The sequence below is a fragment of the Mesorhizobium sp. M0518 genome, from assembly GCF_040321125.1.
Taxonomy (GTDB): domain Bacteria; phylum Pseudomonadota; class Alphaproteobacteria; order Rhizobiales; family Rhizobiaceae; genus Mesorhizobium.
Genome location: NZ_JAMYQY010000033.1, coordinates 1 through 46,092, shown reverse-complemented (window position 1 = coordinate 46,092; position 46,092 = coordinate 1). Strand labels below are relative to the sequence as shown.

Annotated in this window: 46 protein-coding genes; 16 read left to right on the top strand and 30 right to left on the bottom strand. The window is 62.7% G+C overall.

Annotated elements, in window-relative coordinates; all coding sequences use genetic code 11:
- The 6 genes from NKI66_RS30460 to NKI66_RS30435 form a co-directional block, all read right to left on the bottom strand.
- Nucleotides 1-781, bottom strand: a 781-nt coding sequence (locus NKI66_RS30460) for an ABC transporter ATP-binding protein (RefSeq protein WP_352753815.1), incomplete at its 3' end; no start/stop codon positions are given.
- Nucleotides 771-1,655 (bottom strand): ABC transporter permease, encoded by an 885-nt coding sequence (locus NKI66_RS30455; protein ID WP_128306093.1) that lies wholly within the window; start codon nucleotides 1,653-1,655, stop codon nucleotides 771-773. The genes NKI66_RS30455 and NKI66_RS30460, both read right to left, overlap by 11 nt.
- Nucleotides 1,652-2,698 (bottom strand): ABC transporter permease, encoded by a 1,047-nt coding sequence (locus NKI66_RS30450; protein ID WP_128306095.1) that lies wholly within the window; start codon nucleotides 2,696-2,698, stop codon nucleotides 1,652-1,654. The genes NKI66_RS30455 and NKI66_RS30450 overlap by 4 nt, the downstream gene beginning before the upstream one ends.
- An 88-nt stretch (nucleotides 2,699-2,786) precedes the next feature.
- Nucleotides 2,787-4,394 (bottom strand): ABC transporter substrate-binding protein, encoded by a 1,608-nt coding sequence (locus NKI66_RS30445; RefSeq protein ID WP_023809363.1) that lies wholly within the window; start codon nucleotides 4,392-4,394, stop codon nucleotides 2,787-2,789.
- Nucleotides 4,395-4,515: 121 nt separating this feature from the next.
- On the bottom strand, nucleotides 4,516-4,869 hold the full coding sequence (locus NKI66_RS30440) for a Rieske (2Fe-2S) protein (RefSeq protein WP_023809364.1): 354 nt from the start codon (nucleotides 4,867-4,869) through the stop codon (nucleotides 4,516-4,518).
- 11 nt (nucleotides 4,870-4,880) lie between these two features.
- The gene (locus tag NKI66_RS30435; RefSeq protein WP_352753817.1) at nucleotides 4,881-5,963 is read right to left on the bottom strand and encodes an amidohydrolase family protein; all 1,083 of its coding nucleotides are present in this window, start codon (nucleotides 5,961-5,963) and stop codon (nucleotides 4,881-4,883) included.
- Between the two features lie 133 nt (nucleotides 5,964-6,096).
- On the opposite strand from NKI66_RS30435, the gene NKI66_RS30430 reads away from it, so the two are divergent.
- Together NKI66_RS30430 and NKI66_RS30425 are read left to right on the top strand one after the other, a co-directional pair.
- Entirely contained in the window at nucleotides 6,097-6,954 is an 858-nt protein-coding gene (locus NKI66_RS30430) for a LysR family transcriptional regulator (protein WP_023809366.1), read from the top strand.
- A 211-nt stretch (nucleotides 6,955-7,165) separates the two neighbouring features.
- Nucleotides 7,166-8,122, top strand: coding sequence for an FAD-binding oxidoreductase (locus tag NKI66_RS30425; protein ID WP_196815301.1), 957 nt, complete (start codon nucleotides 7,166-7,168; stop codon nucleotides 8,120-8,122).
- A gap of 107 nt (nucleotides 8,123-8,229) precedes the next feature.
- Here the strand turns inward: NKI66_RS30425 and NKI66_RS30420 are convergent, their stop codons facing one another.
- Entirely contained in the window at nucleotides 8,230-8,427 is a 198-nt protein-coding gene (locus NKI66_RS30420) for a hypothetical protein (protein WP_023809368.1), read from the bottom strand.
- A gap of 120 nt (nucleotides 8,428-8,547) precedes the next feature.
- On the bottom strand, nucleotides 8,548-8,781 hold the full coding sequence (locus NKI66_RS30415; RefSeq protein WP_023809369.1) for a hypothetical protein: 234 nt from the start codon (nucleotides 8,779-8,781) through the stop codon (nucleotides 8,548-8,550).
- A 407-nt stretch (nucleotides 8,782-9,188) separates the two neighbouring features.
- Between NKI66_RS30415 and NKI66_RS30410 the strand changes: the two genes are divergently transcribed.
- From NKI66_RS30410 to NKI66_RS30395, 4 genes are read left to right on the top strand one after another with little or no spacing between them, the layout of a single operon-like run.
- The gene (locus NKI66_RS30410; protein WP_127294835.1) at nucleotides 9,189-10,193 is read left to right on the top strand and encodes a sugar ABC transporter substrate-binding protein; all 1,005 of its coding nucleotides are present in this window, start codon (nucleotides 9,189-9,191) and stop codon (nucleotides 10,191-10,193) included.
- Nucleotides 10,190-11,191 carry an ABC transporter permease gene (locus tag NKI66_RS30405; RefSeq protein ID WP_023809371.1) on the top strand — a complete coding sequence of 334 codons (1,002 nt, stop codon included), beginning with the start codon at nucleotides 10,190-10,192 and terminating at the stop codon, nucleotides 11,189-11,191. Before NKI66_RS30410 ends, NKI66_RS30405 begins: the two co-directional genes overlap by 4 nt.
- Nucleotides 11,188-11,952: an ATP-binding cassette domain-containing protein gene (locus NKI66_RS30400; protein ID WP_023809372.1), complete on the top strand. Its 765-nt coding sequence runs from the start codon at nucleotides 11,188-11,190 to the stop codon at nucleotides 11,950-11,952. Before NKI66_RS30405 ends, NKI66_RS30400 begins: the two co-directional genes overlap by 4 nt.
- 39 nt (nucleotides 11,953-11,991) lie before the next feature.
- The gene (locus NKI66_RS30395; protein WP_352441781.1) at nucleotides 11,992-13,077 is read left to right on the top strand and encodes a Gfo/Idh/MocA family protein; all 1,086 of its coding nucleotides are present in this window, start codon (nucleotides 11,992-11,994) and stop codon (nucleotides 13,075-13,077) included.
- A gap of 15 nt (nucleotides 13,078-13,092) precedes the next feature.
- Here NKI66_RS30395 and NKI66_RS30390 read toward each other — a convergent pair whose 3' ends face one another.
- A complete protein-coding gene (locus NKI66_RS30390; protein ID WP_023809374.1) occupies nucleotides 13,093-13,368 on the bottom strand; it encodes a hypothetical protein in 276 nt (91 codons plus the stop codon).
- A 146-nt stretch (nucleotides 13,369-13,514) separates the two neighbouring features.
- On the opposite strand from NKI66_RS30390, the gene NKI66_RS30385 reads away from it, so the two are divergent.
- Nucleotides 13,515-15,536, top strand: coding sequence for an amidase (locus NKI66_RS30385; protein WP_352753814.1), 2,022 nt, complete (start codon nucleotides 13,515-13,517; stop codon nucleotides 15,534-15,536).
- Nucleotides 15,537-15,877: 341 nt separating this feature from the next.
- On the opposite strand, the gene frp is transcribed toward NKI66_RS30385, so the two are convergent.
- From frp to NKI66_RS30345, 8 genes are all read right to left on the bottom strand, one after another.
- On the bottom strand, nucleotides 15,878-16,222 hold the full coding sequence (gene frp / locus NKI66_RS30380) for a fluorescence recovery protein (protein WP_023809376.1): 345 nt from the start codon (nucleotides 16,220-16,222) through the stop codon (nucleotides 15,878-15,880).
- A gap of 61 nt (nucleotides 16,223-16,283) precedes the next feature.
- On the bottom strand, nucleotides 16,284-16,931 hold the full coding sequence (locus NKI66_RS30375) for a ThuA domain-containing protein (protein WP_023809377.1): 648 nt from the start codon (nucleotides 16,929-16,931) through the stop codon (nucleotides 16,284-16,286).
- A gap of 42 nt (nucleotides 16,932-16,973) precedes the next feature.
- Nucleotides 16,974-17,996 carry an LLM class flavin-dependent oxidoreductase gene (locus NKI66_RS30370; RefSeq protein ID WP_023809378.1) on the bottom strand — a complete coding sequence of 341 codons (1,023 nt, stop codon included), beginning with the start codon at nucleotides 17,994-17,996 and terminating at the stop codon, nucleotides 16,974-16,976.
- Nucleotides 17,997-18,066: 70 nt separating this feature from the next.
- Entirely contained in the window at nucleotides 18,067-18,954 is an 888-nt protein-coding gene (locus NKI66_RS30365; RefSeq protein ID WP_023809379.1) for an ABC transporter permease, read from the bottom strand.
- Nucleotides 18,951-19,910 carry an ABC transporter permease gene (locus NKI66_RS30360; RefSeq protein WP_023809380.1) on the bottom strand — a complete coding sequence of 320 codons (960 nt, stop codon included), beginning with the start codon at nucleotides 19,908-19,910 and terminating at the stop codon, nucleotides 18,951-18,953. Before NKI66_RS30360 ends, NKI66_RS30365 begins: the two co-directional genes overlap by 4 nt.
- A gap of 7 nt (nucleotides 19,911-19,917) precedes the next feature.
- Nucleotides 19,918-21,555, bottom strand: coding sequence for an ABC transporter substrate-binding protein (locus NKI66_RS30355; RefSeq protein WP_023809381.1), 1,638 nt, complete (start codon nucleotides 21,553-21,555; stop codon nucleotides 19,918-19,920).
- A gap of 34 nt (nucleotides 21,556-21,589) precedes the next feature.
- Nucleotides 21,590-22,366 (bottom strand): DUF427 domain-containing protein, encoded by a 777-nt coding sequence (locus tag NKI66_RS30350; protein WP_023809382.1) that lies wholly within the window; start codon nucleotides 22,364-22,366, stop codon nucleotides 21,590-21,592.
- A gap of 21 nt (nucleotides 22,367-22,387) precedes the next feature.
- Nucleotides 22,388-23,746: an LLM class flavin-dependent oxidoreductase gene (locus NKI66_RS30345; RefSeq protein WP_023809383.1), complete on the bottom strand. Its 1,359-nt coding sequence runs from the start codon at nucleotides 23,744-23,746 to the stop codon at nucleotides 22,388-22,390.
- Between the two features lie 190 nt (nucleotides 23,747-23,936).
- On the opposite strand from NKI66_RS30345, the gene NKI66_RS30340 reads away from it, so the two are divergent.
- The 5 genes from NKI66_RS30340 to NKI66_RS30320 all read left to right on the top strand — a co-directional run bounded on the left by NKI66_RS30340 (nucleotide 23,937) and on the right by NKI66_RS30320 (nucleotide 28,930).
- Complete coding sequence (locus NKI66_RS30340; protein ID WP_352753813.1) at nucleotides 23,937-25,745, top strand: dipeptide ABC transporter ATP-binding protein; 1,809 nt, start codon at nucleotides 23,937-23,939, stop codon at nucleotides 25,743-25,745.
- Nucleotides 25,746-25,908: 163 nt separating this feature from the next.
- Complete coding sequence (locus NKI66_RS30335; protein WP_245273081.1) at nucleotides 25,909-26,271, top strand: hypothetical protein; 363 nt, start codon at nucleotides 25,909-25,911, stop codon at nucleotides 26,269-26,271.
- A gap of 222 nt (nucleotides 26,272-26,493) precedes the next feature.
- Nucleotides 26,494-27,840 carry a multicopper oxidase family protein gene (locus tag NKI66_RS30330; protein WP_245273082.1) on the top strand — a complete coding sequence of 449 codons (1,347 nt, stop codon included), beginning with the start codon at nucleotides 26,494-26,496 and terminating at the stop codon, nucleotides 27,838-27,840.
- Between the two features lie 41 nt (nucleotides 27,841-27,881).
- Nucleotides 27,882-28,322, top strand: a complete 441-nt coding sequence (locus NKI66_RS30325; protein ID WP_023809387.1) for a DUF411 domain-containing protein — start codon at nucleotides 27,882-27,884, stop codon at nucleotides 28,320-28,322.
- A gap of 185 nt (nucleotides 28,323-28,507) precedes the next feature.
- Entirely contained in the window at nucleotides 28,508-28,930 is a 423-nt protein-coding gene (locus NKI66_RS30320; RefSeq protein WP_023809388.1) for a hypothetical protein, read from the top strand.
- Between the two features lie 105 nt (nucleotides 28,931-29,035).
- Here the strand turns inward: NKI66_RS30320 and NKI66_RS30315 are convergent, their stop codons facing one another.
- From NKI66_RS30315 to NKI66_RS30280, 8 genes are all read right to left on the bottom strand, one after another.
- On the bottom strand, nucleotides 29,036-29,818 hold the full coding sequence (locus NKI66_RS30315) for an ABC transporter ATP-binding protein (RefSeq protein ID WP_352753812.1): 783 nt from the start codon (nucleotides 29,816-29,818) through the stop codon (nucleotides 29,036-29,038).
- Between the two features lie 10 nt (nucleotides 29,819-29,828).
- Nucleotides 29,829-30,596 (bottom strand): ABC transporter permease, encoded by a 768-nt coding sequence (locus NKI66_RS30310; protein WP_031212557.1) that lies wholly within the window; start codon nucleotides 30,594-30,596, stop codon nucleotides 29,829-29,831.
- Between the two features lie 100 nt (nucleotides 30,597-30,696).
- Nucleotides 30,697-31,704, bottom strand: a complete 1,008-nt coding sequence (locus NKI66_RS30305) for an ABC transporter substrate-binding protein (protein ID WP_031212560.1) — start codon at nucleotides 31,702-31,704, stop codon at nucleotides 30,697-30,699.
- A 200-nt stretch (nucleotides 31,705-31,904) separates the two neighbouring features.
- Nucleotides 31,905-33,203, bottom strand: a complete 1,299-nt coding sequence (locus NKI66_RS30300; RefSeq protein ID WP_352753811.1) for a hypothetical protein — start codon at nucleotides 33,201-33,203, stop codon at nucleotides 31,905-31,907.
- Nucleotides 33,204-33,312: 109 nt separating this feature from the next.
- Entirely contained in the window at nucleotides 33,313-34,044 is a 732-nt protein-coding gene (hutC, locus tag NKI66_RS30295; RefSeq protein WP_023809393.1) for a histidine utilization transcriptional repressor HutC, read from the bottom strand.
- A 32-nt stretch (nucleotides 34,045-34,076) separates the two neighbouring features.
- Nucleotides 34,077-35,102 (bottom strand): zinc-dependent alcohol dehydrogenase, encoded by a 1,026-nt coding sequence (locus NKI66_RS30290; RefSeq protein WP_023809394.1) that lies wholly within the window; start codon nucleotides 35,100-35,102, stop codon nucleotides 34,077-34,079.
- 15 nt (nucleotides 35,103-35,117) lie between these two features.
- Nucleotides 35,118-36,440 (bottom strand): histidinol dehydrogenase, encoded by a 1,323-nt coding sequence (hisD, locus tag NKI66_RS30285; RefSeq protein WP_023809395.1) that lies wholly within the window; start codon nucleotides 36,438-36,440, stop codon nucleotides 35,118-35,120.
- Between the two features lie 207 nt (nucleotides 36,441-36,647).
- Complete coding sequence (locus tag NKI66_RS30280) at nucleotides 36,648-37,421, bottom strand: SDR family NAD(P)-dependent oxidoreductase (RefSeq protein ID WP_023809396.1); 774 nt, start codon at nucleotides 37,419-37,421, stop codon at nucleotides 36,648-36,650.
- Nucleotides 37,422-37,551: 130 nt separating this feature from the next.
- Between NKI66_RS30280 and NKI66_RS30275 the strand changes: the two genes are divergently transcribed.
- A complete protein-coding gene (locus NKI66_RS30275) occupies nucleotides 37,552-38,655 on the top strand; it encodes a histidinol-phosphate transaminase (RefSeq protein WP_023809397.1) in 1,104 nt (367 codons plus the stop codon).
- A gap of 108 nt (nucleotides 38,656-38,763) precedes the next feature.
- A complete protein-coding gene (locus NKI66_RS30270; protein WP_245273087.1) occupies nucleotides 38,764-39,135 on the top strand; it encodes a hypothetical protein in 372 nt (123 codons plus the stop codon).
- Between the two features lie 147 nt (nucleotides 39,136-39,282).
- Here the strand turns inward: NKI66_RS30270 and NKI66_RS30265 are convergent, their stop codons facing one another.
- The 5 genes from NKI66_RS30265 to NKI66_RS30245 form a co-directional block, all read right to left on the bottom strand.
- Complete coding sequence (locus NKI66_RS30265) at nucleotides 39,283-39,966, bottom strand: SGNH/GDSL hydrolase family protein (RefSeq protein WP_023809399.1); 684 nt, start codon at nucleotides 39,964-39,966, stop codon at nucleotides 39,283-39,285.
- Nucleotides 39,967-40,030: 64 nt separating this feature from the next.
- Nucleotides 40,031-40,984, bottom strand: coding sequence for an ABC transporter permease (locus NKI66_RS30260; RefSeq protein ID WP_023809400.1), 954 nt, complete (start codon nucleotides 40,982-40,984; stop codon nucleotides 40,031-40,033).
- 3 nt (nucleotides 40,985-40,987) lie between these two features.
- Nucleotides 40,988-41,950, bottom strand: coding sequence for an ABC transporter permease (locus NKI66_RS30255; RefSeq protein WP_023809401.1), 963 nt, complete (start codon nucleotides 41,948-41,950; stop codon nucleotides 40,988-40,990).
- A 10-nt stretch (nucleotides 41,951-41,960) separates the two neighbouring features.
- Nucleotides 41,961-43,472 carry a sugar ABC transporter ATP-binding protein gene (locus NKI66_RS30250; protein ID WP_023809402.1) on the bottom strand — a complete coding sequence of 504 codons (1,512 nt, stop codon included), beginning with the start codon at nucleotides 43,470-43,472 and terminating at the stop codon, nucleotides 41,961-41,963.
- Between the two features lie 81 nt (nucleotides 43,473-43,553).
- Complete coding sequence (locus NKI66_RS30245) at nucleotides 43,554-44,633, bottom strand: substrate-binding domain-containing protein (protein ID WP_023809403.1); 1,080 nt, start codon at nucleotides 44,631-44,633, stop codon at nucleotides 43,554-43,556.
- A gap of 342 nt (nucleotides 44,634-44,975) precedes the next feature.
- Here NKI66_RS30245 and NKI66_RS30240 point away from each other — a divergent pair, with 342 nt between their 5' ends.
- On the top strand, nucleotides 44,976-45,626 hold the full coding sequence (locus NKI66_RS30240) for an SGNH/GDSL hydrolase family protein (RefSeq protein WP_023809404.1): 651 nt from the start codon (nucleotides 44,976-44,978) through the stop codon (nucleotides 45,624-45,626).
- A gap of 57 nt (nucleotides 45,627-45,683) precedes the next feature.
- Nucleotides 45,684-46,092, top strand: a 409-nt coding sequence (locus tag NKI66_RS30235; RefSeq protein ID WP_352753816.1) for a helix-turn-helix domain-containing protein, incomplete at its 3' end; no start/stop codon positions are given.

Here is a 46,092-nt window from a genome sequence, read left to right as displayed (position 1 = left end):
ATTCCTGGCTGGGCGAGGCCAGCATCTGGCGTGTATCAGCCTCCTCCACGGTACGTCCGTGGCGCAGAACCATGATACGATCCGCCATTTGCGCCACCACCGCTAGGTCATGCGTCACGTAGATTGCAGCGGTGCTGAATTCCTCCACGATGTTGCGAATGGAAGCTAGAACTTCAACCTGCGTGGTCACGTCGAGCGCCGTTGTTGGCTCGTCGAATATTATGAGGTCCGGACGACAAGCCATTGCCATCGCTGTCATTGCCCGTTGCAACTGCCCGCCGGAGACCTGATGAGGATAGCGAAAGCCTATGGTCTCCGGTTCTGGGAGTTGAAGGCGTCGATAAAGATCGACGGCGCTCCGGTTCGCCTCTTCCCGGCCGGCAATTCCATGCGCCACCGCGGTTTCGACGGTTTGTTCCAAGAGCCGATGTGCCGGATTGAAAGAGGCAGCCGCGCTTTGCGCGACATAGGCAATGCGGGAGCCCCTGAGGCGACGGCGCCCTTTTTCATTGACTGCCAGAAGATCAATCCCGTCGAACAGGACCGAGCCTTGCGTGATCCGGCAGCCCGGCTTGGCATAACCCATTGCGGCAAGGCCAATGGTGGACTTGCCGGCGCCTGACTCTCCGATCAGCCCAAGAACCTGGCCCCGCTTCAGCGTCAGATCGACCCCGTGGACAATGGGATGCCACCGCTCATCCGAAAACCCCTCCACATGCAGATTGCGGATTTGAAGCAGATCCTTTCCTTTTTCGCGTGGGCCTGGGCCGCTACTTTTCATCCCGCAACCCGCTTGTTGCTTGCAGGAACCAGTCCACCACGAAATTCACGGACACGGTAAGGAGAGCAATCGCGCCGGCCGGAAGTAGCGGCGTGACATCGCCATAGGTGATCAGGGTCGCGTTCTCGCGCACCATTGATCCCCAATCGGCCGTCGGCGGCTGAATACCGACGCCGAGAAACGACAGCGCCGCAACTGTCAGGAACACGAAGCAGAATCGCAAGCCGAACTCGGCGACCAGTGGCGGCATGACATTGGGAAGGATTTCCTTGGCGATGATCCATTTCGGTCCCTCGCCGCGTAATCGTGCCACCTCGACATATTCCATCACCGCCACGTTAAGCCCGACGGCGCGAGAAAGCCGAAAGACCCGGGTGGAATCCAGAAGCGCAATGATGACAATCAGGCTGGTGATCGACGAGCCGAAGATCGTCAGCAGCACCAGCGCGAAGATCAGACTCGGGATCGACATCAGCACGTCCACCGCACGCGACAAGATCTGGTCGAGCCACCCCCTGTACAATGCGGCAAGAAGGCCGAGCGAGACGCCGACCGCGAAGGACAGCAACGTGGTCGCGACCGCGATAGCGATGGTGTTGCGCGCACCGTAGATCAAGCGGGTAAGCATGTCGCGGCCGAGCTGATCGGTTCCCAGTTTGAACTCCTGGCTCCACGGCGCGAAGGCTTCGCTGAAAACCTGCGTCTCGCCATATGGGGCTATCCAGTGCGCGAAGACCGCAACAAAAACGTAGCCGAGGATCACGACGATGCCGAACCATGCGCTGAACGGTGCCTTCTTCAGCGCAGTTTTCGCCCGGGTCGCACGCGAGCGCCTCAGCCTCCGAACCGCCGCGACAGATTCGGATCTGGTCATCGCGGGTGCAAGAGCCTGGGATTGGTGGCGATGGAAATAACGTCGGCTAGCAAGTTGAGAAGGATGTAAGTCGCGGCGAAAATCAGGGCGCAGGCCTGGACAACCGGAACATCCCTGGATTTCACCGCGTCAACCATCAGCTGGCCGATGCCGGGGTAGACGAACACGACCTCGACCACGACCACTCCGACGATGAGATACGCCAGGTTGAATGCTACCACAGTGACGATCGGAGCCCAGGCATTGGGCAGGGCATGCCTCAGCACGATCACCATCGGGGACATTCCCTTGAGGCGCGCCATATCGATGTAGGGGCTTGCCAGCATGTTGATGATGGCCGCTCGGGTCATGCGCATCATGTGGGCCACGATTACGAGCGTAAGGGTGATTGCCGGCAGGGCCACTTTCCAGAGATGCTCCCAAAATGGCGTCTGATCGTTCACATTCGACAATGTCGGAAATTTAGGAACCGCATTGAGCGCCCAGTTCAGCGAGACAGTGAGCCAATGAGGCAGCGTTTGAGCGAAATCGGATCCGATGAACGTGTCGCGCGAGATCACCAGGTAGGCGAGCATATAGGCGACGAAAAATTCCGGGAATGAAATGGTTGTCAGTGTCGCGACATTCACCAGCCGGTCGAACCAGCCGTTGCGGTACAGCGCAGCCAGAATGCCAAGCCCTAAGGCCAGCGGAACGGCTATCAGCGCCGTCACCGCTGCAAGGAACATCGTGTTGTAGAGGCGGGGTGCGATGATCTCGGCCACGGTACGCCGATATCCGGTGCGGCTCGCAAACGAAGAGCCGAAATCGCCATGGAGCATCTGGGCGACCCAAACGAAGTAGCGCTCGACAGGCGGACGATCGATGCCGATTTCCCGCTGGAACGCGGCGACCGTTTCGGGCGTCGCCGATTGCCCAAGCGTGGCCTTGGCGAAGTCGCCTGGAAGCATTGCGATCGCAGAGAAGATGATGATGGACACGATGAACAAAGTGACCAGGCCGAGGCCAAGGCGCTGCAGGACCGTTCTTGCGACGGGGTTCATGTGCGTGGCGTTTCCCTTTGGGCGGCAGCCCTGCACTCGGAGTAAGCCGGCCGGAGCCACAAGACCATCGCGGCTCCGGCCCGCCATCTCATGCCGTGGCGATCCACCAGCGTTCGGCCATTTTCAGTCCATCGTTCTCCCAGTTGGGCGCCACATCACCGTGTGCGAGCTTTTTGGATTGCGCGCTGACGAAATTGTTGAAGACCAGCACGATGCTGCCGCCGTCATCGTGGGTTAACTGCTGCATCTCGGCATACATCGCCGCTCGCTTGGCCTCGTCCGTCTCGGCGCGCGCCTGGACAAGCAATTCGTTGAAGTGGGGATTTTTCCAGAAAGACTCATTCCAACTGGAGTCGGCGGCGAAGGCTTGCGTGAACATCCAGTCGGCCGTGGCCCGACCGCTCCAATAGGAAGCGCACCAGGGTTTCTTCAGCCAGACATTGTCCCAATAAGCGTCCTCGGCCTCACGCACGACATTGACGTCGATGCCGCATTGGGCTGCCGTTTCGCGAATGAGCGAAGCCGCGTCCACGGCGCCGGCAAAAGCGGCATCGGCGACCGAGAGATCCACTTTCAGGTTCTCCATTCCGGCCTTTTTCAGGTAGTGCTTTGCTTTTTCCGGATCGAAGCTGTGTTGCGGTTGCGGATCTTTGGCGAATTTGATGGCCGGCGCGATCGGGTTGTCGTTGGCCACAGTAGCGTGGCCAAGAAAAATCTTGTCGACGATTTCTTGGCGATTGATCGCCCATTTCAATGCCATTCGCACGTCCGGATTATCAAACGGCGCCATCGTGACATTCATCGGCAAGGTATAGTGCCCGTAGCCAGTGACTTCGACGATTTCCACCTTGGGATTGCGTTTCAACATGCCGAGGGTCTTCAGGTCGGCGCGGCCGATATAGTCCACCTCCCCCGTGGACAGCGCCGCCATGCGGGCGGCAAGATCCGTGATTGCGATGAACTCCACCTCGTCGAGATAGGGCTTGCCATTCTTGAAGTAGTTTGGATTGCGCTTGAGTTTGGCCGAAACACCGGGCTGGAAATTCTCGAGGACGAAAGCACCGGTGCGAACGCCTGAAGCCCAATCCGCCTTGCCGTCCTTGGCCGGCATGATGACCAGATGGTAGTCACTCATGATGTAAGGGAAATCGGCGTTGCCGTCCTTGAGCGTGAAGACCACCGTTTCCGGGCCGTCCGCCTTGACGTCGGCGACGGAGTCCAACAGCGATTTCGCCGCCGATTTGGTGTCCTTGCCCATGTGATATTGCAAGGAGGTCACGACGTCATCCGCCGTCACGGTCTTGCCGTTATGAAAGGTTGCGCCTTTGCGCAGCTTGAAGGCCCAGGTTTTGGCCCCATCCGAAGTTTCAAAGCTCTCGGCGAGGTCCGGTTGGACATTGCCTTTGGCGTCGACCTCGGTGAGGCTGTTGGACAGCGAGCCCGAAAATGCGGTTTGTGTGAACGTGTCGGGGTAGCCGGCCGGATCGATCGAATCCGTCGTCGCGCCATGAGCCATGCCGAGCTTGGCGAAGCCGCCCTGCATCGGTTCGGCCCGCGCCGTGCTCACGAACAGCCGGTCGGCGGCGGCAACGGTCAGGCCCGCGGCCAGCCCAAGATGAATGAAGTCGCGGCGGGAAACCTTGCCGCCTCCGATCAGGCTTTGCGCGATACCAAGCTTGTATTCAGATTCTGACATTTGACTCTCCCATTGCGGAGTTCTCCGCGTTATTTCTCGTCAAGCACCGGCGAACAAATCTGCTTATTGGCTCCCGCCACCTTTCCTTCGAATTTTTCCAATCCCAATCGGCTTGCGCCAATCAGGCCGTCACGTAGATGCCGCCGGCTTCGACGGTGACTGGAAATGTGCGCGCGCGAACGGAGGGATCGACCAAGGCCGCGCCTGACTTGATGTCGAACTCCCAGCCGTGCCAGGCGCATCGAACGATCTCGTTTTCGCGATGATAGATGAATTGCGCCTGTTCAACGGGCGCGGTTGTGCCGCATTGCGGCCCCTCGCAAAGCGGAGCGCCGCGGTGCGGACAGACATTGAGCAGCGCGTGGAATGAATCTCCGATGCGGAAAATCCCGACCGAAAGGCTGCGGATCTTGGCGATGAACGGAGACCCTGTTTCGATCTCGTCGACGCGGCAGATATAGGTCTTCTCGGGCATCGTATGCTTCCTCAGGCGGCATTCGCGGCTTGCGCGCGGGGGATGCGTTTGTAGACTTCCAGCGCGTTCAGTCCCATGATCTTGCTCTTCCAGGCAGGAGGGATTTGCAGCGTGTTGGCATCGTCGTAATCCCAGTGCGGATAGTCCGATGCAAACATCAGCGTGTTTTCGCCGTCCATCGCTTCGAGCGTGGACCAGAGATGTTGGATGTTTGCAGGCTGCTCCAGCGGCTGCGTGGAAAAGCGGATGTTGCGCCGGCAATATTCAGACGGCAGCATCTTCAGCCATGGCGTCTCCTTGCGCAGCGCTTTGTAGTCGGCGTCCAAGCGCCAAAGGACCGACGGAACCCAGGCGACGCCGCACTCGATGATCACGAAGTAGAGGTCCGGCCATTTCTCGAAGACGCCATGGGCGATCATGCTTGCCACGTGCGACATCGCCGACATGTGCAGAATGGCATGCGTTTCCCAGAAGAATGTCGTCGGGGCAGGAGCAATGGCAGTTGAATTCACGCCCCCATGCCCGCCCAGATGAATGGCGAATGGCAACCCCACTTCCGCGCAGGCTTCGTAGATCGGGTGGTAAAACGGGTCGCCATACGGCTTGACGGACCCCTGGGAGGCGAGAACCTGGACCATGCGCGGATGACTGCCAAGACGGCGTATCTCGGCGGCAGCGAGCTTCGGATCCTGTGGCGCGATGATGATCGAGCCCATGAAACGATCGTCTTTCGGCAACCACTGATCGATCTGATAATCGTTGTAAGCGCTGACCAGAGCGCTGGCATAATAAGGGTTCGCCAGGGTCGACGCCTCGATAGGCTCATCGCCGGTCAGGATCGCCACGCCGACTTTGTATTTGTCGAGGTGCTTCTCCTTCATGATGAGATAATTGTCGGCTTCTGTTTTCGGACGGATGTCCTTGCGGGAAAAATCCTGCGGGTGGAACCAGGGCCGATGACCATGCGGAAAGGCGCCAACGGGACCTGTTTTCTCGCCCTCGATGAACATGTCTTTCCACAAGCCGGAGAGATAGGGCTCCAACACGGTGGCGCTTGACCAGTAATTATGACAGTCGCAGTCGACTATGAACACTTCTTCCGCTCCGTATCCGTGTCTCGTCCCGCGGCGCTGCCGGCCGCTGATCTGCTGCAGCTTCCGCCTTGAGTATTGTTTGATCAAGCTTATGATACGTGGAATATGATCGAGTTTTTCGATTGGATATTTCATGCAACTTGATCACATCGAGACCTTTCTCGACATTATCGAATCGAGAAACTTCAATCGCACCGCGGATCGGCTAGGGTTGACCCAGTCGACGATCAGCACCCGCATCAAGAACCTCGAGAGCGCAATCGGGTCCGAACTGTTCCAGCGCGGACGCGCCGGGGCGGAGCCGACCGCCGCAGGGCGCCGGTTCGAAGCTTATGCAAGATCCTTGCTGTCCACATGGTCGCAGGCTCGCCACGATGTCCGGGCGTTCAATCGTTTCGAAGGCACCTTGCGCGTCGCCGCGCAGGTCGGGATGACCCGCTCGGTTTTGCCGGGTTGGGTCGAGACGCTGTGTCAGGCTCTTCCCAAATCGTCGATCCATGTCGAGTCGGATTATTCAAACCAGATGGTCAGCGACCTAAGCATGGGAAATCTCGACATCGCAGTGCTTTACGCTCCGCGATACCTACCCGAAATCTCCTATGAGCATTTGATGGTTGAGGAATATGTGATGGTTTCCACGGTGGCCAGAACCCTCTCGGAGGTCGATCCCGAAACCTACATTCGTCCGGGCTATACGGTCCTGCTGGAGAAGGCCCATGCCGAATTGCTCGGCGAGTTGGCGATCTGTCGCCTTTCCATGGGATCGGAAACCTTGGCGGAAATGATGCTACGGCGCACGGGCGGCACCTGCTATATGAGAAGTGACGATGCGCGCCGGTTCGCCCTCGAACGCCCATCGTTCATCGTCGAAGGCGCTCCGACGCTGCATCAGCCGGTACACACGGCCATCCTGGCGCGCCGCAAACACGAACCGATCATCCGCAAGGGAATCCGCGCCCTTCACGTTGCCGTGATGTCACTGGATATGTAATCGAAATACTCGATCATAACTTGGGAGGGATGCTTCTGTTGCGGGGGGCCTGGAACTGGCATCTTGGCTCGACTTCAAACCGAGATGAATGATGAACGCACACGTTCCCTTTGGGGCCCCCGACCTCCTCCCGATGAGGCGTCATCGGCAATGGGCACAAACCACATCGCAGCTTGTACTCTGCCGTCGTGTAATCGAGGAAACGCCCGATGTGAAAACCTTCGTTTTCACATCCCCGACGGATCGGATGTTCTGCTTCAGCGCGGGCCAGTATGTGCTCGTGCACCTTAAGATCGAGGGTGCCGCGGTGACGCGCTCCTACTCTGTTTCGTCACCACCGACGCGACCGCTCGACCTGCAGATCACGGTGAAGCGAACACCGGGCGGCCTGGTTTCGAATTGGCTCCACGACAATTTGGGGGCGGGCGACGAGATCGAGATCGAAGGGCCGCTCGGCTCATTCAATCTCGATGACCTGCCATATGAAAAGCCGCTCTTCCTTTCGGGCGGCAGCGGGATAACGCCGGTGATGTCCATGCTGCGTGCGCTTACCGACCGCGCGGCCGACCAGGATATCTCATTCGTTCATAGTGCCAGAACGCCTGGTGACATAATCTTTCGAGGGGAATTGGACGCACTTGCCTCTCGCTTTCCCAACGTAAAAGTAACGTGCGTTTGTAGCCAGGAAGATCCCACCTGGAGGGGGCCGACTGGCAGAATAGACAGCCAGATGCTGCTGACCCTCGTTCCCGATCTCCACAACCGCACTATCTTTGCCTGTGGCCCTGAAGCGTACATGAAAGCCGCACGTGCCTGCCTGGATGCGATTGGCGTGGCTCCGTCGCGGTACCACCAGGAGAGCTTCGGCGGCGTCAGCAGCCCTCAGTTGGAACCGGCCTCGACAATACCATCTTCGGTCCGTTTCGTCCGCTCCGGGATCGTGCATAACTGCTTGCCCGGAGAGACGCTGCTGGAGGCGGCACGCCAATGTGGCGTCTACGTCCCAACCGCCTGCCAGCAGGGAGTTTGCGGCACTTGCCGCATCGCCAAGTTGTCCGGCGAAGTCGCCATGGAGGATCTCGGCGGTCTGGCCCCTGAAGAGAAGTCGGCCGGCTATGTCCTGGCATGTTGCAGCCGCCCGCAAGGAACGGTTTTGCTCGATCTTTAACCCCGGGTGCTTGGTTCAGCATTGAAGCCGGCGCAGTAGTGTTGAACTGCCGGTGAAGGCGTTGCCGGCGTAGCGGACTGATGCCCATCGACCCCAGCCGATATTGCTCAGAAGTCGAGAGCGACCATCATGCCGCGGACTTCGGCCATTTCCAGCAGCAGGTCTTGCAGTCTTTCGTCCAGCGCGGCACCGGTCAGCGCCAGAAGCTCGGTGATGCTCTCTCTCATCGATATGACGGCAGCGCCTGTCTTCTCGGCGAGCAGCCGACCGATGGCAGCTCGGATCAGGTCGTCCTGATCAGACATCGCTTCACCTCCCGACGCACTGCAACCTCCCCTTGCTTTCCATGCCTCACCGCCGCTTTCGACAACAGGGCGTGATTTCCCATACGGTATGATTTTCGATGCGACATCAGGCACCTTTGCTCATGCCAGCAGACCGTCTCGATGGGCCCGCCAGTCGTTCAACACCGACAATGAGGGCAGCAGCGAAAAAGGGCCGGGCTGGACCGTTTCAACCGCTGCAAGCAGCGCCAGCGGCACTTCGTGCCGATAAAGCCCAATGCACACGCCCCCTTCGACCGTTGCCGGCAATTCCGTGATTGTGTCGAAAATCGAAAACGTACCCGTTGGCTCTTCCACGATTTCGAAACGCCCCACCCGAAACCTCCCTCTGCACAAAAGTAGCGACCAACGCGGACATCCCCAACCGGTTCCCTGAGGCCGGCACTTTTTTTCGCGCCTTGGTTGTAGCGCATGCCGGCAGCACAGTCATGCCCGCAGGGCGCACAGTCAAAAATCGCTACGCACATTTTAAATCTTGACGCGTGTCAATTTTTTATAAAACATGCGCAAACGCCGGCATGGCATCGACCGGCGCTCTGGGAGGAGCAATGCCTGACGTCGAAAGTGCCCGAACCTGGGCTGCAGTCCGCACATCCCAAGCGGGCAGCATTCTGTTGGCGAGACCATCGCGCCGGGCGCCGGGCTCGCGCCCCGTCGGACATTGCAGTCGCCGGCCAGCGACATTGATGCAGCCCATAAAACAATCAGGAGGAGGAAAAACCATGCGTATGTTCAATTGCCTGAAGCTTGGCACGAACCTGCTTGGCGCAGGCATGCTGGCAGCCATCGTCGCAGCGCCCGCCCATGCCGAGGATGCGGCGAAAGTCGCGGCCATCGTCAAAGGCCTCGACAATCCGTTCTTCCAGACCATGCAGAAGGGCATCGAGGAGCAGGCCAAGGCAAACGGCGTGAATGTCAGCGTCCAGGCCGCCGCCAACATGGGTGACGCCACCGGCCAGGCCGACCGCCTGACCGCCATGGCCATGCAGGATTTCGATTGCTACCTGGTCAACCCGATCAGCGTCTCCAATCTCGTCCAGGCGCTGGTGCCGGTCGCCCAGAAGAAGAAGCCGATCGTCAACATCGACTCGACCATCGACCCCGAGCAGGCCAAGGCCGCCGGCTTTGCCGTCTCGACCTATATCGGCACCGACAATGTCGCCGCCGGCGCGCTGGCCGGCGAAGAGATGCTGAAGCTGGTGCCGAAGGGCTCCAAGGTCGCGCTGGTCGCCGGCATCGTCGGCGATGTCGGCTCCAACGCCCGCATCAAGGGCTTCAAGCAGGCGGTGGAAGGTAAACTCGACATCGTGGTGATGGTCAGCGCCGACTGGGATCGCGAAAAGGCCCTGACCGCCGCAACCGATATCCTCGCTGCCCATCCGGACCTCGCCGGCTTCTTCGCCGCCAACGACATCATGGCACTCGGCGTCGAGCGCGCCGTGCGGACCTCGGGCAAGGACGTCAAGGTGATCGGCCTCGACGGCATCGTCGACGCGCTGAAGTCGATCGCATCAGGCGAACTCACCGCCACCGTCGCCCAATATCCCTATGTCGTCGGCGCCATGGGCCTCGAGGCCTGTGCAGTGGCCGCCAAGGGCAAGGAACTGCCGGCCAACGTGCCAGCACCGGTGCTGTTGATCAACAAGGACAATGCCGAAGCCTCGCTGAAGAATTTTCCGCGTCCGGGCGGCGACTATCCCGATCCCTTCCGCGAGATGCTGAAGTGAGCACACCTGCAGACAACGCGCCCGCCGCCCATTCGGCGGGTGCGGAGGAGAGCCGTCCCTCCCTGGCGGCTCTCCTCCTCGATCCCTCCTTCTGGGCCGACTGGGCATCCGTCGTCGGCCTGGTCGGCCTCGTCATCGTCTTCGGCATCGCCCAGCCGGTCTTTCTCAGCGTCGCCAATCTGCAGGCGCTGTTGCTGGCGGCTGCGATCCTGGTCGTGCTGTCGATCGGCCAGACCTTCGTCATCGCCACCTCGGGCATCGACCTGTCGCTGGCGGCCGCCGTCATGCTCGGCGCCATCATCCTCGGCCTCGTCAATGCCGCCGACTACGGCATCTTCATCGCCTGCATGCTCGCGGTTCTCGCCACCAGCGCCGTCGGCTTCCTCAACGGGCTGATCATTACGGCAGGCAAGATCCCCGACTTCGTGGTGACGCTCGGCACGCTGTCGGGCATCACCGGGCTTGGGCTCATCCTGTCGGGCGGCGAACCGACCATGGTCGGCTCGACCTTCCTGCTCAGGCTCGCCTCGGGCTCGTTCGGACCGTTCGGCTATCCGGTCTGGGTAGCGATCGCAGCCGTCATCGTCGCCCATATCGCGCTCTACCACACGCGCTTCGGCGTGCATCTGCTGGCGACCGGCGGCCAGGCTGAAAGTGCCGGCGCGCTGGGCATCCGCACCAACCGGGTCAAGATCGCCGCCTATACGATTTCCGGTCTCTGCGCCGGCATCGCGGCCATTCTCCTGGTCGCCCGCATCGGCTCGGCCGAACCGCAGATCAACACCAGCCTGCTCTTGAATTCGGTGGCGGCGGTGGTGCTGGGCGGCGTCAGCCTGTTCGGCGGCCGCGCCAGCATTCTGGGACCGGCGATCGGCGCGCTGATGCTCACAGCACTCGTCAACGGCCTGACCTTGCTCAACGTCTCGGCTTTCTACCAACCGCTTGCCGTGGGGGCCATCGTGGTGCTGGCGGCGCTGATCATGCGGTATCAGAAATGAGCGCTCCCCATCATATCCCCGCCACTGAGGCGATCATCGCCTGCGAAGGGCTGAGCAAGCATTTCGGCGGCATCCGCGCCTTCACCGACGTCGCCTTCCAGGCCCGTCGCGGCGAGGTCACCGCCGTCATCGGCGACAATGGCGCCGGCAAGTCGACGCTGATCCGCAGCCTGGTCGGCGTGCATCAGCCGGACACCGGCAATTTGTTCTTCGACGGACGGGCGCGGCCCTTCGCCAATCCCGACGAGGCACGCAAGGCCGGCATCGAGACCGTGCACCAGAACCTGGCGCTGATCGACGAACTGACGGTCGCGCAGAACCTGTTCCTCAACCGCGAGATCGTGCGCCGCATCGGCCCGTTCGCTTTCCTCGACCGCAAGGCGATGAAGCGCGAGGCCCGCTTAATGCTGTCGCGGCTGTCGATCAACGTGCCGTCGATCAACCAGCGTGTGCGGCGTCTGTCGGGCGGCCAGCGGCAGGCGATCTCGATCTGCCGCGCTGTCGGCTCCGGCGCCAAGCTGGTGGTGATGGACGAACCGACGGCGGCGCTCGGCGTGCAGGAGACGGCCAATGTCGAGGCGCTGATCCGGCGCCTGCGCGAGCAATCCGTCAGCGTCATCCTGGTCAGCCACAATTTCGATCAGGTCCGCCGCCTGTCCGACCAGATCTGGGTGATGCGGGCGGGAAAGATGGCGGCGACCGTGCGCGCTTCCGAAACGTCCGGAAATGAGCTCGTCGCGCTGGTAACCGGCGCGGCATAGTCCTGCAGCATCAGACTTGAAATCAAAGGGAGTTCGCCTGTGGCACCAATTCGTGTCGGACTGATAGGTCTTGGAGAGGTCGCGCAGTCGATCCATCTGCCTGTGCTGGGCGATCAGCGCGACCGCTGGGTGATCGCGGGCGTGTACGACGTGTCGCCCAGCCTGGTGTCACTCGTCACCTCCGAATTTGCGACGGCAAAGGCCTTCGACACGGCCGAGGCGCTGATTAATTCGCCCGACATCGACGCTGTGTTCGTGCTGTCATCCGACGATACCCACAGCCGCTTCGTGCGGGCGGCGATTGCTGCCAACAAACATATCCTGCTGGAAAAGCCCGCTTGCCTCACGGTGCGCGAAATCGACGATCTGCTGGCGCTGATGCCGGGCTACGACAAGACCCTGTTCGTCGGCTATATGCGCCGCTATGCGCCCGCCTATCTGGCCGCCAGGGACGAGCTGCCCGCCTTCGCCGACATCACCCATGTCCGCATCTTCGACCTGATCTCGGAGGGCCGGCATTTCCTCAAGAAGAGCCAGAACGTCCTTTACCCCCAGGACATCGACCCTGCCCTGCTGGCGCGTGGCGCAAGCGAACGCGACGCGCTGATCCGCGAGGTGGTGGGCGCCGACGCGCCGGCCGATCTGGTGCGCGCCTATCGCGGGCTGACGGCACTTTCCTCGCACCACATTTCGGCGATGCGTGGGCTGATCGGCGAGCCGACGCGCGTGCTGGCCGCGCACCGCACCAACGGCGGCGCCAACACATCAGTCACCTTCGACTACGGCCATTTCGCCTGTCTCTACGACGCGGTGGTCGACGATCTCGGCTTATTCGACGCCATGATCGAGGTGCGCTCGAACAACAGGCGGGTGCGCATCATCTACGACACGCCCTACATCCGCAGCCTGCCGACGCGGCTGGAGGTCACCGATGCCGGCCCGTTCGGCCCGGTGACGAAAACCCTCGGGCCTCTCTACGGCGATGCTTTCTCGAAAGAACTCGAGACTTTCCACCGCCACATCACCGAAGGCACAAAGCCGCTGACCGACCTCGCCGATTCCCGCCGCGACCTGGCGCTGATGGCCGAGATCATCGAGCGGATGAAGGAGAGTGGCGGGCGCTGAGGCGCTGCCTGCCGCCTACTTCCCACAGTGATGATCGTTGATCTTGTTCAACGCATTCGCGTCGGGTCCGACGCGATGATAGGAGCACGCGCCGGCTGCTGTCGTGACCAACTGCTGATCGTAGTAGCGCGGGCCGCCGAACAGGATGTCGATGAGATCGCCTTCGGCGGGAACGTAGCGTTCGGAGTGGACCCGGCGGTCGTGATACCGGTCGCCAGCGAAAGCCGGGGCGCAAACGCTTGAGCCCATGGCGACAGCGAGAGCTAGGATCGCAACGCATTTCGTGGTCATCGCCAATACCCTCCTGGCCATTTCCGGAATCACACCATACATCCAAAACCGCCAGCCGGACAAAAGTTCCGGAGATGACCGCGATAGGCTCTTGCCGAAGCCAGCTGCCTCGCTCATCCATGGTGCGTGGAAATGTGGGACCCGTGATGACCGATGCCGGCTTTCATCTCGTCGAAGCGACGATCGACCAATTGCGCCGCGCGCTCGATGACGGCACCGTCACCAGCGTCGAACTGGTCGGGGCGTATCTCAGGCGCATCGCGCATTTCGACCGGCACAGCATCAGCCTCAATGCCGTCCCGTTGCTCAACCCTGGCATGTTCGAGGAGGCTGCCGCCTCCGACCAGCGCCGCCGCAACGGCACCGTGCTCGGGCCACTCGACGGCATCCCCTACACCGCCAAGGACAGCTACAAGGTATCAGGCCTGACGGTCGCCGCCGGCTCGCCGGCCTTCGAGCATCTCATTGCCAATGAGGACGCCTTCACCATCGCCCGGCTGCGGGCCGGCGGCGCGGTGCTGATCGGGCTGACCAACATGCCGCCGATGGCCAATGGCGGCATGCAGCGCGGCGTCTATGGCCGCGCCGAAAGTCCGTACAATGGCGACTATCTCACCGCCGCCTTCGCATCGGGCTCATCCAATGGCTCCGGCACAGCGACAGCGGCCAGCTTCTGCGCCTTCGGGCTTGGCGAGGAAACCTGGTCGTCCGGCCGCGCGCCGGCCACCAACAATGCGCTGGTCGCCTATACGCCGTCGCGCGGTGTCATTTCGGTGCGCGGCAACTGGCCGCTGGTCCCGACCATGGATGTCGTCGCGCCGCACACGCGCAGCGTCCCCGACATGCTCGAACTGCTCGACGTGATTGTCGCCGACGACCCCGAGACGCACGGCGATTTCTGGCGCGCGCAGCCCTGGGTCAAGCTGCCGAAAAGCTCCGACGTGCGGCCGCCGCGCTATACCGACCTCACACTGGCGGGGTCGTTGAAAGGCATGCGGCTTGGCGTGCCCAGAATGTATATCGGCCGCGACACCGAGGCCGACAAGCCGATCGAAACCCGCGCCTCGGTACTTGCCCTGTGGGAGCAGGCGGCGGCCGATCTGAGGCGGCTTGGCGCCGAGGTGATCGAGGTCGATTTTCCCGTCGTCTCCAACTATGAACGCGACCGTCCCGGCGCGCGCAGCATGGTCGAGCGCGGGCTGGTGCCCCCAGAGTTCGCCGAGCGCGAGCTCTGGGACCTCTGCATCTGGGGCTGGGACGATTTTTTGCGCGCCAATGCCGATCCGGCGCTTCCCGATCTCGTCTCGGTCGATGGCCCAAAGATCTTCCCGCAACCGCCCGGCACGCTGTCCGACCGATACGAAGGCGGCTTCGACCTGAGGGTATATGTCGAGCGGGCACGGTCCGGCGTCACGCCCCTCGTGGACATTCCAACGCTGGAAGAGGGACTGAAGGGACTGGAAGCGACAAGGCGGATCGATTTCGAGGACTGGCTGGACGCGCAAGGCATCGACGCCGTGGTGCTGCCCGCCGCTGCCGATGTCGGGCCGGCCGATGCAGACATCGACGAGGCGTCCGCCGCCTTTGCCTGGCGCAATGGCACCTGGGTCGCCAACGGCAATCTGGTCTGGCGCCATTTCGGCATCCCCACCGTCACCGTGCCGATGGGTACGATGGCCGATATCGGTATGCCGGTCGGCCTGACTTTCGCCGGCAAGGCCTATGACGACGAAAGGCTGCTGCGCATGGCCGGCGATTTCGAACGCTCCACGCAGCGCCGCACCCGCCCGCCGCGCACGCCAGAACTTGCCGCCGATGTGTTTTCAGGCCGCCCCGCCCGAGCCGACGACAGCAAGGCGTCAGCGTTCGCCATCACGCTTGCCGCCGAGACGCGGCCTTTCGGCGATCAGGACGAGATCGTCATCACGCTCGACCTGCCAAATGAGGTGTCTGGGACGGCCTGCCTCAAGGTACATGTCAACGGAGAGGCCGTCGCGCTGCAGCGAAGCGGTGCGCGCTTCAGCGGGCACGCGCTCATTCCGGCCGCCGAGCATCAGCGCTTCCACAGCGTCTGGCGTGGCTCCTACGGTTCGATCGTCACAGCGGTGGTGTGGCTGGAGGATGGGCGCAGCGCCGGCGCCTATCTGGTTACGGGCGGGATTGGGTGAGGTTGCGCAATTCGTGCCTTAAGCCTCCCCGAATTCGTCATCCTAGGGCGGAGCAAGGAGCGAAGCGACGCGGCGCAGACCCTAGGATCCATGCCAGGACTGTGACCGAAGAATGCATCGGTCCAGAGCAATTGAGGTCAACTTTTCTTTCCAGATGCAGCGATTGCGACTGAAAGTTCTCCACCGTCGCACCGCACGGAAGTCGCGGCATGGATCCTAGGGTCTTCGCCACGTCGCTTCGCGACTGCTACGCCCTAGGATGACGAAGCGTGGGGTTCGCAAAAGTGTCGTCAATCAACGATCGCCAACCTCTCGCAGTTCTGGCAGCGCCGTTCCCCTCGTCATCCACTTGCAAAGCGACTCTCGACATAGGCCAGGTCCCGCTGAATGACATCCCGCTTGTCTTGCGACAGACCGCCAAGCAGCTTTTCATCGAGATATCCTGCTCGAATAAGCTGCGCGAACACGAAGAGAAGCTGCGAATAGCGATAGTCGAACGTGCGATCGATTTCCCGTCGCTGTTCACGCAAATAGCCTTCGAGCTCCCACATCTCGGAGGGCTGCGTCACCGCACTCGCCTTGCTTTTGAAGTCGGCCATCGTCTTTGCGAGCGCCGCCTCAAGAGCGGTATCGAAGGCATGGCGCGCGAGCTTCTTTTCGGATCCGGACCACTCGAAATCACTCATTTGATATCTCCATGGATGCCCTGTGAATTCAACCCAGGTTTTCACGAAAACGTGCCTGCTGCTACCCCCGCGCCGCCCAAAGCAAACCCCGCTCCACCATCAGCGCCATTTCCGGCACCGCGAACTCATCCGCCGTGTGACCAAGGGAACTGTAGAAAACCTTCCCCGCCCCATAGCGCCGTTTCCAGACGACCGGCATGACGACGCCGCCTATCCCCGGAAAATGCGCGTCGGTGAAGGTGGTGGTCGCCAGCACCTCGTTGCTTGGGTCGACATGCATGTAATATTGCTCCGACCGGTAGGCGAAATCGCTGATACCTTTTGTGATCGGATCGTCCGGCCGGGTGATGGCGACGTGATAGTCGATGATGTTGCCGGGATGCGCGACCCATTGACCGCCGGTCATGAACTGATAGTCGGGCTCGTTGCGGAAACTGTCGCCCATCGTCCCGTGGAAACCGCCGAGTCCGCTCCCCCCGAGAACCGCATGCGTCAGGTTCTGCAGTTCGGTCTTCTCGATCGTCGACATGGTGATGACGGGCACGATGAGATCGAATGACGACAGCTCCGGATCGGCGAACATCGCCGTGCCCTCGCCCAACGTGACGTCGAAGCCGTTTCGCTCAAGCAAGGTGCGAACGATCTTCGCGCTCTGCTCCGGCGTATGGCCCTCCCAGCCGCCCCAGGCGATCAAGGCCTTCTTTGGCATGGTGTACCTCCCTTGGAGCACTCCGCTTCGATCGATCCGGCGTCAGCGCCAGCCCAGAGCCGGCGCGACATGGGTCAGGATCGCCTCGATGACATGCGCATTATAGTCGACGCCGAGCTGGTTCGGAACGGTGAGCAGCAGCGTGTCGGCCTCGGCGATCGCCTCGTCCTGCGCCAATTCCTTGATCAGCACATCCGGCTCAGCCGCATAGCTGCGCCCGAAGATCGCCTTGGTGTTCTCCTCGATGAAGCCGATCTGGTCGCGGCTTTCGTTGCCGCGGCCGAAATAGGCACGGTCGTGATCGTCGACCAGCGCGAAGATGCTGCGGCTGACCGAGACGCGCGGCTCGCGCTTGTGGCCGGCCGCCTTCCAGGCCTCGCGATAGATGCGGATCTGCTCGGCCTGCTGGATGTGGAACGGCTTGCCGCTCTCGTCGAATTTGAGCGTCGAGCTCTGCAGGTTCATGCCGAGCTTGGCCGCCCATTCCGACGTGGCGTTGGTAGCCGCACCCCACCAGATCCGCTCGCGCAAACCCTCCGAATGCGGCTCGAGGCGCAAGAGGCCGGGCGGATTGGGGAACATCGGCCGCGGATTGGGCTGGGCGAACCCCTCGCCCCGCAGCGTCTCGAGGAATACCTCGGCATGATGCCGCGCCATGTCGGCGTCGCTTTTGCCTTCCGGTGGCGCGTAGCCAAAATGGCGCCAGCCATCGATCACCTGCTCGGGCGAGCCACGGCTGATGCCAAGCTGCAGGCGGCCGCCGGCGATGATGTCGGCGGCACCGGCATCTTCCGCCATGTAGAGCGGATTCTCATAGCGCATGTCGATTACTGCAGTGCCAATCTCGATGCGGCTGGTCTTGGCGCCAACGGCGGCCAGCAGCGGGAACGGCGAAGCGAGTTGGCGGGCGAAATGATGCACGCGGAAATACGCCCCATCCGCGCCAAGCTGTTCGGCGGCGACGGCGAGGTCGATGGATTGCAAAAGCGCGTCCGATGCCGAGCGCACTTGCGATTGCGACGAGGGCGTCCAGTGCCCGAACGACAGGAAACCGATTTTCTTCATAGCCATGCGATATAAGGATGCGCGTCAGGCTTCAATGCCAAAGAGATTTTTCGACGCACCCGATCAAGGCTCATGCATCGCTGTTTTCGAAGGCGCCGATGCCTTGTGCGATAAGGTTGGTCGCCATGACCAATGAGACGATTGCCGCGGAATTGAAGACGACGACCCACCATTTGCCGCCGGTCAGGAAGCCGTAGCCGTCGGCGACGGCCAGTCCCCAGTCGGCCGATGGCGGCTGGATGCCGAGGCCGAGAAAGCTCAGCGTCGCGATCGAAAAGAACGCGTAGCCCAGCCTTGTGACCAGCTCGATCAAGATCGTTTCCCTGATGTTGGGCAGTATCTCCAGAAACATGATGGCGAGCGGGCCCTCGCCGCCAAGCCGCGCAGCGCTGACATAGTCGCGCTCCTTCTGCTCGCGCACGGCGGCGCGGACGGTGCGAGCCACCAGCGGCGCGTAGGCGATGCCGATCACCAGGATGACGGTCAGGTTCGACGGGCCGATCGCCACCAGCGTCATGGTGACGAGAACAATGAACGGAAACGCCATCAGCGTATCGAGCAGCCGCGCGCCGATGGCATCGACCAGGCCGTCGAAATAGCCGAGCACCAGACCGATGATGCTGCCGGCGGCAACGCCGGCCAGCGTCGCCAGCGGCGCAACCAGCAGGATATCGCGCGATCCGACGACTATGCGGGACAGCACGTCGCGGCCGAGATGATCGGTGCCGAACCAGTGCAGCGCATCGGGCGGCGTCAGCATCGCCAGAAAATCCTCGGCATAGGGATCGTAGGGAACGAAGAGGTTGCCGAACAGTGCGCAAACGACCCAGAACAGAAGCAGCAGCGATCCGACCACGACCGACGGGGCCAGTCCGGAGAAAACACTGCGGATCCTGCGCACTGCCGGAAAGCCGGCCACCGCGCGCCGTGGTGCGGGAAACTCCGCCAGATCCGTCATGGCGAGGTCCGGCGGCGTTGCCGCGGATCGAGCAGCGCCAGCACGAGGTCGCCGGCCGCCGCCGACAGCACGAAGATTGCCGCCATCACCAGCACGCCGGCCTCGAGCATCGGGAAATCGCGTGCCTTGGCCGCATTCAGAACCAGATTGCCAAGCCCCTGGATGCCGAACAGCGCCTCGATCACCACCAGCCCGCCAAGCATGTAGCCGGTCTGCGTCGCCAGCACCGCGATGGTCGGCGTCAGCGCGTTGCGCAGCACGTGCCGAAAGATGATCTCGCGCCGCTCCAGCCCTTTCAGGACGGCGGTGCGCGTATAGTCGGCGGCCATTGCCTCGATCACCCCTGCCCGCGTCATCCGGGCGATGTAGCCGGCAAGGTTCAGCACCAGCGGCAGCGCCGGCAGGATCAGATAATAGCCATGCGTCCAGAAGCCCGCGCCATCGGGCGCAACGCCGGAGATCGGGAACCAGTTCAGCCACAGGCCGAAGAGGATAAGGAGCATCAGCCCGGAAACGAAATCAGGCACGATGCCGAAGGAAACGCCCGCCATCACGATCAGCCGGTCGATCAGGCGGCCGGCATTGAGACCCGCGATGACGCCGGCCCCTACACCAAGCGGCACGAGAAAAATCAGAATAATGCCGGCAAGGGCAGCAGAGCGCTTGAGGCTTTCGAGCACGAACGGCGCCACCGGCCCGCGCATAGACAACGAGGTGCCGAAGTCACCGGTCACGGCCTTGCTGAACCATAGCCAGTACTGGACGAGAATCGGCTGGTCGGCGCCGAGCCGCTTGTTCAGTTCCGCCACCGCCTGCGCGTCGGCAAACGGACCGAGCATCACGCGGCCGACATCGCCGGGCAGGACCTGCCCGGCGAAGAACACCAGGATGCTGACCAGCCACAGCGTGAGGACAAGTGTGCCCACACGCGTTGACAAAGTGCGGCCCGTCAGCATGTCTCGATCATGCCTGGACGAAGGAAACGCGGTCGAGCAGCAGATGCGAGATCGCCGTGAAGCGCACGCCCTCGACCTTGGAGCTGACGATTCGGCTGTATTGCGAGAAGTAGCTGATGATCGCCGGCGTTTCGTCGAGCAGCAAGGTCTGGATCTTGCCGGCAACGAGGCGCTGTGCCTGCAGATCACGCGCCTTCGAGTAATCGAGCAGCAGCGCATCATAGGCCGGGTTGTTGAAATGCGCCGCGTTCCAGGCTCCCGAACTCTTCAGCGTGGCGTTGAGGAAGATGTCGGGAGTGCCGCGATGGCCGTAGTCGGTGATGCCGAGCACCGAATCCAGCCATGGTGAGCTGCCGAAGGTCGCCGAGCCGTAATAGGCGTCCTGCGGCAGGACATTGAGCTTGATGTCGATGCCGGCCTTCCTGGCGAAGTTCTGGATGATCACCGCATAGTCGGGAATGTCATAGGCGCGTTCGGTGGTCAGCGTCACCTCGAAGCCGTTGGGCACGCCCGCCTCGCCAAGCAGGCGCTTGGCCTCGGCAATGTCTTGCTTGCGCTGCGGCACCGATGGATCGGCCGATGGGAAGATCGGCGCGAACGGGGTGTCGTTGCCGACGATGGCGCGGCCCTTCAGCAGGCCCTTGACGATCGCCTCGCGATCGAGCGTGAGCGCCAGCGCGCGGCGGACCCGCTTGTCGGTGAACGGAGCCTGGTCGGTTCTGAGATGCACCTGGTCATGCGAGCTTGCCTGCACGCTGAGCAGCTTGAAGTTGGGATTGCCTTCGATCGCGAGTTCCAGGCGCGTCGTGCTCGGGATGACGTCGAGCTGGCCGGCCTGCAGCGCCAGCACCTGCGCCTGCTCGTCGTCGAAAAACTTGATCTCGACCCGGTCGGGCAGCGCCTTGTCGCCCCAGTAGTCCTCATTGCGCACGAAGCTGGCGCCTTGCTTGGGACGGAAGGATTCCAGCTTGAACGGACCCGTGCCGTTGAAATTCTTCTCGAAATCGCCGGCATAGTCGGCCGGCAGGATCACGGCATTGTAGACGTCTGAGGAGACATAGAAGGGGAAGTTGCTGTTTGGGCCGTCGAGATCGAAGGCGACGGTTTCGTCGTCGACCAGCTTGGCGCCGCCCTTGGACAGGATGCCCTTGTAGGCCGACAGGGCCGACGAGCCGCTGGCCGGATCGACCAGCCGCTCGAAGCTCGCCACAACATCCCTAGCGGTGACCGCGCGACCATCGTGGAATTTCACCCCTGGCCGCAATTTGAAGGTCCAGCGACTGGCCGTCTCGTTTGCCTCCCAGGACAGAGCGAGCTTCGGCTGCAGACCATCCTTCGGATCGTCGAGGATCAGATACTCGCCGACCTGGCTGATCACCCCGATGCTGGCCGGATCGGTCACCGAAACCGGATCGATCGCCTTGGTCGGCTGGCCGAGCCCGACGCGAACCGTGCCGCCGGCAGCCGTCGCGGCGCGTGCGCCTCCAAGCCCCTGCGAGGCGGCAAAGCCGGTCAGGCCGAGCAGTGCGGCGTATTTCAGGAGATCGCGGCGCTTGAGAAAGCCGCCCTGATATTCGTCGACGGCGACATTCCAGATGTCCCCCGACAGGTTGCGAACTGCGTCGATATCTCTGCGTTTGGTCATGTTAAACCCCTGCTCTGAAATGAAGATTGAAAAGCTATGCGACGGGTTCGCCGTCGAGATGGATGCGGTCGACGGCCTGCGGATAGAAGGCGATGAGCCCTTTGATCTTCGGCATTTCCTCTATCGGATCCCGGTAGCTCCAGGCGATGTCCGGGCGCACCGTTCCGTCGCTCAGCAGGCCGGACCAGTAGGAGGCGATGCCCTTGTAAGGACATCGCGTCGTTGTGACGGACGCCGTCAGCCGCTCCAGCCGGATGTCTTCCGCCGGCAGATAGAAACGCGTCGGCAGATGCGTCTCGAACAGCAGAACCGGACGGTGGCTGTCGGCGATTGGCTCGCCGTCGAACCAGATTTGCACATGGCTGGAGCTCTGCAGCACATCGATGCGCGCATACGGGTCTCGAGCGTGGACGAAGACTTCTTCATCCTCCTCGAACCACTGGTCGACGGCCTTCCAGGTGAAGGCGATGCGGCCAGCCAGCGGCGACAGGTTTTCATCCGGCGGCGAAACGAACGCCCAGGCCGCGTTGGCGCTGCGCCTGTCACCGGTATCAATATCCCAATAGGCTGTCTCGCCACCGACCGGATGCGGTTCGCGATGCAATGAGGGTCTCAGCACCGACGGGTCGACCGCTGACGGCGGGAAGAAATAGATCGGCAGGAAATGGTTGGAGCGCAACACCAGCACGTTGCGGCTGTCGGCGATGGTGCGGCCGCCGAATTTGACACGCACGCGCTTGGGGCTGTGCAGGACATTGACGAGCTGCGGCGCGGTGGCTTCGCGGGGCTGCAATCTTGGTGCAACGGTCATGATCGTTCTCCCGGCCTGACGTCAGGACACCGCGCGCGCATTGTCGCGCTGTTCGGCGAAGCGATTGGCTGGTCGCGCCAGGCCGAAGCGGTCGCGCAACGTTCCCGGCGCGTATTCGAGGGGGAATACGCCGCGCCGCTGCAGCTCCGGAACCACCTGTTCGGCGAAATTCACCCAGTCCTCGGGCAGCAGCGGGAACATCAGGTTGAAGCCATCGGCGGCACCCGAAACGAACCAGTCCTGCAATTGGTCGGCGATCTGTACCGGCGTGCCGGCGACGGTCGGCACCGAACCGCTGTTGGCAAGCTTGCGGGCGATCTCGCGCAGGCTGAGATTCTGCTTCGCCCACTGCTTGACCCGGTTGAGCGACGTGCGTCCGCCATTGAACGTGCTCTCGTCCGGCAGAGGCGGCAATGGCCCGTCCGGCGGGAACAGCGACAGGTCCAACCCGCTCCAGCTGGACAGAAGGTCGATGCCGACCTGATCGGGAAGCAAGGTCTGCAGATATTCCTGCTTTTCCCGGCCTTCCGCCTCGGAGGCGGCGACAACAGGCAGGATGCCGGGCAGGATCTTGAAGCTCTCCGGCCGCCTGCCGTGGCGGGCCAGCCGCTCGTTGATATCCTGACGGTATTTGATGCCATCCTCCTTGGTGCTGTAGATGGCGAAGTGCGCATCGGCCTGGGCGGTGGCGAAGTTCTTGCCGTCTTCGGAGGATCCGGCCTGGACGATCAGCGGATGACCTTGCGGCGGCCGCGAGACGTTGAGCGGCCCGCGCACCTTGAAATGCTTGCCCTTATGGTCGATGGGGTGGACCTTGTCGGGATCGGCGAAATAGCCCGACGCCTTGTCGATCAGCAGCGCCTCGTCTTCCCAACTGTCCCACAGCGCTTTGACGATATCGAGGAATTCGGCCGCGCGCTCATAGCGGAATGCATGTTCGATATTGCCGTCGCGGCCGAAATTGCGCGCCTCCTCGTCCATAGCCGAGGTGACGACGTTCCAAGACGCCCTGCCCTTGCTGATATGGTCGAGCGACGCGAACATGCGCGCCACATTGTAGGGCTCGCTGTAGGAGCTCGACGCCGTGGTGATCAGGCCGATATGCTTGGTCACGCCGGCTAGCGCCGACAACAGCGTCAGCGGTTCGAGGCGGGCATTGGCATAGTGGGCAACGCCGCTCTTGACCGAATCCCAGATCGACACGTGGTCGGCGACGAAGATGGTGTCGATCCTGGCGCGCTCGGCCGCCTGCACGAGATCGCGGTAGAACTCGAAGTCCAGCACTTCCCGGCCCGGTGCCCGCGGATGGCGCCACGACATTCGATGATCGCCCTGCGGGTTGAAGAAGAATGCGCTGAGGATCATGTGGTCTCGAGCCATGCCGGCCTCCTTCCAGATCTGCTCCGGAGACCGTCGCGCTGCTTCGGCAGGCGGCGACAATCTCTGCTGATCCGAGAAAGGTAGATTGCGCTCCGGCTTAATCCGAGTAATTTTATAGAGATAATGCGTTGCGAAAGCGGAAGCGATTGCCCTCGATCGCAGCCCGCGAAGAAAGTGGTTTCAAGTCCCCATGTCCTCCTCGGTTCTGAACGTCGACCAGCTGTCCATCGCCTATGACGGGCACAAGGGATCGCATCCCGCCGTCAGCGGCGTGTCGCTGCATATAGGCGAAGGCGAAGCGCTCGGCCTGGTCGGCGAGTCGGGATCTGGGAAAAGCTCGGTGGCGCTCGCCATCCTGCGCTATCTGCCGAAGAATGCCCGCATGGCGGTGTCAGCGCTCGAATTCCAGGGCCGGGAAATCCGCGACCTCTCCGCCGAGCAGCTGCGCCAGCTCCGGGGAAATCACATCGCCGCCGTCTACCAGCATCCGGGCGCGGCCCTCAATCCGAGCATGACGATCGGCCGGCAGATCACCGAAACGATCATGCGGCACCGCCCGGTTCGCCCCGACGAGGCGCGCGAGCGTGCCGCGGAACTGCTCGGACGGGTCCGCGTCGGCCATCCGGAGCGTGTGCTGGATCTCTATCCGCACGAATTGTCCGGTGGCATGCAGCAGCGCGCCAACATCGCCATTGCGATTGCGCTCGATCCGTCGCTGCTGGTGCTGGACGAGCCAACGACGGCGCTCGATGCCAGCGTCCAGTCCGAGATCATCGCCATCCTGCATGACCTTCGCAAGGATCACAAAACCAGCATCCTGCTGATCAGCCACGACATCCATATGATCCGCTGCTCCTGCGACCGTGTGGCGGTAATGCAGGAGGGCACGGTGGTCGAGAGCGGCGCCGTCGGCGATGTATTCGACAACCCCTCTCATGCCTACACAAAGGCGCTCATCGCCTCGATCCCGGCGCTCAACTACACCAAGCGGGACGGAAGACTGGCGGAGACGGACGGCATGCCAGCGCACCCCACAGCCCAAGGCGAAGACGCCGGCTTGCCAAAAGAACGCCGGATCGCGATCGCCTGCAAAGGCATCAGTCATGCCTTCGGCAGCCAGCCAGTGCTGCACGGCATCGATCTCGACATCGGCCAAGGCGAAACCTTCGGGCTGATCGGCGAGTCCGGTTCCGGCAAGTCGACCCTGGCACGCATCGTCACCGGCCTGCAGACGCCCAGCGCCGGATCGGTCGAGCTGTTCGGCAGAACGGTCGCGCCGCGCGTCGAGAAGAGAAACCTTGCCGAACGCCGCGACGTGCAGATGGTCTTCCAGTCGCCGGATCGCACGCTCAACCCGCGCCAGCGGATCGGCAGGATCCTTGGCCGCCCGTTGCGGCGGCTCGCCGGGCTGCGCGGCAGTGAGGTGAGAGCGCGCGTCAGCGACCTGCTGCAATCGGTCCGCCTCGCCGGCGCCACGGCCGAGCAGAAATCGCGGTCGCTTTCCGGCGGACAACGGCAACGGGCGGCGATCGCGCGCGCCTTCGCCGGCGTGCCGAAGGTCGTCGTGCTCGACGAACCCACCTCCGCACTCGACGTCTCGGTCCAGGCGACAGTGCTCAACCTGCTCAACGACCTGCAGCGCGACAAGGACACCACCTATCTGTTCATCAGCCACGACCTCAGGGTGGTGCGCTACATGGCCGACAGAATTGGCGTGCTCTATCGCGGCCGCTTGGTCGAGACAGGCTCATCCGACCAGATCTTTCGCGGCCCGAACCACCCCTACACCGCACTGCTTCTGGCGGCATCTTCCGATGAGGCCGCGCCAAAGCTTTCCGCTTCGGTCGAGACAGAGGCCACCGGCATCCCGAACACGGGATGCTCCTTCGCCGACCGCTGCCCGCTGGTCCTGCCCGACTGCAGAAAGGCAGAGTCGCCCGCTAACGAGGTCGCGCACGGCCACCGGATCGCCTGCTGGCGGCACAGCCAGGGTTTTTGAGCGGCTCAACAGCAGCCCGAAGGCCCGCGGCAGCTCGGTTTTAGCGGCAGGCGCGATGCGATGCCGGGATTGTCGCAGCATTGGAATCCAGCTTGCAAAAGCCATCTTTTGAGGCCAGCCTAGACGGATGATGGCACGCCGGTCGCCAAAACATATTCTTGTCATGCTGCTCGCGGTATTCCTGACCGCCGGGTTCAGCCTGTCTGCCGCTCAGGCGAGCGTCATGTCGGCGAAGATGATGATGACGACTGGCAGCGGCATGCCTGCCGGCACCGGCATGGCCAGGATGGCCGACACCGCCATGAATGGCGATTGTAGCGCGTGCCTCAAGGGCGCCGCCGACAGTGGCAAATCGATGCATTGTCCGCCGACCTGCGTCGCACCGGTGCTCGCGGTGTTGCCGCTCGAGTTCGCGGCGATGACTTTGACCCGGGCATCGCTGCCGTCGGCACTGCCGACCCCGTTCCTTCATGGGCGAAGTTCCTTGCCCGACCCATTCCCTCCCAAATCCACCGATCTCGTCTGACGCAGTTTCAGCCGCCTCGCGGCTGACTTCTGGCGTTTGATTACCGCTGGCGCTTTGCGCCGGCGAGCACACGGCAACTCGACGTCGAGAGGCTCGCCGTCGATCGAGATCGCAAAGGGCTTGAGAGTGAGTATCGATTTCAGTCATTCCATTTCACGCCGCAGGTTTGTCCTCGCGGCGGCGGGCGTTGCGGCGGCCACCGTAGTGCGCCCCGTATCGTCGATGGCATCCGCCGTCGATGAGCGCCGCATAAGGATGGCGCCGGGCCAGGCCATGTTCACCGGCGCTAGCGGTCCGCTTACGCCTGTCTGGACCTATGATGGGACGGTCCCAGGCCCGGTGCTGCGCTTACGCCAAGGCCAGCCCGCCCGTATCGTCGTCGAGAACGGATTGAACGAGGACACGACAGTCCACTGGCATGGCATCCGCCTGCAAAACGCCATGGACGGCGTGCCCGGCCTGACACAGCCGCCGATCAAGCCGGGGACAGATTGCGTCTATGAATTCACGCCGCCCGACGCCGGCACCTTCTGGTACCATCCGCATGCCAACAGCCTCGTGCAGCTCGGCCGCGGGCTGGCCGGCGTCCTCGTTGTCGAGGAGACCGAACCTGTCGCCGTCGACCGCGACCTCCTGTGGTTGCTGCAGGACTGGCGGCTTGCCGACGACGGGCAGATGGCCCTCGGCTTCGGCAGCGCGATGGACGCGGCGATGTCCGGCCGCGTCGGCAACGTCGTCACCATCAACGGCACGGCGCCGGCCGACCAGAGCGCAAGGGCGGGCGAACGCGTCAGGCTGCGGCTGGCCAATGCCTCGCTCGCCCGCATCATGGCGTTGCGCTTCGAAGGCCACCGCCCGGTCGTCGTGGCGATCGACGGCCAGCCCTGTGATCCGCACGAACCGGATGACGGCCGTCTTGTTCTGGCACCCGCCATGCGCATCGATGTCATGATCGACACGCAGGGCGACCCGGGCAAGCGTTACGCGGTGATCGACGACTTCTATGACGGTCTCGCCTATACGCTGACCACGCTTGCCTATGACAGCGCATCGCCGCTTCGGACCCATCCTCTCGACACGCCGCTTGGCCTGCCGCGCAACCCGTTGCAGCAACCCGATCTCGCAAGCGCCGAACGTCAGGAGATCGTCCTGCAGGGCGGCATGATGGGTGGCGGCAAGCTCGCCGGCGTCGGCGGCATGATGGGCATGGCGACACCCGGCATGAAGGGTGGCGCGGCCTGGGCGATCAACGGCATGTCGATGACCGGTGACGGCCACGCCGGCATGGCGCCGCAGTTCACCTTGCCGCGCGGCGCAACCTGTCATCTCACCATGCGCAACGAAACCGCCTGGTGGCACCCGATGCACATCCACGGCTTCAGCATGCTGGTGCTTGCGCGCAACGGTTCGCCGGTGACGCACCGGCAATGGCAGGACACGGTGCTGCTCGCCCCCAAGGACACGATCGAATGCGCTTTCGTCGCCGACAATCCAGGCGACTGGATGCTGCACTGCCATGTCGCCGACCACCAGATGGCCGGCCTCATGACGGTGTTTCGAGTGACCTGATTTTCTCGTCAAACAACGTCAAGACAACAAGGAGAACTGCGATGAAACTGACTTACTCCCTCGCCGCCTTAGCGGTCGCGATCGCCATGCCGCTGCCAGCTGTCGCGGCGACCATCAACGCGGTGATGTACAAGAACCCGCAATGCAGCTGCTGCGAATCCTATGCCAACTATCTGGAACACAACGGCTTCAAGGTCGACATCAAGCCGGTCAACAACCTGTCCCAGATCAGCAGCGATGCCGGCGTGCCGGCCGACCTCGAAGGCTGCCACACGCTGATGGTCGACGGCTATGTCGTCGATGGCTTGGTGCCGGTCGATATCGTCAAGAAACTGCTGACGGAGCGGCCCGCCATCACCGGCATCACGCTAGCCGGCATGCCGACCGGCGCTCCCGGCATGGGTGGCGAGAAGGCCGGCCCGTTCATCGTCTACGCCTTCACCAAGGACGGCAAGGCGCCCACCGTCTACGCGACGGACTGAAAGGCAACCGCGATGTCTGCCGATATGTCGGATTGCCCTGCCCGAACCTGGCTCGCCATGATGTTCCGGTCCTTCGCACGGCCTCGTGTCCTGCTTTTGCGCCATTTCGCATACAAGGACATGAGTTTGTGCTAATATACAATGGCCATGCACCTTCGTGCGTGACCAACCAATGGGAGGATGCAATGAAAACCATAAATCGCAGGTCTGCAATTGCTCTCGGTGTGACGGCCGCCGCGATTACGCCTCTGTTCACCCTGGCGGCATCCGCGAAGGTCAAGAAATACGGCCCGAAGGAAGGCAAGGAGATTGCGCCCGGTGTAAGGGTGGTGGAGGTCGGCACCGGCGACTCCGACATCGCCGCTTACAAGAGCATCGCGATCGTCGATGTGGTGTTTCAGCCCGGAGCGCACGCTTCCGCGATGATGATGGACAACGACATGGTATGCACCATCACTTCAGGCGCGTTCACCATCAAGAAGGCAGACAAGGAATTCAAGCTCAAGACGGGTGACATGTACACCTGCGCCAAGGGCAAGACCGACGAGGCGACGAATACAAGCAAAGAGGTCGGCGTGCATCGTATCGCCGTCCTGATACCTGCGTAGCAGTTGGAGTTCCGGCCGGACAGGCGGCTTGCATGCTGTCCGGCCGTCGTTTGCGTATCGCCGGGTGCTAGCCTCGTCCGGCATGATTGGGCCTACCACAAGCGCCTACGCCATTTCGGAGCGTTTTGAACCCTCGCGGATGGCCTTGTGCACGCCGCGCTGCAGATCCATGAATGCAGGGCTTTCCATCACCTCTTCGCGGCGCGGGCGCTCGATATCGACGTTGAAGGTCTGGGTGATGCGGCCCGGGCCGATGCCCATGACGACGATGCGGTCCGACAGATAGACGGCCTCCTCCACATCATGGGTGACAAACAGGACGGTCAACCTGTGTTCCTCCCAGATCTGGGTGAGCAGTTCCTGCATCTGGTGCCGGGTCAAGGCATCGAGCGCGCCGAAGGGCTCGTCCATCAACAGCATCTTGGGCCGGTAGGAAAGCGCGCGCGCAATGGCGACGCGCTGTTTCATGCCGCCCGAGAGTTCGGCCGGGTAGCGGTCGGCGCTGTCGGACAGCTTGACGAGTTCGAGATGCTCCAGCGCGATCCTGCGGCAGGTCGGGCGATCGTAGCCGGCGGCCTTGAGGGCAAACTCGATGTTCTGCCGCGCCGTCAGCCAGGGAAGCAGCGTGTAGGACTGGAAGACGACGCCACGGTCGAGACCCGGCTGCAGGATCGGCGCGCCGTCGATGCTGAGATCGCCCGCGTCGAAGTCCTGCAGTCCGGCAACGATCGACAGCAGCGTGCTCTTGCCGCAGCCCGACGTACCGACCAGGGACACAAACTCGTTGTCGGCAAGATCGAGGTTGATATCGCGCAGCACTTCCGTGCGCCGTTCGCCCGTGCCGAAGCTCTTGCGGAGGCCGGCGATCCGCAATTTGGGGAAACTCATCGGCTGGACCTCATTGCGAGCGGCCCTCTTGCTTGAACAGCACCTTCTCCAGCGCCTTCATCACCTGGTCGGTGATGAGGCCAAGCAGGCCAAGCAGCAGGATGTAGCCGATGATCGTGTTGGTCTGGAAATAGCGCTGCGACACGGTGATGCGATAGCCGAGCCCCGAAGTCGCGGCGACAAGTTCGGCCAGCACCAGCCAGGTCCATGCCCAGCCCAGGCTGATGCGCAGCGTATCCCAGATACCCGGCAAGGCGCTGGGGACGACGATGCGCGTCAGGATCTTGCGATCCGGCAGGCCGAGTGTGCGCCCAAGGCCGATGAAATCGGTGGGAACCCGTTTGACGTTGTCCATGATCATAAGGACCTGCTGGAAGAAGGTGCCGATGAAGATGATCAGGAACTTCTGCGAATCTCCGGTGCCGGCCCAAAGAATGGAGAGCGGCACGAAAGCGACGACCGGCATGTAGCGGATGAAATCAACCAGCGGCTCGATGGCCGCTTCCCAAGAACGGAAACTGCCAATCAGAACGCCGATCGGTATCGACAGTACCGAGGCGATGAGGAAGCCGATGGAGATGCGATACATCGAGGCTTTGAGGTCCAGCCACAACGTGCCGTCGGCAGCGAGCTTGGCGATCTGCGTCGCGACGCTGCCCGGCGAAGGCAGGAAGATCGGCTTTACCAACCCCAGTCCGGTCGCCGCCCACCAGGCAAGGCCCAGCCCAACGAACACGGCCACCGCGATGATCAGAAAGCGCGACCTGGCGATGGGCACGCCGATCCCGGAGGATCGGCGGCGCCTCGCCTGTTTCGCGATCGGTCCTGGCGCCGGTCGCTCCCCGGGCATCTGTGTCACCACCGCGATCCGGCCTTGATCATTCCGCCGCCTTGACGAAGGACGGGTCGATCATCTGCTCCGGCGTCACATCGGCCTGCAGCAGCTTGGCGTTCTTGGCGGCGGCTTCGACATCGGCGAAGGTCTTGGTGGTGAAGTCGCCGGTGAGCGCCGTCTTGTTTTCGGCCAGCGAGTAGTAGCGCACGCCGTCAAAGGCGGTGTTGAGGTCCTTGACGTCCGAACCGACAGCCTTGGCGATGATGGCGCGGCCGCCGGGCGTATCAGCATTGTAGTCCTTGAGCGCTGCGTCCCAGCTCTTGATCATGGCCAGCACCTGGCCGGGCCGCGACTTGATCACCTCGTCACGCACCACCAGCACGTCGCTGATCAGGCCGGGATCCTCGCCGGCGGTGAACAGAAGCTTGAGGTCCTTGTTCTGCGCCATGGCGACGGTGAGGTACGGTTCATAAGTCACCGCGACCGGCACCTGACCGGCGATCAAGGCGCTGCCGGCATCGGACGCCGGCATCGGGACCGGCTTCACATCGTCGATCGACATGCCGTTCCTGGCGAGCGCGTATTTGAGCAGGATGTCGCTCGTCGTGCCTTCCTCGAAGGCGACCTGCTTGCCCTTAAGGTCCGCGATGGAGGTGACGTCCTTGCCGGCGATGATGGCGTCGGCGGTCATGGAGACGTCGAGCAGCAGCACGATCTTCACCGGCAGGCCGGCCGCAACCATGCCCATCGCCGTGTGGGTGGCGATGTTGGCGGCGTCGAGCTGGCCGCTTGCAAGTGCTGCATTGATGTCCTTGTCCTCGGCGAAGTTGACGATCTGGACGTCGCTCAGCCCGTTTGTCTTGAACAGACCCTTGGCCTCGGCGACATGCCACTGGCCATAGCCGAGCCAGGGCTCGATGCCGATCTTGAACGCTCCTGCCTCGGGCGTGGTGGGAATGGCCGCATCGGCCGCGTAGGCTGCCGGGGCGGCGGCGAGTCCGATGGCGGCGGCCATCACGAGCGCGCGAAACTGTCCTGTTAGGTTACGCATCATCTTTGTTCCCCTTGATGATCAGACCGCTTTTTCTAGCTGAGGTAGCCGGTCTGGTGAGACTGCGGGTTTCTGCTCTTGCGGCACTGTGCCTCGGCGTCTTACCTGCCACTTCATGGTGAAGTGCGAGGATATTTCAGCGTCAGCGGGAGCGGATGTCAAGGCTAAAATACATACATGCATATACAAGTTGGAAAGACTCAATTTCCCACCTTGGCCGGATCGATCCGGTCGAGGAAACCTGTCACCCGATCGGCTCCGGCAACGGGTTCGCTGCCGACCATGACCGCGACTGAGAAGGCAATGAGGGAGGAGACCGGCGTGTGGCTGCGCGCGCCAGCCCGCAGGTTCATAACCAGCGTCGGCGACAGGAAAAGACCGGCTCGCAGCACCGCGCGCCAATCGGCCGGCAGCATGCCGCGCCGTTTGAGCTCCAGCAGCAATGGCCGCCACAGCGCTGTCGCCTTGACCTCCAGCAGGTCGCGGCGGACGAGGCTCAGGTCCCAGTCCGTGTCGACATGGAGCAGATTTCCGTCCAGCCGCGCCTGGGCGCGAAAAGCCTCTGTCGCGGTCGCCGGATCATAGAGCCAGAACGGGTGGGCGAAGATGTTGTGGAACGTCGCCTTCACCTCGGCCAGCAGCGTCGGGATGTGCGAGCCGGCAAAGGCGGGATCGAAGAAGGACAGCTCCGCCCTCCCCCCCTTCGCCGTGTACCAGACATTGGCGTTGTGGGCGTCGCCATGCGCGACCACGCCGCCGGCATCGGCAAGGCGGTCGGGCCGTAAGCGCACAGCCGCGGCATCGAAAAGCTCACCGATGCTGTCGGTGTACTGCTGGTCGTTGATGACGAATTTCAGCCGGGAAAACCGATCCCAATCCAGCTCGGCACCGGGAAAGACGAACGGCTTGCCGACATAGAAATCGGCCAGCCTTCCGCCTGGTGACAAGCGTGTCTCGGCATCGATCAGCCGCTCATGAAACAGCCTGTGGATCGGCTCCGCCGCCACGTCCTCGACAGTGACGGGATGCAGCGTCTCGAGATAGACCTTGAGCAGCCTGGCCGACAGGTCGCGCTCGGCAAGAACGGCTTCTTGCCGCTTGCAGGCATCGTCCTGCCCATCCAGCGCGAACAGCACATCCGAAAATCTTGGATCCGTGCGGCGGCGATAGACAAGGATCTGCTCGCCTGGTTGGGCAGACATATGCACGGGTTGGTCGACCGGCAGGCCGGCGCGCGACAGAATCTCGGCGCGGTAATACTCGCCCGTCATCGCCTCTTCCCGCTCCTCCTGATGGAACTTGAAGAAGTAGGCCTTGCCATCGTCCTCGAAGAAGCCGTTCAACGAATTGAGGCTGTACTTGTCGAAGTTGATGCGCACATTGCGGGGGGTCATCGCGAACAGGTCGCCCAGCAATGCCGCCAGCGCGCTTTGTGCTTCGGCAACATCATGCTGCGCGAGTGCCCGGATCCGCGCCGTGCGGCTCAGTGCCGGCGTCATCTGTCGCTCCTTCCAGCCAGTTCGTTCGCCGAGGGCGAAACCGTTTTCATCGATACATGTATATACATTGGCAGCGGGGCCGCTCCGACTTGCATTCGACCTGCTTCCGTTAGCTGCTTTTTGAAGGTGAATAGCGGCTGCCGAGCGAGTAGCGGCTGCCGGCATAAGTCAGCTTGCTGATCGTCGCCACCACCGCGCCTGTCCATGTCCGGCGGTGCAGGAAGAGGCAGCAGGCGCCGACATCGATGCCCAGATGCCGCGCCGTCTCGGCATCCGCCGGGATGGCGGAAATGATATGCTCGACCTCGGTCACCGGGGTTTTCTGCATGAGGTAGTCATAGGTCGCCGTCTTCGAAAAATCCTGCTTGTCATAGTCGGGGATGAGGCTCGGATTGACGAAGCGCTCTTCCAGTTGCACCGGCAAATCATTCTCGAAATTGACGACGACAGAATGATAGATCGGGACGCGCTTTGCGAACTCGAACGACAGCGCCAGCTCCTTTGTCGGCATGATGGTTTCGAGGACGAGGACTTCGGAACGATGCCTGTTGCCGCGCTCGACGATCTCGGCTGCGATGTTGTTGATCTCGATCAGTGTCGATTGCGGCCGCGGTGGCGCGATGAAAGTTCCCACACCTTGCAGACGGATCAGGAACCCGGCCGAGGTCAACTCTCTGAGCGCCCGGTGAACCGTCATCCGCGACACGCCGAGTGAAGCCACCAACTCATTCTCGGACGGCAGCTTGCGATCCTTGCCCCACCGGCCCGTTCCGATGTTGGCCAGGATGTAGTCCTTCACCTTCTCGTAGAGAGGGCTGGCCGTGTCAGGCAAAGTGACCATTTCCAAAGTCCTTTCCGGCGATTCATCGGAAATCACGACCGCTCGACAGGTTGCCGCATGCGGATGATTGTTTTCAAGCCGTCGCTGTGTCCCGCCAACAGCCGCTCATAGGCAGCCGGAATGTCATCCAGGCCAATCTCCTGGTCGATCAGCGCCAACAGCGGTTCGCTGAGCTCACCTAGCATCCGCACGGCCTCGGGCAGCTCATCGGCAAAGGCGTGGCATCCCAGCAACCCGATTTCGCGTTCGACCAGCGTATTGGGATCAATGTTGAGGCGGCCGTGAAAGATGCCCACCATGGCGATCGTGCCGCCGGGATCGAGAACGCCAAGCAACTGGTTGAGCGCCGCGACGCTGCCGGTCGCCTCAATGGCCGCGAGCAGCGGGGCATTGGCGGTTGCGGCGGCAACGGCATCCCGGTTCAGATCGACCATCGTGGCACCCGTCACCCGCGCCACCCGGGCGCAGCGGCTCTGGTTGCGGTCGGCGACGAGCACGATGCCGGCGAAGGTCCGCGACAGCAGCAGCGCGGCAAGACCGCCGATGGGCCCGCAGCCGACGACCAGCACCGCGCCTGCCGTTTTCGGCAGCCGCCGCACCGCATGCAACGCCACCGCCAGCGGCTCGGCCATCGCCGCGACCCGCTCGTCGAGCCCGGCATCGATGATATGCAAGAGCCGTGCGGGCAGCACCGCCTGTTCGGCAAACCCACCGTCGCAGATCTCCCCCACAAAGCCCAGCGACGCACAGAGATGCCGCCTGCCGGCATGACATTGCGCGCAGTCTCCGCACCAGAACCGTGAATCGGCAACCACCCTGTCACCGACGGCGACGCTATCAACGCCTGCGCCGATGGCGGTCACCGTGCCGGCCAGTTCATGGCCGGCCGTCGACGGCGACCGGCTTATCCATTGCCCCGTGCGGAAATTGTGCAGATCAGAACCACAGATGCCGGCGGCATCGACCCTCAGCTTCACCCAGCCCGGATCCGGCGCGCCTGGCGGAGCGATGTCCTCGACACGCAGGTCACCAGGTTGATACAGTCGAGCAGCCCTCATCGCGATCGTTTCCGCTCAGCCGGCGAGATAGCGGTCGCGGATTTCCGAGACCGCGTTCTCGTGCGAACTGAAGCCCTCATAGCGGGCAAGCCTGCGGGCATGCAGAGCGAGTTCCGGATAGGCCGCCGAGGTGACATAGCCGACCGACGAGCGCTTGACGAAATCCGTCACCGAAAGCGGGCCGTAGGTCCGCGCCCACCGGCTGGTCGGCAGCACTGCATTGGGTCCAAGGACGAAGTTGGCAAGGGTCACCGGCGTATGCGGTCCCATGAGGATTTCGGCCGCCTCGGTGATGCGTCCGAGATGGGCGAACGGCTCCGTCGACAGGATCTCGAGATGTTCGGGCGCATAGTCGTTGATGAAGCGGTAGCTGTCTTCCAGCGATGCGGTCAGCACGATGCCGCCGCGCTTGCCGGTCAGCACCGCGCGCGAAAACTCCACACGCTGCTCGGTCATCCGCGACCAATGCTCGGGAAGTGCGGCGAGTGCTGCTTCTGCGATCTTGCGGCTGTGCGTCACCAGATAGGCCGAGGAATCTGGCCCGTGCTCGGCTTCGATCAACAGGTCGAGCGCGGCAAGCCCGCCGTCGACGCTGTCATCGGCAAAGATAATCGCTTCCGACGGGCCCGCCGGAAGGCCTGTGTTGATGACCGATGACAGCACGCTCTTGGCCGCCACCACCCACGGGCTGCCGGGACCGACGATCTTGAGTGCGGGCTTCACCGTCTCGGTGCCGTAAGCGACGGCGGCAACTGCCTGGGCGCCGCCGCATTTGTAGACCGTGCCCACGCCGGCGAGACGCGCGGCGACGAGCGTTGCCGCGTCCACCGAACCATCCGATGTCGGCGGCGTCACGATGGCAATCTGCGGCACGCCGGCAATCACCGCCGGCACCGACGTCATCATCGTCACCGACGGGAAAGCGCCCTTGCCGCGCGGCACGTAGAGCGCAACGGATGCGATGGGCGTGTACCTGTCCCCGGCATAGGCGCCCGGCCGGACTTCCTTGAGCCACATCGTCTCCGGCTTCTGCTCCTCATGGAAGCGCCTGATGTTGTCGATGCCGAACTGGATGCTCTCGACGACGTCCCTTTCCACCTTGTCGAACGCCGCATCGAACTCGGCTTCCGACACCTGCAGTTCGCCCTCGGCGACATTGGCCTTGTCGAGTTCCCCGGCGAAGCGGATCAAGGCGGCGTCGCCTTCGTCCTTGACGGCCTGGATGATCGGCCGGACCTTCTCAACGAAGACCGTCAGATCGGCCTCGGCGCGCTTCAGCAGACTGGCGCGCTGGTCGGCATCGATGGATGACAGATCGTGGAAGCTGATGTCGGACATGATTGCTCGTCTCCTGGAACTCTTGGAACGCAATGACGGTTGGCCCGTGGATGGCCATAGTTCTGCGGGTCGACAAGCCGACCGGGGCAAGGATCAAAGCCGTCGAGAGGCTTCACTCAGGCAAAAGTATATACATGTATGTATGATGGTCGCCAGCAATTTTTCCATCATCCTTCCCGTCGAAACTGCGGAGGCAAACCTGCCTCATCAGATCGAGGCGAGAAAGCCGCCATCGACCGGAATGGACTGGCCGGTTATGTAGGCAGCCGCATCCGAAGCGAGGAACACGGCGATGCCGTGCAAGTCGTGGAGATCACCGAAACGCCGCTGCGGGATCTTGGCCAGCATGGAGTGCTGCCATGCCTCGTCGCTGTAAAAAACGTCGGTCATCGCCGTCCTGAAATAGCCCGGCGCGATGGCGTTGACCCTTATGCCAAGCTCCGCCCACTCCGCCGCAAGGGCGCGGGTCATGCCGAGCAGGCCCGACTTCGACGAGCCATACGGCACCGCGGTGGGGATTCCGACTTCGGATGTCAGCGAGCACAGATTGATGATGGCACCAGGGCGTCCGGCGTCGCGCATCTGCCGCGCGGCGGCCTGGGCGCAGAAGAACGCTCCCTTGAGATTCGTGTCGACGATCCTGTCCCACAGCGCCTCGTCGACATCGAGCGAGGGCCGCACCTCCTCCACGCCGGCATTGTTGACGAGAATGTCGAGACCGCCAAGCAGGCTGGCAGCCTCTGCGGTTGCTGCCCGGCAGCGGCCGACATCGGTGACGTCGAGAGCGATGGCGTGCGCCACTCCGCCGGCGGCGCGGATGGCTGCCGTGGTGGCCTCCAGCGAGGCCAGGCTGCGCGCCGTGACCGCGACGTCTGCGCCGGCAGCACTCAGCGCCTCGGCGATGCTGCGCCCGATGCCCCGGCTTGCACCGGTGACAAGCGCCTTCCTGCCGGAGAGATCGAAGAGAGAAGCGTTGCGCATGTGATCCTCCTGATCGGTGTCGGTTTCCGCTTCAGCGTCGAGACTATCAGATCAAGTTGCATATACAAGCATATACAAACTGTTTGGGCTACGGTACGGATGACGAAATCCACCGCAGAGGAGCCCGCCCTTGTCGAAAGCCTCGGATATGGTCCGTACCGAAGTCAACCGCCTGTCGCCCTACAATTCCGGGCTGACAATTGACGAGGTCATGGAGCGATACGCACCGGCCAGAATCGCCAAACTGTGCTCGAACGAAAACCCGCTCGGGCCCAGCCCGACCCTCGCCACGACGATGCATGCCGGCTCCGAGATGTTCCGCCTCTATCCGGACCCTGCCGGGCGCAAGCTGCGCCAGGCGATCGGCGACAAATATGCCGTCACCGAGGACCAGATTATCCTCGGCAACGGTTCCGAAGACCTTCTCTCCGTCATCAGCCGTGCCGTGTTGCGGCCGGGCGACGCGGTCGTCACGCTCTATCCGTCGTTTCCGCTGCATGAGGACTACGCGACGTTGATGGGCGCTACCGTCAAGCGCGTTGTCGTCAACGACGATCTGACCATTAATGTCGATGCGCTGGTCGAGGCGGCGCGCGAGCGGCCGCGCATGCTGCTGTTCTCGAACCCGATGAACCCGGTCGGCAGCTGGCTCTCCGGCGGCGATCTGTCGAGGGTTCTGGATGCGACGAGCGACGAGACGCTGATCGTCATCGACGAAGCCTATGCCGAATATGCCGAGGGCGACGACTATGCGTCGTCCCTGCCCTATCTCGAAAAGCTGGACCGGCCCTGGATCGTGCTGCGGACCTTTTCCAAGGCGTTCGGTCTGGCCGGATTGCGGATCGGCTTCGGCATCGTCGGTGACCCGGAGCTGCGCGCGCTGCTCGACCGCGTCCGCACGCCTTTCAACGCCAACGGCATGGCCCAAGCCGCCGCACTCGCGGCGCTGGCCGACGACGAACACCTCGCCAGGGTCGTCGCGCTGGCCAGGGCGGAGAGAAAACGCGTCGAGACTTTTCTGGCGAGCAAGGGCCTCGACGTCGCCGCCTCCAGGGGCAACTTCCTGTTCTTCAACTGCCGGCGAGATGCTTCCGTGTTCGTCGAAAGCCTGTTGCGGCAAGGCGTCATCGTCAAGCCGTGGAAGCAGCAGGGTTTTGACACCTATGTGCGCGTCAGCATCGGCTCGGCTGCGGAGAACGACCACTTCATGGCCGTTCTGTCGGAGCTGTTGTGAATACACGCTTTGATCGGGATTCGGAACGGACCAGCCAAATTGACCTGCTCCTTGCGGCAGCGAGGTACCAGTTCGGGCACGATGTCACGCTGCGGCGCAATTCGTCGAATGAGGCAGCAGATTTTTTTGAGCTTCAGGCCGACAGCAGGCCTTAACTTTCGCGGCGTGGGTTTTTACATCTCTGGGGTCTGCAAACGATCGACGCTTGAGGAGGCTCCCTTGCAGCAACCAGATGACATCGCCGCCCGCCGATTGGGCATTCTCATCGAGCAATATGTGGAAGCGCGCAAAAAACGATACGGCTATGTGTCGACCGAGCAGGCCTATCGGGCCATCCGGCAGGTCCTCAAACCCGTCATTCCCGACCGCGAACTCGACGACATGGTCGCCTCGCTTGCCGTGAAGAACGGTCTGGCGGTCGTTTTCGACCGCCAAACCAAAGCGTCCGCCGATGACGTAGCTCCGAGGCCAAGCCCCTAGATCGACGCACATCTGCCGGCGCAGGGCGCCATATCAATACGGGGCCAAACGCATCGTTCGGCCCCGCATCGATGTGCATCGCCGGAGGAACCTGCGATACACCTGCGCCGTGGGCCTGTGTGCCGCAAGCCGACGGGCGTGGCGGCTTCAAGCGGCGGTGCTGACCTGGCCCGGCTCGAGGATCGACTTGACCTTGCCGGCCACCGCGCGTCCCAGATCGGCGTTGTTTGCGGCGGTGAAATGAATTCCGTCGACACCGTCCGTGGTGAGGTAATCGCCGGCATTGAGGAAGTCGATCTTCATGAAATCCGCCATCGCCTTGTACTGCCTGGCCAGATCCCTGGATTTTTCGTGCCCGCCGCCGAACATGCCCTCGAACCACGGATCGGGCATCGGGGTCAGCGGCGGCGGCGCAATGACCAGCGCCTTCGGCGCCGGATAAGGCGTGCCGATGCCGCCGGCACTGGTCAGGATCTGCCCGACCAGTTTCGCCATTCCATTGGCGATCTCATAAGGCGTCCGGCGGAAATAAGACTTGGTGTCGTTGGTGCCGAGCATGACAATGACCAGGTCCAGCGGCAGATGGCTGGCGATGGCCGAGGGCAGATAATTGGCCCCGTTCAGGCGCGGATCGTTGGGGTCGTCGAGACAGGTGGTGCGCGCGCTCAGGCCTTCTTCGATGATATGGTAGCCCGCCCCCAGCGCCGCCGACATCACACCGGTCCAGCGCTGGTCATAGGGGTAGCGGTAGGTCGGCGACCCCTCCTTGACCGGAACCCAGCCCCAGGTCAGCGAGTCGCCGTAGCACATGATGTTTTTTGGCGGTGACATCCATGTTTCTCCATCTGTTTGCAATTGTCTGAACGCCGGCGCACTTGCTTTTCGCCGTCTTAAGTCAGGGGTTTCGCACGCGCACTCCGTAGAAGATCGCCGCGCCGAGGATGATGACGCCCTGCGCGATGAGCTTGCCGGGCTCGTCGATGCCGAGCACCGTCATCACCACGAACAGCAGCGCAAAGCACAGCGCCCCGAAGAAGGGCCCCCAGACGCCGCCGTCGCCACGACCGAAGACGACGCCGCCGAGGATCGTTGCCGCGACCGCCAGGATCGGCAGGTCGAGGCCGACACGGACGCTGCCGACGGCGATCGAACCGGTCTGCACCAGGGCCGCGATCGCCGCGATCAGGCCGGCGAGCGTATGCGCCAGGATGACCGTGCGCTGGACCGGCACGCCGGAAAAATGCGCGGCTTCGGCATTCTCCCCGACCGAGGCGACGTAGCGGCCAAAGACGGTCCGCGACAGAAGCAGCCACACCGAAGCGGTCAGCAGGACCCAGAACAGCACCGGCGTCGGAACCGACAGGAATTTCGTGTTGTAGAGGTCGTTGAACAGCTTCGGCACATCGCCGGGCGGATTGCCGCTCGACAGGAACTGCACCAGCCCTACCAGGATGATGCTGACCGCCAGCGTGACGATGACAGCCGACACCCGCCGGCTCCCTATCATGAAGCCGTTGAACAGGCCGATGACGAGGCCGGTGGCGAGCGCCAGCACGACGAAGAAAGGCATCGACGCGCCGGGGAAAGTGCCCGACGAGATGAAATAGTTGATGAGCAGGATGATGCCGCCGCCGGAGAGGTCGATCGACTTCACCCGCATGACGACGAGCTGCCCCAGCACCAGGATGCCGAGCGGGACGATCTGCCTGACGAAGATACCCATGATGTTGAGGTTGAGCATGTTCGGTCGCGCGATCCACAGCGTCGCCAGCAGCACGAGAAAGACAAAATAGGACGGCGGTATGCGCAGCAGGCGCCGGGCGATCGGATTTGCGAGAACGGCAGCCATCTTTTAGAGCCCCATCTTCTTGCGGGATTGCAGCCCGACCACCGCCAGCAGGATGCCGCCCTTGATCGCGGTCTGGACAAAGGGGGAGACGTTGGCGAGGTTCATGCCATTGGCCAGCAGCGCCATGACCAGCGCGCCGATCACCGTGCCGTGCAGGCTGCCTATGCTGCCGGAGAGCTGGGTGCCTCCAAGGGCGACGGCGGTGACGGTGTCGAGTTCGAAAAGCAGCCCGACATTCGGATCGCCCGACACGATGCGCCCGGCCAGGAAGACACCGGCAACGGCCGCGAAACAGGAACAGACCACATAGGCGAGGATGATGTTGCGACGGTCGGAGACGCCGAAATTGCGGGCAGCACTTTCAGCGCCCGAAGCAATGCCGCCGCCAATCGCAAACAGATGCAGCCCGTATCGCGATCCGTAGAGCAGTTTCCACGCTGCCAGGATCACGACGATGCCCCAGAAAACCGGATAGGGAACGCCGAGGAAACTGCCTGAGACGGCATCGATGACGATCTCCGGCACCGTACCGCCGGACACAGGACGCAGGATGCGCGTGATGCCGAGCACGATGTACTGCGTCGACAGCGTCGCGATGATCGGATGGACGTTGAAACGGGTGATCGCCAGGCCGTTGATCAGCCCGATGAGTGCCGCCAGCACGAAGACCGCCGGGATCAGCACGACAGCCGGCTGATCGAGCGCCAGCACCGCCGTGGTGAAGCTGATGACGGAGCCGACCGACAGATCGAGCCCGCCGATGAGCACGACCACCAACTGTCCGATGGCCGCGATGATCAGCGGCATTGCCTGGGCCACCAGGTTGAAGAGGTTTTCGGCCGTGGCAAATTGTGTCGTCTCGACGGTCAGCCACAGCGAAATGAACAAGGCGACCAGCAGTGGCAGGCCCCACAGGCCTTGCCGCGTGTTCCGGCCACTCAGGATGTTGAACAGCGAGCGAACCATGGCAGCCCCCCTAGTGCTGGCGCGCGGAGCCGCCCGTCAGGGCCGCGTCGAGGATCTTGTGTTCCGTCGCCTGCGCCGCCGGCATTTCGGCAACGATGGTGTCGTCGTGGACGACGTAGATGCGATCGCAGAGCCCGATCAACTCGATCGTCTCGCGCGACAGCACCAGCACGGCGCCGCCCTTGGCGGTAAAGTCGCGCAGCAGGTGGTAGATCTCGGACTTGGCGCCGATGTCGACGCCGCGGGTCGGCTCCTCGACCAGCAGAAGATCGAGATCGGCGGCCAGGTAGCGGCCGAGGAGAACCTTTTGCTGGTTGCCGCCCGACAGGGAGCCGACCGGCGCGGACGGCCCTGCCGCCTTTATGTTCATGACCTCCATCATGCGGGCGATGACGTTTCGATACGGCTGCGCCGGCGCGAGTTCGAATCGCCTCGAATGCAATCCGATGGCGATGTTGTGGGCGATCGGCAAAGCGAGGAAGAGCCCCTCCTCCTTGCGGTCCTCGGGAACGAAGCCGACCCTCAGCTGCTGCAAATGGCGAACGCCTGATGATGCCGGGAGCGGCATTTTCAGCGCTTTGCCGTTGACGGAAATCGTCCCGGCGGAGGGATGATAGCGGCCGATCAGCGATCTCAGGAAGCGCTGCTGGCCCTGCCCCTCCAGTCCGGCCAGGGCTACGATCTCACCCTTGTGCAAAGACAGCGACAGCGGCCGCGATGTGTCGGTGATTCTGAGGTTCTCGACTCGCAGGATCTCATCACCCTTATCGCCCGTGCGATCGGGAAAAAGGTCCTGGAGTTCGCGTCCGACCATCATGGCGATGAGGTCGTCGGTGGTGATCTCGGACACCATCCTGGTGCCGACCAGTGCGCCGTCCTTCAGCACCGTCACCGTGTCGCACAGCTCGAAGATCTCCTCCATGCGATGCGAGATGTAGACGATGGCTTTTCCCTTATCGCGCAGCCGGCGGATGTTGCGGTTGAGCACATCGACATCGGCCGCGTTGAGAGCAGCCGTCGGCTCGTCGAGGATAAGCACGCTGGCGTCCGCCTGGATGCAATGCGCGATCTCGACGAATTGCCGCTCGGCTATGGTCAGGTTGGAAACGAGTTGCGACGGGTCGAGCGTGAGGCCGAGTTCGCCAAGCGCCTTGGCGGTCTGGCTTTTCATCGCCCGATAATCGATCGAGCCGAACCGGGTCGTCGGCTCCCGGCCCAGAAACATGTTTTCGGCGATCGACAGATTGGGCAGCAGCGAATGCTCCTGGAAAACGGTCGAAATGCCGGCATCGAGTGCGGCGCGCGGCGATTTCAGATCGAGCTTCTCCCCGTTCATGAAGATCTCGCCGGAATCGGGCTGATGCACGCCCGCCAGGATCTTCATCAACGTCGATTTGCCGGCGCCGTTCTCGCCCATCAGGGCGTGGACGCTGCCCGCCTTGAGATCGAGGGAAACGGAATGGAGCGCCTTGCTCCCTCCGAATGCCTTCGAAATGTGGGACATCTCGATAAGATTGGTCACGAAACCCTCGAACGAACCAAATTCAACACATGGAACGGCCTGCGGGGAATGCTTGTCCACTCCCCGCCAGCCACGGCGCCGTCACTTCTTGCCGTAATATTCCTTGAGCTTGTCCTCGGGCAGTTCGCTCGGCCACCAGACATTGGCGGTCAGGTCGTCGCGATAGTATTTTTTGGCCTTGTCCTGGTCCCATCCGTCGGGATTATAGACATAGCGTTTGTAGAGCTGCTTGCCTTCCAGAAGGGCAACAGCGGCGCGCACGCCGGCCGCACCTTGGGCGGGGCTGTATTCCGGCGAGATCGACTTGAACCCGTCCGTGATCCACTGGCCGAAATAGCCATTGTTGCCCTCGCCCGAAATCGGCGGAACGGGCGTGCCGAACTGCTTGAAGACATCGACGCAGGCGCGCGTCATGTCAGCGCCGGACGACCAGATGCCGTCAACCTGTGGGTTGTTCAGATAAAGCGTCTCGCACAGCTTCTTGGCCTTGTCGTACTGCCAGTCACCATGCTCCTCGGCGATGATCTGCACATGCGTGCCCTTGAGCGACTCCAGGAGTCCGTTGTAGCGGTTGGTGTCTTCCGGATGTCCGGCCAGGCCACGCAGGACCCAGATCTTGCCGTTGTCGCCGACGGTCTTGACCAGCCAGTCGCCCATCACCTTGCCGAAATGCTCGGCGCCGCCCTGGATTTCGGTGGTGTAGGCGTCGGAATCGATGCGACCGGTGTGGAGAATGACGGGAATGCCGGCGGCGACCGCCTTGGCGATGCTGGCATTCGCCGATGTGCTGGTCACCGGCTGCACGATGATCGCGTCGACATGCTGCGCAATCAGGTCCTCGATATCCGCCACCTGCTTCTTCTGGTCGAAGCCGGCATCGAGCAGGATGAATTTCGAGATGCGCTTGTCCTTGGCCGCGGCATTCTCCGCCTCATGCGCCACCTGTACCGTCCACGTGTTTGCGTTGACGCCGAAGTCGCTCATTCCGATGACCCAGGGCGGGTCCTTCTTGAACGCACCGGCCGCGGTCATGCGCGTGTCGTCGGGGCGCGGCGCGACGCCGTCCATCAGCTTGATGTCTTCCGCATGCGCCAGGGACGTCACGGCAAGCGTGGACGCAACTAGCATCCCCAGGCCGACGGTTTTCAGCAATCCTAACATTCAACTCTCCTCCTTGTGGTTGTCCCGGCCTACGAATTCGTATGGCCGGCCGTACGAATGTGTACTGCCGCGAGACGCTCTCCCGATGCATGCTCGTCGTCGCAAACCGACCGATGCACGCGATTCTCCCGTCCCCGAACACATGCGTGTCGAGGCCCAACCCGGGCTGGACGATGGTGACGGTTGAGAACTCCTCCGGCACTTTAGAAGCACAGCGGATTCGCCCTGTCAATAGTTAGTCATGTTGAATGACTATTCCCTTGCTTGCCTTTCACCGCTCCGCTATCCATCATGAATGGCGCTCGCCGGCTTCGGCGCGCTGTCAGTCCCGGCGGGAAAAACATGCGATCAGTCTTGTGCTACGGCGACTCCAACACGCACGGCCAGATCCCCGGCAGGGGGCCGCTCGAGCGCTATGGGCCGGGTGAACGCTGGCCGGGAATATTGCGTTCTCAGCTAGGCCCCGACTGGTATGTCATCGAGGAAGGATTGAGCGGCCGCACCACCGTCCACGACGACCCGATCGAGGGCGCCCACAAAAACGGCAGAACCTATCTTCGCCCCTGCCTGCAGAGCCATGCGACGCTCGACCTCGTCATCATCATGCTCGGCACCAACGACCTGAAGATCCGCTTCAACAAGCCGCCGTCGGAAGTGGCGATGGGGATCGGCTGCCTCGTCTATGACATCAAGGAGCTGGCGCCTGGGCCAGGCGGCTCGACGCCCGAGATCATGATCGTGGCGCCGCCGCCGATGCAGGACGACGTCAAGGAATGGAAGTCCATCTTCGCCGGTGCGCCGGAGAAATCGCGCCTGCTCGCGCTCGAGTTCGAGGTTCTGGCGGACTCGCTCGAACTCCACTTTTTCGATGCCGGCTCGGTGGTGTCGTGCAGCGAAGCGGACGGCTTTCACATCGATGCCGAGGCGCACAGATTGCTGGGCACCGCACTTGCCCGCGCGGTCGATGCCATCGGCTGGAGCCGCTCGACATGAGCAACACTAAAGCCACCGGGCAACGAGCTCCAACCGACGGGGCGACCCTTGCCTGACATGAGGTTCGCACCACCCAATCCATTGCGCATCGCCGATCGCGCGAGCGGGCTGAATGCGTTGAGCGTCCGCAGCTACAATGAGCGGCTGGTGCTGTCGCTGCTGCTTCAGAACGAAGGCATTTCGCGGATGGAAATCGGCGAAAAAACCGGCCTCTCGGCGCAGACGGCATCGGTTATCGTCCGCTCGCTCGAGCAGGAAGGCCTGGTCTCGCAAGGCGAGGCGCAGCGCGGCCGCGTCGGGCCGCCCACCATCCCGCTTTCGCTCAACCCGGAGGGCGCCTATGCGGTTGGGGGCGGGGGGAGCCCCCCCCCGCGGGGCCAAGCCCACCACCCATTTAAAGGGCCCCCGGGGGGGCCCCCCCCAAATCACGCGGGGGAGGCCCAAACCCGAGCCCCAAAAGGCGCCG

Bases quoted from the DNA above. Each gene is read 5' to 3' on its own strand.
- NKI66_RS30455 (WP_128306093.1), bottom strand. From the start codon at position 1,655: ATGACCAGATCCGAATCTGTCGCGGCGGTTCGGAGGCTGAGGCGCTCG.
- NKI66_RS30450 (WP_128306095.1), bottom strand. From the start codon at position 2,698: ATGAACCCCGTCGCAAGAACGGTCCTGCAGCGCCTTGGCCTCGGCCTG.
- NKI66_RS30445 (WP_023809363.1), bottom strand. From the start codon at position 4,394: ATGTCAGAATCTGAATACAAGCTTGGTATCGCGCAAAGCCTGATCGGA.
- NKI66_RS30440 (WP_023809364.1), bottom strand. From the start codon at position 4,869: ATGCCCGAGAAGACCTATATCTGCCGCGTCGACGAGATCGAAACAGGG.
- NKI66_RS30430 (WP_023809366.1), top strand. From the start codon at position 6,097: ATGCAACTTGATCACATCGAGACCTTTCTCGACATTATCGAATCGAGA.
- NKI66_RS30420 (WP_023809368.1), bottom strand. From the start codon at position 8,427: ATGTCTGATCAGGACGACCTGATCCGAGCTGCCATCGGTCGGCTGCTC.
- NKI66_RS30410 (WP_127294835.1), top strand. From the start codon at position 9,189: ATGCGTATGTTCAATTGCCTGAAGCTTGGCACGAACCTGCTTGGCGCA.
- NKI66_RS30400 (WP_023809372.1), top strand. From the start codon at position 11,188: ATGAGCGCTCCCCATCATATCCCCGCCACTGAGGCGATCATCGCCTGC.
- NKI66_RS30390 (WP_023809374.1), bottom strand. From the start codon at position 13,368: ATGACCACGAAATGCGTTGCGATCCTAGCTCTCGCTGTCGCCATGGGC.
- NKI66_RS30385 (WP_352753814.1), top strand. From the start codon at position 13,515: ATGACCGATGCCGGCTTTCATCTCGTCGAAGCGACGATCGACCAATTG.
- frp (WP_023809376.1), bottom strand. From the start codon at position 16,222: ATGAGTGATTTCGAGTGGTCCGGATCCGAAAAGAAGCTCGCGCGCCAT.
- NKI66_RS30375 (WP_023809377.1), bottom strand. From the start codon at position 16,931: ATGCCAAAGAAGGCCTTGATCGCCTGGGGCGGCTGGGAGGGCCATACG.
- NKI66_RS30370 (WP_023809378.1), bottom strand. From the start codon at position 17,996: ATGAAGAAAATCGGTTTCCTGTCGTTCGGGCACTGGACGCCCTCGTCG.
- NKI66_RS30365 (WP_023809379.1), bottom strand. From the start codon at position 18,954: ATGACGGATCTGGCGGAGTTTCCCGCACCACGGCGCGCGGTGGCCGGC.
- NKI66_RS30360 (WP_023809380.1), bottom strand. From the start codon at position 19,910: ATGCTGACGGGCCGCACTTTGTCAACGCGTGTGGGCACACTTGTCCTC.
- NKI66_RS30355 (WP_023809381.1), bottom strand. From the start codon at position 21,555: ATGACCAAACGCAGAGATATCGACGCAGTTCGCAACCTGTCGGGGGAC.
- NKI66_RS30350 (WP_023809382.1), bottom strand. From the start codon at position 22,366: ATGACCGTTGCACCAAGATTGCAGCCCCGCGAAGCCACCGCGCCGCAG.
- NKI66_RS30345 (WP_023809383.1), bottom strand. From the start codon at position 23,746: ATGGCTCGAGACCACATGATCCTCAGCGCATTCTTCTTCAACCCGCAG.
- NKI66_RS30340 (WP_352753813.1), top strand. From the start codon at position 23,937: ATGTCCTCCTCGGTTCTGAACGTCGACCAGCTGTCCATCGCCTATGAC.
- NKI66_RS30335 (WP_245273081.1), top strand. From the start codon at position 25,909: ATGCTGCTCGCGGTATTCCTGACCGCCGGGTTCAGCCTGTCTGCCGCT.
- NKI66_RS30330 (WP_245273082.1), top strand. From the start codon at position 26,494: ATGGCATCCGCCGTCGATGAGCGCCGCATAAGGATGGCGCCGGGCCAG.
- NKI66_RS30325 (WP_023809387.1), top strand. From the start codon at position 27,882: ATGAAACTGACTTACTCCCTCGCCGCCTTAGCGGTCGCGATCGCCATG.
- NKI66_RS30320 (WP_023809388.1), top strand. From the start codon at position 28,508: ATGAAAACCATAAATCGCAGGTCTGCAATTGCTCTCGGTGTGACGGCC.
- NKI66_RS30315 (WP_352753812.1), bottom strand. From the start codon at position 29,818: ATGAGTTTCCCCAAATTGCGGATCGCCGGCCTCCGCAAGAGCTTCGGC.
- NKI66_RS30305 (WP_031212560.1), bottom strand. From the start codon at position 31,704: ATGCGTAACCTAACAGGACAGTTTCGCGCGCTCGTGATGGCCGCCGCC.
- NKI66_RS30300 (WP_352753811.1), bottom strand. From the start codon at position 33,203: ATGACGCCGGCACTGAGCCGCACGGCGCGGATCCGGGCACTCGCGCAG.
- hutC (WP_023809393.1), bottom strand. From the start codon at position 34,044: ATGGTCACTTTGCCTGACACGGCCAGCCCTCTCTACGAGAAGGTGAAG.
- NKI66_RS30290 (WP_023809394.1), bottom strand. From the start codon at position 35,102: ATGAGGGCTGCTCGACTGTATCAACCTGGTGACCTGCGTGTCGAGGAC.
- hisD (WP_023809395.1), bottom strand. From the start codon at position 36,440: ATGTCCGACATCAGCTTCCACGATCTGTCATCCATCGATGCCGACCAG.
- NKI66_RS30280 (WP_023809396.1), bottom strand. From the start codon at position 37,421: ATGCGCAACGCTTCTCTCTTCGATCTCTCCGGCAGGAAGGCGCTTGTC.
- NKI66_RS30270 (WP_245273087.1), top strand. From the start codon at position 38,764: ATGAGGCAGCAGATTTTTTTGAGCTTCAGGCCGACAGCAGGCCTTAAC.
- NKI66_RS30265 (WP_023809399.1), bottom strand. From the start codon at position 39,966: ATGTCACCGCCAAAAAACATCATGTGCTACGGCGACTCGCTGACCTGG.
- NKI66_RS30260 (WP_023809400.1), bottom strand. From the start codon at position 40,984: ATGGCTGCCGTTCTCGCAAATCCGATCGCCCGGCGCCTGCTGCGCATA.
- NKI66_RS30255 (WP_023809401.1), bottom strand. From the start codon at position 41,950: ATGGTTCGCTCGCTGTTCAACATCCTGAGTGGCCGGAACACGCGGCAA.
- NKI66_RS30245 (WP_023809403.1), bottom strand. From the start codon at position 44,633: ATGTTAGGATTGCTGAAAACCGTCGGCCTGGGGATGCTAGTTGCGTCC.
- NKI66_RS30240 (WP_023809404.1), top strand. From the start codon at position 44,976: ATGCGATCAGTCTTGTGCTACGGCGACTCCAACACGCACGGCCAGATC.